The 50539-nt window shown below is 57.8% G+C and carries 49 protein-coding genes, 1 tRNA gene and 2 pseudogenes; 28 read left to right on the forward strand and 24 right to left on the reverse strand.

Features of this window, described 5'->3' with window-relative positions; translation table 11 throughout:
• From VJV58_RS02430 to VJV58_RS02465, 8 genes are all read right to left on the reverse strand, one after another.
• Positions 1 to 268: thiamine pyrophosphate-binding protein (locus tag VJV58_RS02430; protein ID WP_324135739.1), on the reverse strand; the 268-nt coding region annotated here is incomplete at its 3' end.
• 122 nt (positions 269 to 390) lie between these two features.
• Entirely contained in the window at positions 391 to 885 is a 495-nt protein-coding gene (locus VJV58_RS02435; protein WP_324135740.1) for a GFA family protein, read from the reverse strand.
• Between the two features lie 44 nt (positions 886 to 929).
• On the reverse strand, positions 930 to 2057 hold the full coding sequence (locus tag VJV58_RS02440; protein WP_324135741.1) for an alkene reductase: 1128 nt from the start codon (positions 2055 to 2057) through the stop codon (positions 930 to 932).
• Positions 2058 to 2932: 875 nt separating this feature from the next.
• Entirely contained in the window at positions 2933 to 3352 is a 420-nt protein-coding gene (locus tag VJV58_RS02445) for a Rieske (2Fe-2S) protein (RefSeq protein WP_324135743.1), read from the reverse strand.
• Positions 3353 to 3356: 4 nt separating this feature from the next.
• Positions 3357 to 4469 carry an amidohydrolase family protein gene (locus VJV58_RS02450; protein ID WP_324135744.1) on the reverse strand — a complete coding sequence of 371 codons (1113 nt, stop codon included), beginning with the start codon at positions 4467 to 4469 and terminating at the stop codon, positions 3357 to 3359.
• Positions 4470 to 4491: 22 nt separating this feature from the next.
• On the reverse strand, positions 4492 to 5553 hold the full coding sequence (locus VJV58_RS02455) for an amidohydrolase family protein (RefSeq protein WP_324135745.1): 1062 nt from the start codon (positions 5551 to 5553) through the stop codon (positions 4492 to 4494).
• A 99-nt stretch (positions 5554 to 5652) separates the two neighbouring features.
• On the reverse strand, positions 5653 to 5934 hold the full coding sequence (locus VJV58_RS02460; RefSeq protein ID WP_324135746.1) for a hypothetical protein: 282 nt from the start codon (positions 5932 to 5934) through the stop codon (positions 5653 to 5655).
• Between the two features lie 425 nt (positions 5935 to 6359).
• The gene (locus tag VJV58_RS02465) at positions 6360 to 6989 is read right to left on the reverse strand and encodes a hypothetical protein (RefSeq protein WP_324135747.1); all 630 of its coding nucleotides are present in this window, start codon (positions 6987 to 6989) and stop codon (positions 6360 to 6362) included.
• A 325-nt stretch (positions 6990 to 7314) separates the two neighbouring features.
• Here VJV58_RS02465 and VJV58_RS02470 point away from each other — a divergent pair, with 325 nt between their 5' ends.
• The 5 genes from VJV58_RS02470 (at position 7315) to VJV58_RS02490 (ending at position 14083) form a co-directional block, all read left to right on the forward strand.
• Positions 7315 to 10542, forward strand: coding sequence for an adenylate/guanylate cyclase domain-containing protein (locus VJV58_RS02470; RefSeq protein ID WP_324135748.1), 3228 nt, complete (start codon positions 7315 to 7317; stop codon positions 10540 to 10542).
• Positions 10543 to 10688: 146 nt separating this feature from the next.
• Complete coding sequence (locus VJV58_RS02475) at positions 10689 to 10904, forward strand: dodecin family protein (protein WP_324135749.1); 216 nt, start codon at positions 10689 to 10691, stop codon at positions 10902 to 10904.
• Positions 10905 to 11437: 533 nt separating this feature from the next.
• On the forward strand, positions 11438 to 13009 hold the full coding sequence (locus VJV58_RS02480; protein WP_324135790.1) for a winged helix-turn-helix domain-containing tetratricopeptide repeat protein: 1572 nt from the start codon (positions 11438 to 11440) through the stop codon (positions 13007 to 13009).
• A 456-nt stretch (positions 13010 to 13465) separates the two neighbouring features.
• Positions 13466 to 13597 carry a hypothetical protein gene (locus tag VJV58_RS02485; protein ID WP_324135750.1) on the forward strand — a complete coding sequence of 44 codons (132 nt, stop codon included), beginning with the start codon at positions 13466 to 13468 and terminating at the stop codon, positions 13595 to 13597.
• 60 nt (positions 13598 to 13657) lie between these two features.
• Positions 13658 to 14083, forward strand: a complete 426-nt coding sequence (locus VJV58_RS02490) for a GFA family protein (protein WP_324135751.1) — start codon at positions 13658 to 13660, stop codon at positions 14081 to 14083.
• A gap of 130 nt (positions 14084 to 14213) precedes the next feature.
• On the opposite strand, the gene VJV58_RS02495 is transcribed toward VJV58_RS02490, so the two are convergent.
• Both VJV58_RS02495 and VJV58_RS02500 read right to left on the reverse strand, forming a co-directional pair.
• Complete coding sequence (locus VJV58_RS02495) at positions 14214 to 15278, reverse strand: class I SAM-dependent methyltransferase (RefSeq protein ID WP_324135752.1); 1065 nt, start codon at positions 15276 to 15278, stop codon at positions 14214 to 14216.
• Positions 15279 to 15362: 84 nt separating this feature from the next.
• The gene (locus VJV58_RS02500) at positions 15363 to 15644 is read right to left on the reverse strand and encodes a DUF1127 domain-containing protein (RefSeq protein WP_324135753.1); all 282 of its coding nucleotides are present in this window, start codon (positions 15642 to 15644) and stop codon (positions 15363 to 15365) included.
• 209 nt (positions 15645 to 15853) lie between these two features.
• On the opposite strand from VJV58_RS02500, the gene VJV58_RS02505 reads away from it, so the two are divergent.
• Positions 15854 to 17419, forward strand: a complete 1566-nt coding sequence (locus VJV58_RS02505; RefSeq protein WP_324135754.1) for a winged helix-turn-helix domain-containing tetratricopeptide repeat protein — start codon at positions 15854 to 15856, stop codon at positions 17417 to 17419.
• A gap of 17 nt (positions 17420 to 17436) precedes the next feature.
• On the opposite strand, the gene VJV58_RS02510 is transcribed toward VJV58_RS02505, so the two are convergent.
• Positions 17437 to 19011 (reverse strand): winged helix-turn-helix domain-containing protein, encoded by a 1575-nt coding sequence (locus VJV58_RS02510; protein WP_324135755.1) that lies wholly within the window; start codon positions 19009 to 19011, stop codon positions 17437 to 17439.
• A 154-nt stretch (positions 19012 to 19165) separates the two neighbouring features.
• Between VJV58_RS02510 and VJV58_RS02515 the strand changes: the two genes are divergently transcribed.
• The 5 genes from VJV58_RS02515 (at position 19166) to VJV58_RS02535 (ending at position 22654) form a co-directional block, all read left to right on the forward strand.
• Positions 19166 to 20020, forward strand: coding sequence for a class I SAM-dependent methyltransferase (locus tag VJV58_RS02515; protein ID WP_324135756.1), 855 nt, complete (start codon positions 19166 to 19168; stop codon positions 20018 to 20020).
• 67 nt (positions 20021 to 20087) lie between these two features.
• Positions 20088 to 20954 carry an alpha/beta hydrolase gene (locus VJV58_RS02520; protein ID WP_324135757.1) on the forward strand — a complete coding sequence of 289 codons (867 nt, stop codon included), beginning with the start codon at positions 20088 to 20090 and terminating at the stop codon, positions 20952 to 20954.
• Between the two features lie 36 nt (positions 20955 to 20990).
• The gene (locus VJV58_RS02525; protein WP_324135758.1) at positions 20991 to 21212 is read left to right on the forward strand and encodes a hypothetical protein; all 222 of its coding nucleotides are present in this window, start codon (positions 20991 to 20993) and stop codon (positions 21210 to 21212) included.
• Positions 21205 to 22065: an SDR family NAD(P)-dependent oxidoreductase gene (locus VJV58_RS02530; protein ID WP_324135759.1), complete on the forward strand. Its 861-nt coding sequence runs from the start codon at positions 21205 to 21207 to the stop codon at positions 22063 to 22065. The genes VJV58_RS02525 and VJV58_RS02530 overlap by 8 nt, the downstream gene beginning before the upstream one ends.
• Positions 22066 to 22243: 178 nt before the next feature.
• Positions 22244 to 22654 (forward strand): YybH family protein, encoded by a 411-nt coding sequence (locus VJV58_RS02535; RefSeq protein ID WP_324135760.1) that lies wholly within the window; start codon positions 22244 to 22246, stop codon positions 22652 to 22654.
• 27 nt (positions 22655 to 22681) lie between these two features.
• Here VJV58_RS02535 and VJV58_RS02540 read toward each other — a convergent pair whose 3' ends face one another.
• The gene (locus VJV58_RS02540) at positions 22682 to 23587 is read right to left on the reverse strand and encodes a hypothetical protein (RefSeq protein WP_324135762.1); all 906 of its coding nucleotides are present in this window, start codon (positions 23585 to 23587) and stop codon (positions 22682 to 22684) included.
• A 440-nt stretch (positions 23588 to 24027) separates the two neighbouring features.
• On the opposite strand from VJV58_RS02540, the gene VJV58_RS02545 reads away from it, so the two are divergent.
• Positions 24028 to 24222: a hypothetical protein gene (locus VJV58_RS02545; RefSeq protein WP_324135764.1), complete on the forward strand. Its 195-nt coding sequence runs from the start codon at positions 24028 to 24030 to the stop codon at positions 24220 to 24222.
• A 50-nt stretch (positions 24223 to 24272) separates the two neighbouring features.
• Complete coding sequence (locus tag VJV58_RS02550; RefSeq protein WP_324135765.1) at positions 24273 to 24974, forward strand: hypothetical protein; 702 nt, start codon at positions 24273 to 24275, stop codon at positions 24972 to 24974.
• A 179-nt stretch (positions 24975 to 25153) separates the two neighbouring features.
• Here the strand turns inward: VJV58_RS02550 and VJV58_RS02555 are convergent, their stop codons facing one another.
• Together VJV58_RS02555 and VJV58_RS02560 are read right to left on the reverse strand one after the other, a co-directional pair.
• Positions 25154 to 25399 (reverse strand): hypothetical protein, encoded by a 246-nt coding sequence (locus VJV58_RS02555; RefSeq protein WP_324135766.1) that lies wholly within the window; start codon positions 25397 to 25399, stop codon positions 25154 to 25156.
• A 324-nt stretch (positions 25400 to 25723) separates the two neighbouring features.
• The gene (locus VJV58_RS02560; RefSeq protein WP_324135767.1) at positions 25724 to 26461 is read right to left on the reverse strand and encodes a DUF4336 domain-containing protein; all 738 of its coding nucleotides are present in this window, start codon (positions 26459 to 26461) and stop codon (positions 25724 to 25726) included.
• A 94-nt stretch (positions 26462 to 26555) separates the two neighbouring features.
• Between VJV58_RS02560 and VJV58_RS02565 the strand changes: the two genes are divergently transcribed.
• The 6 genes from VJV58_RS02565 (at position 26556) to VJV58_RS02590 (ending at position 31265) form a co-directional block, all read left to right on the forward strand.
• Positions 26556 to 27842 (forward strand): SDR family oxidoreductase, encoded by a 1287-nt coding sequence (locus tag VJV58_RS02565; protein WP_324135768.1) that lies wholly within the window; start codon positions 26556 to 26558, stop codon positions 27840 to 27842.
• The gene (locus VJV58_RS02570; RefSeq protein WP_324135769.1) at positions 27842 to 28312 is read left to right on the forward strand and encodes a DUF2269 domain-containing protein; all 471 of its coding nucleotides are present in this window, start codon (positions 27842 to 27844) and stop codon (positions 28310 to 28312) included. The genes VJV58_RS02565 and VJV58_RS02570 overlap by 1 nt, the downstream gene beginning before the upstream one ends.
• 139 nt (positions 28313 to 28451) lie before the next feature.
• Positions 28452 to 28613, forward strand: coding sequence for a Flp family type IVb pilin (locus tag VJV58_RS02575; protein ID WP_324135770.1), 162 nt, complete (start codon positions 28452 to 28454; stop codon positions 28611 to 28613).
• 296 nt (positions 28614 to 28909) lie between these two features.
• Positions 28910 to 30304, forward strand: coding sequence for a TadE/TadG family type IV pilus assembly protein (locus VJV58_RS02580; RefSeq protein WP_324135771.1), 1395 nt, complete (start codon positions 28910 to 28912; stop codon positions 30302 to 30304).
• On the forward strand, positions 30301 to 30885 hold the full coding sequence (locus VJV58_RS02585; RefSeq protein WP_324135772.1) for a TadE/TadG family type IV pilus assembly protein: 585 nt from the start codon (positions 30301 to 30303) through the stop codon (positions 30883 to 30885). Before VJV58_RS02580 ends, VJV58_RS02585 begins: the two co-directional genes overlap by 4 nt.
• A gap of 2 nt (positions 30886 to 30887) precedes the next feature.
• Positions 30888 to 31265, forward strand: a complete 378-nt coding sequence (locus VJV58_RS02590) for a TadE family protein (protein WP_324135773.1) — start codon at positions 30888 to 30890, stop codon at positions 31263 to 31265.
• Between the two features lie 458 nt (positions 31266 to 31723).
• Here the strand turns inward: VJV58_RS02590 and VJV58_RS22325 are convergent, their stop codons facing one another.
• Entirely contained in the window at positions 31724 to 32680 is a 957-nt protein-coding gene (locus VJV58_RS22325; protein WP_414641379.1) for a LysR family transcriptional regulator, read from the reverse strand.
• Positions 32681 to 32780: 100 nt separating this feature from the next.
• On the opposite strand from VJV58_RS22325, the gene VJV58_RS02600 reads away from it, so the two are divergent.
• Together VJV58_RS02600 and VJV58_RS02605 are read left to right on the forward strand one after the other, a co-directional pair.
• Entirely contained in the window at positions 32781 to 33770 is a 990-nt protein-coding gene (locus tag VJV58_RS02600) for a Bug family tripartite tricarboxylate transporter substrate binding protein (RefSeq protein WP_324135776.1), read from the forward strand.
• A 25-nt stretch (positions 33771 to 33795) separates the two neighbouring features.
• Positions 33796 to 34404: a protocatechuate 3,4-dioxygenase gene (locus VJV58_RS02605; RefSeq protein WP_324135777.1), complete on the forward strand. Its 609-nt coding sequence runs from the start codon at positions 33796 to 33798 to the stop codon at positions 34402 to 34404.
• Positions 34405 to 34572: 168 nt separating this feature from the next.
• On the opposite strand, the gene VJV58_RS02610 is transcribed toward VJV58_RS02605, so the two are convergent.
• From VJV58_RS02610 to VJV58_RS02640, 7 genes are all read right to left on the reverse strand, one after another.
• Positions 34573 to 35064 (reverse strand): HAD domain-containing protein, encoded by a 492-nt coding sequence (locus VJV58_RS02610; RefSeq protein WP_324135778.1) that lies wholly within the window; start codon positions 35062 to 35064, stop codon positions 34573 to 34575.
• A 738-nt stretch (positions 35065 to 35802) separates the two neighbouring features.
• Complete coding sequence (locus VJV58_RS02615; protein WP_324135779.1) at positions 35803 to 36303, reverse strand: ferritin-like domain-containing protein; 501 nt, start codon at positions 36301 to 36303, stop codon at positions 35803 to 35805.
• 427 nt (positions 36304 to 36730) lie between these two features.
• Entirely contained in the window at positions 36731 to 37087 is a 357-nt protein-coding gene (locus VJV58_RS02620; RefSeq protein ID WP_324135780.1) for a hypothetical protein, read from the reverse strand.
• Positions 37088 to 37378: 291 nt separating this feature from the next.
• Positions 37379 to 38974, reverse strand: a complete 1596-nt coding sequence (locus VJV58_RS02625; RefSeq protein WP_414641382.1) for an alpha-amylase family glycosyl hydrolase — start codon at positions 38972 to 38974, stop codon at positions 37379 to 37381.
• A 4-nt stretch (positions 38975 to 38978) separates the two neighbouring features.
• A complete protein-coding gene (locus tag VJV58_RS02630) occupies positions 38979 to 39410 on the reverse strand; it encodes an NUDIX hydrolase (protein WP_324135781.1) in 432 nt (143 codons plus the stop codon).
• 150 nt (positions 39411 to 39560) lie between these two features.
• A complete protein-coding gene (locus VJV58_RS02635; protein WP_324135782.1) occupies positions 39561 to 40610 on the reverse strand; it encodes a glycosyltransferase family 4 protein in 1050 nt (349 codons plus the stop codon).
• 35 nt (positions 40611 to 40645) lie between these two features.
• Positions 40646 to 41818, reverse strand: coding sequence for a glycosyltransferase (locus tag VJV58_RS02640; RefSeq protein WP_324135783.1), 1173 nt, complete (start codon positions 41816 to 41818; stop codon positions 40646 to 40648).
• Between the two features lie 525 nt (positions 41819 to 42343).
• On the opposite strand from VJV58_RS02640, the gene VJV58_RS02645 reads away from it, so the two are divergent.
• Entirely contained in the window at positions 42344 to 42595 is a 252-nt protein-coding gene (locus VJV58_RS02645; RefSeq protein WP_324135784.1) for a PepSY domain-containing protein, read from the forward strand.
• A gap of 1009 nt (positions 42596 to 43604) precedes the next feature.
• Here the strand turns inward: VJV58_RS02645 and VJV58_RS02650 are convergent.
• Positions 43605 to 43904 (reverse strand): hypothetical protein, encoded by a 300-nt coding sequence (locus VJV58_RS02650; protein ID WP_324135785.1) that lies wholly within the window; start codon positions 43902 to 43904, stop codon positions 43605 to 43607.
• A gap of 506 nt (positions 43905 to 44410) precedes the next feature.
• Between VJV58_RS02650 and VJV58_RS22330 the strand changes: the two genes are divergently transcribed.
• From VJV58_RS22330 to VJV58_RS02675, 6 genes and pseudogenes are all read left to right on the forward strand, one after another.
• Complete coding sequence (locus VJV58_RS22330; protein ID WP_414641381.1) at positions 44411 to 44656, forward strand: DUF899 family protein; 246 nt, start codon at positions 44411 to 44413, stop codon at positions 44654 to 44656.
• Between the two features lie 31 nt (positions 44657 to 44687).
• A pseudogene (locus VJV58_RS22335) lies at positions 44688 to 45184 on the forward strand (DUF899 family protein).
• Between the two features lie 1667 nt (positions 45185 to 46851).
• Positions 46852 to 46953, forward strand: a pseudogene (locus VJV58_RS22340) (PEP-CTERM sorting domain-containing protein); the annotation flags it as partial.
• Between the two features lie 472 nt (positions 46954 to 47425).
• Positions 47426 to 47632, forward strand: a complete 207-nt coding sequence (locus VJV58_RS02665; RefSeq protein ID WP_324135787.1) for a hypothetical protein — start codon at positions 47426 to 47428, stop codon at positions 47630 to 47632.
• 599 nt (positions 47633 to 48231) lie between these two features.
• Positions 48232 to 48684 (forward strand): DoxX family protein, encoded by a 453-nt coding sequence (locus VJV58_RS02670; RefSeq protein ID WP_324135788.1) that lies wholly within the window; start codon positions 48232 to 48234, stop codon positions 48682 to 48684.
• A gap of 871 nt (positions 48685 to 49555) precedes the next feature.
• Positions 49556 to 49846, forward strand: a complete 291-nt coding sequence (locus tag VJV58_RS02675) for a hypothetical protein (protein WP_324135789.1) — start codon at positions 49556 to 49558, stop codon at positions 49844 to 49846.
• Positions 49847 to 50323: 477 nt separating this feature from the next.
• On the opposite strand, the gene VJV58_RS02680 is transcribed toward VJV58_RS02675, so the two are convergent.
• A tRNA-Val gene (locus VJV58_RS02680) sits at positions 50324 to 50450 on the reverse strand.
• Positions 50451 to 50539: the final 89 nt, after the last annotated feature.

Raw genomic sequence — 50539 nt, forward strand, 5'->3', positions numbered from 1 at the left:
TTGCATTATAGAGTGAGCCCATCGCATTGCCGAGCCCGGGCGCAACGTGGACGTTGCAGGCAACGAGGCGCCCCGAGGCGCGGCTGAAACCATCGGCAATCGCGACCACCAGGCTTTCCTGCATAGCCATGACATAGGTTAGATCGGGATGGTCCTTGAGCGCGTGCATGATCGGCAATTCGGTGGTGCCGGGATTGCCGAACAGGTGCGTGATGCCCTCGTCCTTGAGCAATGCGAGAAATGCCGAACGCCCGGTGATGCGATTCATGAAAGTCCTCCCTGCCCCGCGGCCGTTGCCATCGGGATTATCATCATGGCGGATCGAGAAGGTTGAGACCAAGGAAGTGCTATCATGGCTGCCCTGTCGGTGTCCCGACCCCGCGCGCGGCATCAGAACATCCCGTCGCGATCGCGGCTCTTCTTCTTTTTGGAGCGCTGCCACACCACACCGGGAAAACCCTTGAGCGGCACCAGCGGCTCGCCACTGTAGGCCCAGTCCTGCGACTCTTCGATCGCAACATGATAGAGCGGCTGCCGGCCGGTCCGGCTGGAGAAAAGCGCGCGCGGAATATTCACCATGTGCGGCGAGCGTGGTCGTTCGTAGCAAATCGGGGTGCCGCAGCGCGCACAGAAACTGCGCACCGTTTTCGTGGCACCGTCATCGTACCTTGTGATGCCGTCACTGCCGCTGGTGATCCGGAAACGCTTGCGCCAGCTCCCGACATACGTTGCGTACGCCGCGCCATGGGCACGCCGGCTCGCCGCCGAATGATCATGCCATGCCCAGCGCGCGGGGACATCGATCTCGAAGCAAACGCTTCCGCACAGGCATTTGCCGGTTGCGATGCCGGTTGAGATTGCTCCCGCTTTCGCTGCCCTGGTCATCGGGCGCTCCGTTGATCGTGCTTCGTTTGCGCGCGTCATGACGCTCAGGCCCGCTCCAGTTCGCCGTAAACCGGATAGTCGGTGTAGCCGCTCTCTTCTCCGCCATAAAACGTTGACCGGTTGTATGGCGTCAGCGGCCATCCTTCTCGCAAGCGTCGCGGCAGATCGGGATTGGAAATGAAGATGCGGCCGAACGCTATGGCGTCGGCGTGGCCGGCGGCAATCGCGGCTTCGGCGCTCTCACCCGTAAAGCCGCCAGCAGTGATCAACACGCCCCGCCAGATCGGCCGGAATAGCACCATCGCTGACGGCACATTCTGATGGTTGACCTCGGCGCGGCCAGCGCCGCTTGACCGCGGCTCGATGAAATGCAGATAGGCCAGGCCGAGCAGATTGAGTGAACGGATGACATGGCTGTAAAGCGGCATCGGATCGGCCTCGCCGCTATCATTGGCGATCCCATAAGGAGATAGCCGCACGCCGACGCGATTTGCTCCCCACACGCCCACGACAGCTTGCGTGATCTCCATCAGAAATCGGGCGCGATTTTCGATCGAGCCGCCATATTGGTCGGTGCGCAAATTTGTTCGTGATTGCAGGAACTGCTCGATCAGATAGCCATTGGCGCCATGGATCTCGACGCCATCGAATCCGGCCTTTAGCGCGTTGATCGCGGCCTGTCGGAAGCTTTCGATCACGTCCGCGATTTCGCTGGTGGCAAGCGCGCGCGGCGTTTCATACGGCGTCACTTTTCGATCCGCCGTCATAGTCTTTAATTCCGGAGAGATCGCGACCGCCGAGGCCGAAATCGGCAATGCACCTCCAGGCTGGAACGAGGAGTGCGAAACGCGACCGACGTGCCATAGCTGAAGGAAGATGAAGCCACCTTTGGCGTGCACCGCCTCGACCACCTCTTGCCATCCGCGGATTTGCGCGTCCGAGTAGATTCCCGGCACACCGGGATTTCCATATCCGCTCGCCATCACCGGCGAGGCTTCGGCGATGATTAGGCCGCCCGATGTCGCGCGCTGGCCGTAATACTCGGCGTTCAGCGGCCGCGGCGCCAGACTGGCGCGATCGGCTCGCATCCGCGTCAGCGGCGCCATGACGACGCGATGCTCAAGCCTGTAAGGCCCTATTTGCAACGGCGAAAACAACGACGGACAATTCATCTCTGCCCCGAAGATTGCGGACGGCAATGTTTAGCCGGTTCGGCGTCGCGGCAAAAGCCTTTGGCGAAGCCATCCATGGCGGCAACAGCAAAAGTGGATTCCTTCGTTGGCGACCCCCACCCCGCGCTCCCTTATCCCTCCACTTGTGGGGTCGAGACGAGCAAAGCTCGCTCTGGGGTGGCGCGAAGCGCCGGGTGGGGTCGTTCCTCGCATGAGGAAGCAGCCCCCACCCGTCACATCGTTCGCTCCGCTCACGATGTGTCCGCCCTCCCCACAAAAGGGGAAGGGATGGAGTGCGCCGCAGCCTTCCCACATATCTCTCCAATTTCGTCGCGCAAAACCCATACCTCCGCGATCTCGCCGCGCAGGTCGCGCGAGTTTTGCTTGATCTGAAGCGCATCTGAAACTCAGAGGGCGCAGGGAATGCCGGGCGCTCAATGCACCCGCAGTCTCGCGTGCAAAAAATAGACAGCACACGAGGTAGTCACCACAGGTTCACCGAAATCATCCGGCATTCCCCGCGCGATGTTTTACGACTTATACGTGATCTTCCCGGTGATCGGGCTTTGTTGTCACCGTCGCCTGCGAAATTAATTCGCCGACTTGACGCCAGCGTCGAGGCATCAGAACCACACGACTTCGCCGTCCGCTTCACATGCCATTCGTCAGCGGCACGTCAGCGTCCATCGCATCCCGCACCACGTTTCGTGACGTTGCGCAACGCCCCTCGTTTGGAACAGGACGGAGCAGGTTATGGATTTGATTTGGGGCAAAGGAGAACGAATATATTTTTGCCAATTGCGATGGACAGCGGAATTGCCGATTTGCCCGTCAGGCAAATCGCACAGGGTTGATAACAACGTGACCTGTCGACGTTATGTGTTGGTCTCGATCACCACATAGCTGTCCTCGACATGAACCGGGAACGTCTCGGCGACGTAAGGTCCCTTGGCAAGCGTTTCCCCATCCTCGATTACGACAGGATAAGTCCGCACCTTGACGCGAGCCGGATCGAACCAGGATTGCCCGGTTCGCATGTCGAACTCCCATCCGTGCCAGGCGCAACGGAGCAGTTCGCCGACCCGCGAACGCTGATAGACGCCGGGCTCCGGCGAAGTCAGCCGCGCGACGCAAGCCGCCTTGTCCAGCGGCGCGCCCGCATGCGGACATCGATTGAGCAGTGCAAAGAACTCGCCATTAACATGGAACACGACGATGTCGCGGCCGTCCACGCTAACCACCTTGTTGCTGCCGGGCGGGATCTCCGTGGTGCGCGCGACGATGTGACGTGGCATGGAATCAGAGTTTGTACAGCGCGCGGGCGTTGCCGTTAAAGATTTTCGCCCGCTCGGTTTCGCTCAGCGGAGTCCTGAAGGCAAAACGCGGATCGTCAAAATCCCAATGCGGATAATCCGAGGAGAACAGCAGACGATCGACGCCAACCCAATCGATCAGCGATCGCAGGTGCCTCGCCTCGTCCGGCTCGTCGATAGGTTGAGTGGTGAACCAGAAGTGTTCTCGCACATATTCGGACGGACGACGCTTGAGATGCGGCACCTCGCTGCGGAAACGCTCGAAATGCTGGTCCATTCGCCACATCGTCGATGAAATCCAGCCGAAGCCGCCTTCGATGAAAACGATCTTCAGCCGCGGGAACCGCTCCGGCACGCCTTCGATCACAAAACTTGTAAGCGTCGCCGCCATCGAATGCGCGTTGGATTGATGCTCCTCGGCGTAGTAGGACGGCCAACCGCCGCCGCTGGGCGCGTGACCACCATATCCGCCCACGTGAATGCCAAGCGGCAGCCCGAGTTCCTCGGCGCAGGCATAGATCGGCCAGTAGCGATGGCGGCCGAGCGGCTCGTTGGCGCGTGGTGACACATTGATCTGAACATATTGCCCGAGCTTGGCGCAACGCTCGATCTCGGCGATCGCCGCCTCGGTATCGTCCTGCCCGACCAGGATCGAGGCCTTCAGCCGTGGCTCGCGACTGGTCCAGTTGGCGAGCTGCCACTCGTTGATGGCGCGCTGGATCGCTGCGCCGAAATCGAGATTCTGCTGCGAGAAGATGAAGAGATCGAGCACCTGCAGGATGCCGAATTCGATGTCGAGCGGGTCCAGGTGCTGCTTGCGCATGAAGGCGAGATCGGATCCCGGTGGTCCGCCGGTCGGCGGCCATGCATCGCGCCGCGCGATCAAGGGTGAAGAGCGCGGATATGGCGTGGTGCCGATATACGGCGTGCGGAGATGATCGCCGTAGGTGCGCAGATGCTCCTGCCATCGCTTCGTCAGGAATGGATTGAGATCGGCGCGCGAATGCAGGCTCGGATGCACGTCGCAATCGATGATGCGCAGTCGGCTCTTCGCCGGGGCTTCCTGCTCAAGCAGTGGGCGGTCGATGACGTCGCTCATGCGATCCTCCTTCGGATCAGGTTCATGCGGCGAGAGATAGCCGCGGAAACGTCTCTAGCGGATTGTCGGCGCACATGCGCGAAACGATGCTGGCAGGCAGATGCGGCGGGATCGCGTCGTCGCCGTCGAATTGCCAATGCGGATAATCCGACGAGAACAGGAACATCTTGTCGCAGTCGATCATGTCAATGATCTCGGCGACGCCCCTGGCATCCGGCGGACTATCAAACGGCTGCGTGGTCAGGCGAATATGGTCACGCATGATGGCCGCCGGCTCGCGCTCGATCCAAGGCACCTCGACGCGGACGCCGCGCCAGGTCTTGTTGGCCCGCCACATGAAAGCTGGTAGCCAGCTTATGCCGGACTCCATCAGCACCACTTTGAGTGTGGGGAATTTGACGAACACGCCCTCGTAAATCAGGCTGAGCACCTGGGCCTGAAAGGCCTGCGCCTCCGCCAGATAATATTCATAACGATAGGAGGGCCAGCCGACCGAACTCGGCGCGCCGCGGTACTCGCTGCCGGCATGGATTGCGATCGGCAGCTTGTGCTTCTCGGCAGCCTGCCAAACCGGCCAATAATGCCGCCGTCCCAGCAGGCTCTCGCCTTGCGCAAGCACCAGTACCGACACGAACCGGTGATCCCCGGCGCGGCGCTCGATTTCCTCGATCGCGAGATCTGGCGCCTGCAATGGAATGACGATCGAGGCGCGCAGGCGCGAATCCCGCGCCAGCCATTCGGCCGCGATCCAGTCATTGATCGCCTTGCAGAACGCGGATGCCATATAGGGATCATACACCGCTTGCGCACCATAGAGCACGTTGCAGATCGCGTGACTGGCACCGAGCTGATCGAATGCGCCGCGCTGCACCATCTTGAGATCGCTTCCGGGCTTGCCCTTGGCGGGACGCCAGTCGGCGCGGCCGGATAACGGCATATCGGGCGGATAGCTGGTAAGATCGAGGCCATCAATGGCCCGGCTCACCACCTGTTCCTTCCAGTGATCGTCGAGATAAGGCAACAGCGTGGTGCGGGTTCCGCCCACCGCGGGATGGATGTCGCAATCAATCCGCGTCGCGGCCATGCGCGTTTCCTGCGTTTCGTTTTGGCGGCTTGCCGCCTGCGTTCAAATGTGACGCCGATGATGGCCGAGCGCAAGGCTTGGTCAGGGGACATGGACATATTAGTTTGGTCGGGCAAGGATGACGCGATGCTTTTCGAGGAACTGCGGCCCGCCGATAATTCGACGCTCTCCGCCTCGCCCGAGCGGCAGCTGCTTGTCGAGGCGCTGCTCGCTGACTTTCGGCGAGCCTATCCGGTGATAGATTTTTCGCTGGTGCCTGAGTTCAATTTTCTCAATGCGCAGGCCCTGCATTTCGGCTCCAGAAAGCTCGTAAAACTTTATGGCGGTTTGGCTTTCAATTTCGCCATCGGGGAGGATGCATTGATGTTCGCGCTGCTTCATGAAACCGGGCATCACTTCGCAACCGGATCTCGACTGGTCTTGAATCCTCGCCTCGCCTGCGAATGCGCCTCGGATCTTTGGGCGATCAACGAGGGAGCAGCAACTCTTCTGGAGAGAACCGGCCGCTCCGTCGACATCGCAAACGCGCTTAACGATCTGAATCGCGCCATCCAGCAGCAGATTGGCTCCGGTCAAATCGAATCGCCTGCTTCGTCCGGTCATTCTCCCAATTGTTGGGCAATGAACTGGGAGGACCGCAAAAAGTCGATTCTCATCAATCGGTGTGTCGATACTGGCGCGTGTCCTTTGGCCGAGTTGATGTTGTCGGCGTCAAGTCCACTGCGTTAGCCGAAACAAGGGTTCTCGATCATTCGCGCAATTTCGCGCACAATGAGCAACGCTGCCCGAGACGCCGCCGCAACGAGCTAAGGCTGGTTCTGGTCCTGATCGTCCACCGGCCAGGGCAGGTTGGCGATTGGCGTTTCGCTAGCCCCCGGATTGTTTTGATGGCTAATCGGCCCTCCCTTGATGTGATGTTGACAAATCAGGGTCAGGCATAACACGTGATTGTTAGTGCCGCCGATCTGCCAGATGTGTCCAGGGTTTGTATTGTTCGGCTCAAGATAAACCGTCGACGGATGTCCTCCGGGAGTCGTGGCGTACGTTGCGTTGAATACCACGCCGACGATGTTCTTGCCGGGATACGAATTGGTAATCGCGTTTTGTAGCGCGTTCTTGATCGCGTCCGCAGTGGTCGGCGATCCGGTTCCTGAGGGATCGTGGAGCGTTTCCAGCGACTCGAGAAAAAAGTACCATCGCGCGCGAGGATTTCGTCGACCAGGCTGTGTCGGGTTGCTTGGGTCCGTATCGTTTTGTGATTGCGGATAGGCTCCAATTCGTCGTGCGATCCTAGATAGCCTTTTGGAAGGATCAAAGAGCTTGAGGCCGTCAGCATCATTATGGCTGGCTACTGCCGTGAATGCGTTACCGGAAAAAATAGTGTTGAGTCGAAATACTATTTCTTGATCCATCGGATTGGGAATCAATGAGCCCATTTTTATCTCCTTTGAATTGAAATGCACCTCATTCAGCTTGCAGCAATCGATTTCGGAACTTGCCTCCATTCTCAGGTTTGAGCAACCTGCAGCCAGCGCTCTGGCCGGGACGTAATGCGGAGCTTGAACCGCCGCCAATCAGCCCGGCGCCGGTGCGGATGATTGCCACCATACCGCTTACCCGCCGCGGAAATGTGCAACCGATCACACATTTCCGAGATTATTTGAGAACTTCTTCTCGGATAGTGCCGTAGAATTGCTTGGCTTCTAGAGCTATACGTATTGCGGATGCAGCCAAGCGTCCGCTGTTGTCTAGGGGCTACCAATGCAGTGTCTGCGTTGCGGTTGCCAGAATAGGGCGACCAACGAGTATTGCGAGGCGTGCGGTACTTCTCTTGGTGCCAAGTGCAGCGCGTGCGGACATCTCAACGGAGCGACAGCTCGTTTCTGCGGACGGTGCAGCGCGGCATTAAGCCTGGGGCCTCCCGACGTTTCTAACCAGTCCTGGCAGCATGTCCTGAGATCATTGAACGCGAAGGGTGGAGAGCGAAAGCGCGTCACCATTCTATTTGCGGACATTCGTAATTCGACCGGCCTCATGGATCGCTTGGGCGATCCCGAAGCGGGCATGAAGCGCCTGAAACCCGTTCTCGATCTCATGAATGAAGCCGTTGTTCGTTACGAGGGCGTCGTCAACAAATCTCAAGGCGATGGCGTCATGGCGCTGTTTGGCGCGCCCCAACCCCATGAGGATCATGCCGTCCGTGGCTGCCTTGCGGCGCTCGCCATGCAAGATGGAGTAAGGCGCTTCGGCGATCCCGATTTGCAGATCAGGGTTGGCGTTCACACCGGTGAAGTTGTCGTTCAAGCGATAGAGCACGGCATTTACCAGACCTATGACGCCGCAGGGGCAAATGTGCATCTCGCCAATCGCCTGGAGCAAATGGCTGACTCAGGTACGATTCTGATTTCGAAAGAGACTTACAGCGCCGCAAAACAGTTCGTCGAAGTCGAGCCGCTGGGCGTTCAGACCATTCGCGGGATCGCCACGCCGACTGAGATATTGAAACTGCGGGGCCTTCAGCACGCCCCCTCCAGCGGAGTCTTTCGGAGCGGCAGGCGCTTGAGTCCTCTCACCGGCCGCACTGGCCAATTTTCAGCGCTTGTGCTTGAACTCCAAAATACGATCAACGGTGAAGGACGCGTGGTCGGTGTCGTCGGCGAGGCCGGCATCGGCAAGAGCCGTCTGTGTTTCGAATTTGCGGAAAGCTGCCGTCAAAAGGGAATTCGCGTCTATGAGGCGCGTGTCCTCGCTCATGGTAAGGCAACGCCATTTCAGCCCGTGCTGGAATTGCTGCGCGATTTCTTTGGACTTCGCGTCAAGGAAGCGGTCGATGTTTCTCGTCGTCACGTACTTGATAAATTGGCCGCTCTCCCGGTTTCTGAGGATTTGGCGTCGGTATTGCTGGACTTTTTAGGCCTGGCCGACCCCCAGAGGACACCGATCAAGCTGGACCCAAAGACGCGCAAAACACAGCTCCTCGATTTTGTAAGAACGCTACCGCGGTCACCCGGGCAATCTACGACGGTCGTCATAATCGAAGATCTGCATTGGATCGATGCTGCAAGCGAAGAGTTTGTGGAGGCACTGGCAGACGCCGTGGTGGGCACCACCACTCTTCTGGTCGTCAACTTCAGGCCGGGCTTTACCGCGCCTCTGATGCAGCGTTCGCATTATCGGCAGATCAACATGCCTCCGCTCCCGCCGGCGCAGGCGGCGATGCTGGTACAGGATCACTTCGGGAACGACCCCTCATTGGCCTTGCTGAGCAGGAACATCATCGAGCGCGCCCAAGGAAATCCGTTCTTCCTGGAGGAATTGATCCACGCGCTCGTAGAACGCGGAGATTTCGAAGGTGAGAAGGGCGCGTACCGGCTGAAGGGCGGGATCGATTCAATTCCTCTGCCCTCAACCGTGCAAGCGGTCGTGGCCGCCCGCATCGACCGTCTTGAAGAGAATGCGAAAAAGGTTCTCGAGATTGCCTCAGTCGTCGGACGCGAGATTTCGACATCAATTCTGGATGCGGTCGCTGGATTGGCGCCCGCCGAACTTTCGGACGCGGCCCAGCATTTGAGGCAAGCTGAACTGCTTTACGATGTACCGCCTTTTGAACAGCGACTTCTTGCCTTCCGTCACCCGCTCATCCAGGAGGTTGCCTATCGATCACTGATGCACGAGCGTTGCCGCGAGCTGCATGCAAAGGTAGCGCAGGCAATCGAGAATCTATTCAAGGATCGTGCGGAAGAGCGGGCGTCCCTCTTGGCCTATCACCTGGAACAAGCTGGTGAGAATCTCAAAGCGGCTCAACAGAATATGCGGGCCGCGGTCTGGATCGGGACCAACGATCCAAGTCAAGCCCTGCGCAGTTGGAAGAAGGTCCGCGAGCTGTTGTCTCAGCTGCCATCGTCGCAACCAATAGACTACTTGAAGATGATGGCCTCGGGCCAAATCGTAAACTTTGCCTGGCGCGAAGGAATCCCGGCGTCCGACGCTCAGCTCTACTTCGAAGAAGCCAAACAGCTGGCGCTGGCGCTGGGCGATATCCGGGCCAATGCGCTGATTCACGCCGCTTACGGAAGGATATTGGCGAATGGCGGATCGGCGGATGAGTATGTCGAAAAAATCCAGGAAGCCAAGGCTATCGCCGAGCAAGGCAACGACCCGAGCGTTCAAACAATCCTCAAGGCCGTACTCTGTCATGCGCTGTGGTTATCGGGTCGCATGAGAGAAGCGCTGGAAATGAACGTTGCAGCAACCGACCGAGCTCACGAAATCGTACAATTCGATCGCCAAACGCTGGGTTTTGACATCGAGATCTGGTTGACCGTTTTGCGCGGTCGAACCTTGATTATGCTCGATCGGAAGGAAGAAGCGCGCCCCTTCCTCGATCGAATCCTTCAGCGGGAAGGTAGCCAGGTCGACCCGATCCATGACGTCATGCCAAGTATGGCATATGTGGACCTTGCCTGGGCTGAGGGAAACATCACACTGGCTCAAGAACATGCCGAACGGGCGTTTTCTATCGCCGTGAAGACCGGAAACCCCTACCTGCGAGTCTACGCCCAAGCCCTTCGTGGTCTCTCTCACATCGTGGCGGGGAGGCTCACTTCGGCCATCGACGATTTGTCCGATGCGCTCAGCTTCGCTCGATCTCGAAAGGCCGGCCTTGAGAACGAGCCTCGTATTCTCGCCGATTTGGCGAACGCGTACCGATTGAATGGCGATACTGCGATGGCGCTCATTACTGTCGATGAGGCGATCAAGGTTGCGACCGGACGTCATGCCCGTATTCCTGAATGCCTGGCCCGCATTGTGCGAGCGGATCTGTTGCTGCAGTCCGCATCCGCCGATCAGAGAGCAGAAGGCATGCAGGAGCTGGAACGTGCCAGGGAACTGATGCGAGAGACCGGAGCAATGCTTTTCGAGAACTTCATCGACGCGACCGGCATCGGAAACAACACTGCTCGCCAAATTTCCACCAAGGCGAGCTGACCGGCACTTTCGAGTGAAAGCGAGGTGGGTCTTACTTGAATCGGGACCTCTGAAGGCAAGCGTTTTGAGCGCGGTGATCGGGCTGCATTGTCCGGTTCACCGACAAATCAATGCTGGAATAAAAAACCGCACCAGGGAGAAAAGTCATGGCTGACAGCGTTTACAAAGTCATCGAGTTGGTTGGAACAAGCAGCAAGTCCTGGGAAGACGCTGCCAAGGCGGCGGTCGAGCGCGCCGCGAAGAGCTTGAGAGACTTGCGAGTGGCGGAAGTGGTCCAACTGGACATGCAGATGGACGACAGCGGAAAGGTCGAGTCGTACCGCGCGAAAATCAATGTCTCGTTCAAGTACGAAGGCGAATGAAAGCTAATGCGCGCCTGAAATGATCGCTCAATGCGGCGATCTCCGGCGATGAGCATCGGCGTGGGTTTGGCAATCTCAGACCCGAGCGTCAGTGGTCAGCCGGCGTGGCAGTCCGCGCCGGGGCTTCCTGGCGCGCCTCTTCATGGGCAGTTCTCATTTCTTTTGCGCTCTTGAGGGCACGCCGGATATTGTTGTCATCCGAGCTGCCGTCGAACGTGAGCAGCTTGAGGCAATGCGGGCACTGCATCTGAAACCCGCTGCGAATCTTCTGAAACCGCTCTCTGAAAATCCTGGAGCACTTAGAGCATTTGATCTTGATCTTATCGTCTAGCATGGCCGTGCCTTTGGTCGCGGTACGCAGAACTAGGTCCGCGACAAAAAACAATAACCCGCAAAGAGTTAACGAAGGTTTTGCCTGGCGGCTGCCTGGATAGGGTATTCGACCTTGAATTGTGGCAGCGTTTGCCTTCAATACTCCCCGATTATGTCCGAGCAGCTATTTTAGTCGACCGCCGACATCCGGGGTGCGAATTTTGCTGTTTCTGTTTGCAGATTACGAACTCAATGCGAGCCGTCGCGAACTCCGTCGTGGATCGGAAACCATACCGGTAGAGCCGCAGGTGCTCGATCTATTGATTTTTCTGGTCCAGAACACGAATCGTGTCGTCACCAAGGACGATCTGATTGCCTCGGTGTGGGGCGGCCGGATCGTGGAAGATACGACGCTAACCAGCCGCATCTCCGCGGCTCGAAAAGCGATCGGCGAAACCGGCCGCAACCAGAAGCTGATCCGCACCTTTCCCCGCAAGGGCATCCGCTTCGTCGGTGGGGTGCGTACTCGAGATGATGACGATCTGAGCGACAAGGGAATTCCGCCCGCGGAGGTTGCGTTCAAGCTGTTGCAGCGGACCCCGGTGCTCGATCGTCCTGCGATCGCGGTACTTCCGTTCAGCAACATGAGCGGTGATCCGGGGCAGGATTATTTTTCCGACGGAATCAGCGAAGACATCATTACAGGGCTATCCAAGCTGCGCTGGTTCCTGGTTATCGCGCGCAATTCCACCTTTGTTTATAAAGGCAGGTCCGTCCACGTCAGGCAGGTCGGTGAAGAGCTTGGGGTGGGTTATGTCGTCGAGGGCAGCGTACGCAAAAGCGGAGGACGCCTCCGCATCACCGCGCAGTTAAACGATGTAACGACCGGCAGCCATCTCTGGGCCGAACGCTACGATCGCGACTTCGCTGACGTGTTCGCCGTGCAGGATGAAATTACCGAGGCCGTTGTCGCGGCAATCGAACCGCAGCTCTATGCGGCGGAAAACCTTCGCGTACGCCGCAAGCACCCCAGCAGCATGGATGCGTGGGAGTTGGTAGTGCGTGCGCTGTCCCATTATTGGCGGGTCACCCGGCAGGATAATGAATTGGCGCAGACGCTCCTGGAGCAGGCGATTGCCATCGACCCGGATTACGGCCAGGCCCTCGGCGTGCTTGCGGCGAGTTATACATTCGGCGCCCATATGGGTTGGGCGGACATGCAAACAATCTCGGATATCGCCGAGCGCACGGCGCTGGCAGCAGTCAGAGCTGACAGCGAGGACCCATGGGCGCATCATGCGCTCGGGGCTTTCTATCTGATTACACGGCGGTTCGACGATTCCCTGGCCGAGTTCGAGCTGGCGCTGCGCCTCAACCCAAGCTTTTTGCAAGCGCAGAATTATTATGCCACCGCGTTGAGTTTTTGCGGCCGGTGGGAAGAAAGCCTTGAAGCCGTCAGCCGGGCAATTCAATTAAGCCCCCGCGACCCGTTCTCCGCTCTCTACTATGGTTCCGCCTGCCTCGCCCAATACATCGGGGGCAATTACGAGGAAGCGATGCGCCTGGCGCGAATTGCCATACGCCTTCGGGCCGACTATGCCGCCGCGTACCGCGTGCTGGCGGCTGCGGCCGGGATGTCAGGCGACGGACAAGCCGCCACAGGCGCATTAAACGATCTTCGCCGCGCGCAACCCAACATTTCGCTTGCTTGGATCACCGAACACGTGCCGTTCAAGCGCGACAGTGATCGTGAACACTACCTGGAAGGTTTTCGGCGGGCAGGCTTGCATTAGCGCGCAAATGCCCGCTTTTGCGCAGCGCAGCCAAGCCAAAGGAGTCCGTCTCCATAAATTCTCAAGCTCGCCGCAAGAATAATAGAAGGCGACCTCAAAGCTTTTTGCGGCAAAGGCGCGCTTTATCTCATCACAAGTCGCGCTTTTCGGTCGGGCAATCCCTATCAATCGGTTGAGCGGCTAGTTTCCTGGCAGCTCTTTCGGGATTGGTCGCATGTCTTCTTGTCATGATCGTGAGGGCCTCGCGTTTCCTTCCTGTTCTATCTTGCCGATCACAAGGGTCCGCGAAAAGCCGCGAACAGGATTCTGGAATTGGATACTGATGGCTCTTCATGACTCGAGATATCGAGAAGCTAAAAAGATTATCCGCCTCAACCAGCATCTCCTGAGCTCATGTGCAGAGGTCCCGACTCCACCTCAAGCTGGATCGTCAACCCTGTCGGCGGGACCAAAAAAATGACCAAGCGAATTCTGGTGGCGGCAACGATCGCTCTGTTCCTTGTAGCTCACGGCTACGCATTGCATGAGATACACGCGACAGACCAGATCGATCTGTCGCCTGAAAAACTTCCCATGTATGGGGACTAAGCTCGCGTTTCACGCAAAAGACCAATAAACACCAATATTTCATAACCAGGAGATTTCATCATGACTTCACATAAAGGCAAATGTTTCTGCGGATCCGTCGAGATTGAGGTTCAGGGCTCACCTGAGGGAATGGGTTACTGCCATTGCGAATCATGCCGCTCTTGGTCCGCGGGCCCAGTCAACGCGTTTACGCTGTGGCAGCCTCAGAACGTAAGAGTCATCCGAGGCGAAGAGCACCTCGGACACTTTCAGAAAACCGAGACAAGCGACCGCCAGTTTTGCAAGAAATGCGGTGGCCACCTCATGACCAATCATCCGCCGCTCGGGCTTGTCGACGTGTATGCGGCAACCATACCCACGCTGAAATTCAGCCCGGGGGTCCACGTCAATTATTCCGAAACCGTGCTGCCGATGAAGGACGGGCTTCCCAAGTTGAAGGACTTCCCCGCCGAGCTGGGCGGATCGGGAATAGCGGTTCCTGAGTAGGGATTGAGCTGATCGCTCGGGCAGGCAGGCCCTCAAACCGAGCGTGCCGCAAAATTGTTCGTCATGGGTGATCTGATCATCAAGTTGTGGGGTCCCGAGCGCGCCGCGATCGGGACCCACACCAATCAAGTTAAGGCCGTGCTTCCAGCACCATGCTGAACGGACCTTCCGTGGCGCGGCGCACGCGCGTGAAGCCCGCGCCCTTGAGCACCTCTCTCAGCTTTGCCTCGCCCGCTTGGGCTCCGAGCGCCTCGCCCACTTCCTGTGCCAGCGAAGTTGGGACACAGATCATGGTCGACGCGTTGTAGTAGAGCCGGCTGACCGGATTAGTGACATTGTCGCCGGCCTTGTCTCCGGCAATCGGCTCCACAATCATCCAGGTGCCATCCGGCTTCATCAGAGTACGGAGATGCGAGGCGCAACCGCGCGGGTCTCCCATGTCATGAAGGCAGTCGAACGTCGTAATGAGATCGAAATTTTTCTCGGCGATGGCCTTGGCAGGGGCAGTCTCGAAACGCACGCGGTCCGCGATGCCGTGCTTTTTTGCATGGGCATTGGCCTGCTCGATTGAGGGGGCATGAAAGTCGTATCCGATGAATGAACTTTTCGGGAACGCCTCCGCCATCAACAAGGTCGAGAAGCCCACACCGCAGCCGATGTCGGCGACCTTCGCGCCCGCTTCCAGCTTGGGTGCGACGCCATCCAGCGCCGGCAGCCACGCCTGCCCGATCGCATTGACGTATCCCGGCCGGAAGAACGCGCCGACGGCGCAGAAAAGGCAGCCGCTGCTTTCGCCCCATGCGACTCCCTCGCCGGTCCGAAAAGCGCTCTCCACCTTTGGCTGGCCCTTGATCATCTCCGCGGCCAAATCGAACGCGCCTTCCAGGTAGACCGGGCTGTCCTTTACCGCGAACACCATTGCCTGTTCAGGCGAGAGGCTGAACTGATCTGTGGCCGAATCGAAGTCGATATAGCCGTTCGATGCCTGAGCAAGCGCCCATTCCTTTACATATCGCTTCGCCAGGCCGGTGCGACCGGCGAGTTCATCTGACGTTGCGGCGCCATGCTTGTGCAGAGCCTGAAACAATCCCAGCTTATAGCCGATGCTCCCGGTCGGCACGCTAAACGCGCCGCCAAGATCGCCGAGCATCTTTCCAACTAATCCGTTCAGTTTGTTGCTATCGATATTGTTCATAGTCAATCATCCTTCCAATGTTTGTCGCTAGCGCTCGCTTTCGATCGGGCAGCCGGATTTGATCGGCAATGGTTTGGAGTGCTCTCAGGTGAAATCCGAACGCCTGGATTGTTGCCAGCGCGACCGAAGCTTGGCGGCCTCGGCCAAGCCGTCACCGATCTGGCTGCGATCCAGGCCCATATCTCGCAAATCCCGTTCGCTCAGGCTTCGCAGGAGAGCCAGATTTGCCTGGTATTCACGATGTGCGATTAGAGCAGCAATCCAGTTATTGATGAGACGGCCGACTCGCCTTGCGAAATACCCGAAGGCTCTTCGAATGGCGGCCGGAGTCGCGGAAAAGTTTGAAGTATCATTTAGAAACGTCATTGGTATTTCCTTCAAAGGGTGGTGCTTCCCCCTCCCCCGTTTGCACCATGCACCTTCCGATCTCCCAAGACTTTCAGAGAACTTCGATTTATTCTCCAGATTGACTTGAGATGCGCGTTAGAAACTCCACTTTTTGGCAATGTCGTTGAGTGGCCTGATGAATTTTCCAGCCTTGATGGGCGACAAAATCGATACTTTCGGAACGGCAAATGATTTTCAACTTCGGAGACTGCAGACTTGATGTTGAGCGGCGCGAACTAAGGCATCGAGGCGCAGCGCTTCACGTCGAGCCGCAGGTATTCGACCTGCTGGTTTACCTTCTGAATAACCGCGACCGGGTCGTCACCAGGGACGATCTGATCGGTTCGGTTTGGGGCGACAGGATCATTTCTGATTCGACATTGACCAGCCGTATCAACGCTGCACGCAAGGCGATCGGCGATACCGGCAAGAGCCAAAAGCTGATCCGAACGATCGCACGCAAGGGATTTCGGTTCATCGAAGCCGTAGAAGCGAAACCGGCGATTGGCTTGCCAAGCAGCGGAGCCGCAAAGGCGGGCGCGGGTGATTCAGATGCTCTTGGTTCGAGTGAACGCCGAGCGATTGCTGTCCTTCCGTTTACGAATATGAGCGACGACCGGCAGCAGGAATATTTCTCGGACGGTATCAGCGAAGACATCATATCGGCGCTCTCAAAGCAGCGCTGGTTCTTTGTGATCGGCCGAAATTCATCATTCCTCTACAAGGGCAAATCCGTCGACATAAAGAACGTGGCCGAACAACTCGGCGTCCGCTATGTCATCGAGGGAAGTGTGCGGAGGGCCGGCGACCGGGTGCGCATTACAGCGCAACTCAACGACGCCGCTACAGGCGGTCATATCTGGGCGGAGCACTATGACCGCGATCTTGTGGATGTGTTCGCGGTTCAGGACGAAATAACCAATGCCATCGTTGCCGCTATTGAACCGCAACTTTACGCAGCGGAAAGCTTTCGGGCCCGGCGCAAGCCGCCGAACAGCCTCGACGCGTGGGATTTGTTGATGCGCGCGCTGTCGCATTTCTGGCGTGTGACGAAGCAGGACAACGTGGTGGCACAAGCATTGCTCGATAAGTCAATCGCCATTGATCCTGATTACGGCAAGGCGCTCGGCGTGCTCGCGACCAGCCATTCATTTGGCGCTCATATGGGTTGGGAAGATATGGCGAGCGCCTTGCCACTCGCGGAGCGTGCGGCGCTGGCGGCGATCCAGATCGACAGCGAAGATCCCTGGGCGCACAGCGCCCTCGGCGGCGCATATTTGGCGATGCGTCGAATCGAGGATTCGCTGGCCGAATTCGAGGTGGCGCTGCAACTCAATCCCAACTTCTCACTGGCTCAAGGCTTCTATGGCTTGGCCTTGATCTATACCGGCAGGTGGCGGGAGGCCGACGCCGCGGTCCGTCGCGCGCTGCGGCTCAGTCCGCGTGACCCGTTCTCCGCCATTTATCATGGTGTCGCGGCCTATGCTCAGTTCACAGGACGCAACTATGACGAGGCCATCGCTGCTTCGCGCGAGGCGATTCGAGAGCGCGGCGACTTCGTCGGAGCCCTGAGGGTTATGACGGCAGCGGCTGGCATGGCCGGCTATGCCGAAATTGGGGCGAGCTCGTTGCAAGAACTTCATCGCACTCAACCGAATATTTCGCTCGCGTGGATCGCCAACCAGATTCCCTGGAACCTGGACGCCGATCGCGATCATTACCTGGAGGGCCTGCGACGCGCAGGCCTGACCTGATCCGGTCGTCAGCGCCGCTACTCCAGACCGGCGCGCCGAAAACCCTCGAGATAGCGGTCGCGGTCGACATCCAGTTTGAACGGTATTTCTTTGGCAATCCACGCCAGCGAGATATTGGGCTGGGCACGACGCAACTCCGAAATCGCGGCCTCTGCGATTTCCATCTTGCCGGTCATCCCCGCCGATGCGGCCAGCACGCGATGCGCCCCAACAAAATCGTTTCGCTGTCTCAAACCTTCGCGCGACATGCGAATCGCTTCGTCGTAATTGCCGCCGACGAACTGGGCATAAGCGACGACACCGCAATAGACCGCGGCAAAGGGATCGCGCGGGCTTAGCCGCAGCGCCTGACGCGCGGCAAGGTCGCCATCTTCCCAGCGGCCGCAATACGTCAACGCGACCCCATAAATGCCGCGGGCCGGTGAAAAACTCGGATTGAGCCGTAGCGCCAGCTCGAACTCCGCCAAAGAATCCTCGAAACAGCGCGTGAACAGATAGACGCTCGCCAGCGCGTAATGCGCCCAGGGATCTTCGCTATCGGCACGGATCGCCGCGAGCGCGGCGCGCTCTGCAATCGGGATTGCCGTTGCCATGTCCGCCCAACCCATGTGCGCGCTGAACATGTAACTCGCGGCGAGCAGGCCGAGCGCCTGACCATACTCAGGATCAATACTGATGGCTTTCTCAAGCAGTGCCTGCGCAACCATGTTGTCCTGCCGGGTCACGCGCCAATAATGAGATAACGCCCGCATGACCAAATCCCACGCGTCCATGCTGTCGGGCGCTTTGCGCTGGGCACGAAAACTTTCGGCGGCGTATAGCTGGGGTTCTATCGCGGCCACGATGGCCTGCGTGATTTCGTCCTGTACCGTGAAAACATCGGCGAGGCTGCGGTCGTAGTGCTCAGACCAGATGTGTACACCGGTGGCGACATCGTTAAGCTGCGCCGTGATCCTTACCCGATTTCCCTCCTTGCGTACGCTTCCCTCGACGACGTACCCGACGCCCAATTCCTCGCCGATCTCCTTGATGTGCACCGCTTTCGCTTTGTAGATAAAGGAGGAGTTTCGGGCGATCACATAGAACCAACGCAGCTTGGACAGCGCGGTGATGATGTCCTCGCTGATGCCTTCTGAAAAGTATTCCTGTTCAGGTTCGTCGCTCATGTTCGTGAACGGCAGAACCGCAATCGCTGGCTTGTCGAGCGGCGATAAAACAGGACGCGGTGCTTCGACGGCCTCTTCCGACTGACGCGCGGCATTCTGCGGCCGATGGGCGATTTGCTGTGATCGCAATGGACCGACGAAGCGGAAGCCTTTGCGGGCAATCGTACGGATCAGTTTCTGATCCCGACCAGTGTCGCCGATCGCCTTGCGTGCAGCATTGATCCGGCTGGTCAGCGTCGATTCGGATACGATCCGACCGTCCCAGATTGCCTCGATCAAATCGTCCTTGCTGACGACCCGATCGCAATTGTCCAGCAGATAGACAAGCAAATCGAACACTTGCGGTTCAACAGCAATGCGTTCAGAGCCGCGGCACAGCTCGCGTCGCTCCGTATCAAGCGTCTGATCGGAAAAGACAAATTGCATAGTATTTCCACGCTTCCTGCGTCGTCTAAAGGAATAATCAGGCCAGCCTAAAGCACAAATCAAGCGCCTCTCAGAGACTTTGGTGCGCGCAAGCCCATGTTCGGTTCATCGCGGTCGCATGCATTGACCGCGTAGCATACCGAAAGGAAAGGCCATGGCCAACGCGACCTCGACCTCGGTGAAACAGAGTAGCACGCCCTCAGCGACATCCGATCTGACAGCACTTAAAATCCGCCAGCAGGCGGCATGGTCGTCCGGCAACTACGCCGTTGTCGGCGTAACGCTGCAGATTGTCGGCGAACAGCTTTGCGAGACGCTGAATCTGCGCCCGGGGTCGAAGGTGCTTGACGTTGCGGCCGGCAATGGCATGGCTAGCCTGGCGGCGGCAAGACGGTGGGCCGACGTTACCTCGACCGATTACGTGCCGGCACTGCTGCAGAACGGCCGGGCCCGAGCAGAAGCCGAAGGCCATTCGATCGAGTTTATCGAAGCGGATGCGGAAGCTCTCCCGTTCGATAACGGCGATTTCGATACCGTGCTTTCCACCTTCGGCGTGATGTTTACGCCAAATCAGGACCTAGCGGCTGGTGAGCTCCTGCGGGTCTGCAAACCCAAAGGCCAGATCGGCCTGGCGAATTGGACGCCAGATGGCTTCATAGGACAGATCTTCAAGACACTTGGGAGATATCTGCCGCCGCCGGCCAGCGCTAAATCCCCTGCGCTTTGGGGAACACGCGCGCGTCTCGCCGAAATGTTCGGAGACGCCGCAAGCGACATCAGGACCGAGAGCCGTTACTTCAACTTTCGCTACCGCTCGCCAAAACATTTCATTGAGGTGTTCGAGACCTACTACGGCCCCATCAACAGGGCTTTTGCCACCCTCGACCTGCCGCGGCGAACGGAATTGAGGAACGACTTGCACGCGCTGATCGTGCGCATGAACCGGGGAAACGACGGCACGATGCTTGTGCCGAGCGAGTACCTCGAAGTGGTGATCACCAAATCATAAGAGACTGAGGACCAGGTCATCCAACGACTTCCTGAATTTCCTGACGGGCACCATTGGAAATAGAACGATGAACGATCATTTCAAGATTTCATCTCAGGCAGGGACTAGCGGTTCTGTCATCGCGCTTCATTGTTCGCTGAGCTCCGGCCGTCAATGGGATCGTCTTGCTCAGGAGCTTGGAGGCAGACACCAGGTGATTGCGCCTGATATCTCCGGTTATGGCGGTAATGCGACGTGCTTCGCGTTGCCAACCACCTTGACGGAAGAGATCGACGCATTGAGCCCTCGGCTCAGCGAGGACGGCGATCCCCTGCACATCATCGGCCATTCCTATGGCGGTGCGCTTGCTTTCAAAATTGCGACCGATCCGCGGTACAGAAGCCGTATTCGAAGCCTAACGCTCATCGAACCCGTTCTGCCGACCATCCTGATGGAAAGCGGAGCGGATCGGCGATTGTATGAGCATTTCGCTCGGCTGGCATATGCCATCTACGAAGACCTCTGGAAGGGCTCTTCCATGGAGGCGATTGAAAAGTTTCTGACCTTCTGGAGAGGATCCGGACCTGAAGAGAGGCTGTCATCGAATGCGTTCGTGCGGCTGGCGGAGCAGGCTGAAAAGCTTGCTTTTGATTTCGCCTCGGTGCTTGCCGAACAGAATGTTACCTCGGCGGCCGCCGCCATCCGGGTCCCAACACTTTTGATCTCCGGCGGACTATCCCCCTATCTCACTCAGCGGGTGGTGGGGCGGCTCGCAGCAACGATACCCGGAGCTGAGACGAAGTACCTGCCCGCCGCAGGTCACATGCTGGCGATGTCGCATGCCTTGTCTATCAATCCCGACATTGCGCGTCACATCGCGCGGGCTGACGAATTCGCAAACCTTTCGTTGGCGCTCCGGGCGTTCTCCGAAGAGGCTCCTGTTGTGATAAGCTAAACGGCGACGGCGAACTTGGCGAGATCCAACGTCGGAGTGCTGCAGTCCGGCCCCATCACCAACGATGCATGTTTCCTCGCTATAACACCGAACCACATCAATGAACATCAGTTCGCTGAGCCTGGTCAGCACGCTTTCGCTGCCGGCGCGTTTATCGGCGAGTTCGGCAACAGCAAAATGGATGAAAAAACTGCCAACGAACCGGTGACGGCTGCTATGTTCAGCGCGCAATCTGGAGGTTTGGAGAATCATGCGTGAGCTGGCAGGCAGGGCGGCATTCGTGACAGGCGGGGCGAGCGGCATCGGTTTTGCTCTGGGACGGAGACTTGCCGAAGCCGGAATGAAGGTAATGCTTGCGGACATCGAGGTAGATGCCTTGAAAGCTGCCGTCGAAAATCTGCGCAATATCGGACCGGAAGTGCGCGGGGTAGCATGTGACGTTACCGATCCCGTCAGCGTCGAAATGGCGGCCAAGGCATCATTTGATGCGTTCGGAAATATCCATGTAGTCTGCAATAATGCCGGTGTTGGCGGCGGCAGTGGCATCGACGACATCTCGCTCGAAAATTGGCGATGGGTGCTGGACGTCAACTTGATGGGCGTGCTTCATGGTATCCGCACCTTCCTTCCGCACATTCGCGCCCACGGTGAAGGCGGCCACATCGTCAACACAGCCTCGATGGCCGGGTTGAACAGCGGCATGGGGTTCAGTGCATATTCAGCGAGCAAATTTGCAGTGGTAAATATGTCCGAGGGACTGGCTACACGGATCAAACCTTTCGGCATTGGAGTGACAGTGCTTTGTCCCGGCTTTGTTCGGACGCGCATTACCGAGAGTGGCCGCAACAGGCCGGCGCGGTACGGTCCATCACAGAAGCCGGACCCGGCGAGCTCAGCAGGCACACTGGCCGCGCAAATTGCCGAGATGATCAAGTCCGGGCTCGATCCGGACGATGTCGCTGCACAAGTGCTGACAGCAATCCGGGAAAACGAACTTTATGTGTTCACTCACCACGATGCGGATTGGCGTGGCGAGCTGGAGGCCCGGTTCGCCGCCATTCTGGCGGCGATGGACAAAGCGGCGGTTCGTCAGGCCGAGAGGCTATCTTAGACCGACGCCGGCAAGGCATTCGGTTTGACCTGCCGCGGTGCTCGCCCGCGCCGCCGAAGTCGTACTCCGCCGTCCCGCCATAGCTTTCCGGCACGTGTCCGCGGCGCCGACGTGTCGGATATGCGCCTCCACGTTCGTCCTAGGGACAGATCGGACAGGAACAGGAGCGGCAGCCGTGGTGCAGCAAAGCAGAAAGCCCGAAAACGAAATCAAAGCAATTATCGAGGCGTGGGCGGACGCAGTTCGCCGGCATGATCTTTCAGGCATTCTTGCCCATCATGAGCAGGACATTCTGATGTTCGATGTCCCGCCCCCGCTGCAGTCGCGAGGAATGGATGAGTACAAGAAGACGTGGGATCTCTTCTTCAAATATCACAAGCCGTCACAAGCGTTCGACATTGAGGAACTCGCAATAACGGCTGGCAAGGACGTCGCCTTTGCCGCCGCCATCATGCGGTGCGGCTCTGATACGTTGAGCGGTCCTCCCGAGGAAGGCGGATTCCTGTTCAGGCTGACAATTGGGCTGCGCAACGTGGATGGGGCCTGGCGCATCGCGCACGAACATCACTCAGTGCCATCGACGGACTAAGCCCGCGAATGCTTGGAGTGCTGGGGATCAGCTCGGCCGCATCGCTAGCCGGCTGACCATCAGCAATATCCCGCCAATCTGCGGCAGCAACGCCAGCAGGATAAGGCGAAGCATGACGAAATCGTGGGCCGATGGCTGCAGCGCGCCATGGGTAACCCACGCAACGAGCTTGATAGCGGCACCGGTTTGAGGATCCGCCGCCTGCCCGACCGATGCCATAGCGGTGTCGAGGATCTGGCGGCGTTCGGCCACCGTCGCTTCGCGTTCGCGACAGAACTTGCCAACGCCGTGCATGCATTCCCGATCCCGCGCTGACATGGCGTCACTCAACGCCGATTGAGCCGCCGTGACCGCTGTCGTTACGCGCGCCGCCCGCGCAGCCGTAACATCGGTGATGTTAACCGATGCGAAGCCGATGCCGGCGGTGACCGCAAACACAAACGTCATCGCCCACACCGCCCATCCGGCAAGAGAAGTGGCGCGCTGACGGCTGTGCCAAAGCCCAGCCGCACACGAGGGCATGACCAGCGCGACGAGATCTGCAGCTACACCAATCGCCAGAAACAACCATCCAGCGATATCGCTCGATCCAAGCGATCGGGCGAACCAGCCGTTAGTGGTGACGCCGACTCCCGCGAGCGCGAACGCAGCGAACAGCAGGAAGATCGAGGCGACCGGCCGGTATGACGGAGTGACGCCGCGTGACGTGGTTGTGGACGGCGAGATGACGGACGACTCTGGCAATGCCGGATTGGACGACGAGAAATCTATCGGTATCAGTGTTTCGGAAGACGGAGCGTCGGCATCAGACGAGACGGCAGCCTTTGTCGTTTTTCGTTTGCGCGGCCTGTACGCACGGGAGCGTTGGGGGCCGGTCTTGGGCCTTCTCGGTTGGTGCAGGGCAATGATGGAAGCAATAGTGTCGTCAGCCATTGGAACCGCTCTGTTCGGTTGCGGTGGTAGGCACGGCGGCATGGTGCGAACATAACGTCGCGCCACTCTGCTTCATCGGCGTGCGCTCTTGATCGGAGAACCCTGACACCGTTCACCCAGTGGATCAAATCGCTGGATTTAAGTTCATGGGGATAATCGCTGACCGTGTTTGCAATGAATGTCACCTGTTGAATCAAGGAGACAATCTCACTGCAAGCACCGCTTTGGCCTTCGATCGCACGACGATGCGTCGGGTGTCGCTCGATTGACACAGCCGGAACAGACGCACCGCATGTGGCATATCTGCCTCAGTCAGCGCAGTTCCCGCAACTTGCGCAATTTGCCGCACTCTGGTCGTATTCCGGCGTTCATGCTCAAACTGAGTCGGAGGCAGAGTCGGCGGGGCTTTGCCTGTTCTATTAACCTGAGGGAGAACTACATTGTTGAAAATCGCAATCGTAGCCGGTGCAACGCTTACCATGCTGACTGCCGCCGTCGCTGCGGATCTTCCGCACCGACAGCCCGTCTATCAAGAGGCTCAGGTCGGCAAGATGCCGATCGGCAAAAGCCCAATCGGCAAGTCCCCCATCGGGAAGAGCCCGGTCGGCAAGTCGCCCATCGCGGCGCGGTATTGATTCAGCTCTCGCCGATCTGACCGTTATCGTCGACGATTGAGGGGCGAAGCGTGGCAAATACACCGCGGAGATCAGGACTGTGCTTGCTTGCGGGATTCACGCTCGCAGTTTTGCTCCAGTGCACAATCCAGTCCGCTGCTGCACATGCGATCGATACTCGCGCCGGTTCGGAGCGTACTTCCGAGCGGCGCGAGGTCCACCGACGCACCTCTGAAGCGAATGCGTCTGTTACCAGTGAGGCGCCCGTTGAATCAAAACGGGCGCTGCAGTCCACTCGAACCTTGGGGTCCCCGTCAGCAAAGGGCCCGTACTATGTCGATTTCAGAGCCAGGACCGCGGCGAGTTGGGGGCACGCTTTCATCTGGTTTGGAAAGACAAGTGAGCGAAAGGTGGAGGTTGCGGGCCTTACACCCGCGGGCGACACCTTCTCTTATGTGCTTGGCTATTTGACTTGGGTGCCGTCCGAGACCGGCGCAAGCTACGGCGATCTTGATCCGCAATACCTGACCGCGAGCTATCGCGTTTACCTGAATGAGCCGGACGCAAAGAGAGTTTTCGCCTACATCAAGAAATTGCAGGCGAGCTCACCGGTCTGGAATGCGGAAATTTCCAATTGCACAGCGTTTATCGGCGACGTCGCAAATTTCATGGGCTTGAAAGTTCCTCATCGCTGGCAGCGTCCTGAGGAGTACGTCAACAGCCTCAAGGCGATGAATGGCGGACGGCAGATCGTCCACCTGTCTTCAGAATAAATTCAGCGTTCACGCCCAAAAACGTGCAGTGAGGGAACTCTCGCACGTCTCTGGGGGCTGCGCTCGAACCACGCAACCGTCCAATGCGTCCCTGCAAATATTTGGCGGTAGAGTCATCCGACGATGCCTGAGCTGGGTGTTCGCGCTGCCATGAAGCAGACCTTCCCATCCGGTGGCCGCTACTCGTCATCTTCGTAAGGTCTGGGGCGATCATAATCACGATCGCGTCTCGATCCATAATCGCGCTCGCGTCGATACTCCTGATCGTAGCGCGGCTGGTCGTCGTCGCGATGGGCGCCCTGTTTGAACACCGCACGGCACGGCGCGCTGAGATGCGGGGTGTTTCGGCGTAGGCATGCCACGATCCGATCCACATCGGGCACATGCGCGCCGCATAGTCGCCACACATCGGATGTGCACGCCATTTGTTGTTCCCAAGTTCCGCGATACTCCTCCGAATATGCGGTGTTCTGAACGGCGATGCCGCCGCAGATCGAAATTGCAAAACTAATGGCCCGATGTGCTCGCATGTCCCATCCCTTCGAACCTGCGGAACTCCGCAATGGAAAGTGCTTCAGCTCACGGTCCAAAAGAAATGCGGCCCGGGAAGGTTCGCGCCGAACAATAAGATGTGAAGGCTTAACCGGGTGCACCGGCCAGCTGGCGTTTGCAAGCTGTACAAACTGCGCGCGCGTGAGGGCAGGAAGCGGATCGCGCCCATGGTTGGCTGCAAAGTTGAGTGGTGTCCGTTAGTCGAGCAACCAGCGAAGCGATTCTGTCAGGCGTTCAGTTGCGCGTTCAGCGTACCACTGGCCGTGACTAAAAATCACGAACTCCGGCTGAAAGCTGACCAGCTGCTTGGCGGCCGCTGAAGCTTGTTTGCCTTTCATTCTAATGATCGCACGAAGATAAATCGGCGCTCTCGCATTTGGCCCCACAACGCCGATCATGCGAGCAGCCGGCCTAAGCAGGGCAGGAATCTTTGCGATCTCGAGATTTTGGGCCAAGTCCGTGAGGACAATCGATTTGGAACGCTTGTGGAGGAAGGCGACCTCCGCGAAGCCAACACCCTCGACCAGGATCTGATCGATTTCCGCAGACCAAGGTACCGGTACGTCGGAACATAATTCATGATCCACGCGGACGCCGGCGCGCCTCACGGGTGCGCGCTTTGCGACACCCGGCGCCGCCCACGTCTGGACCGCAGGGCAATGCTCTTGCCACTGCTTGACGAACATCCAGTGCGCGATGTTTGGAGCCACAAGATATTTGATAACTCCGATGGTTTCGATCGATCGGTGAAGCGCACTATCGAACCGTGTCGGCGAGTGCAGGATCAACGATCCATCCTGAAGACGGAGAATCGTCATACGGACAGGAAGCGGAACTACGCCCATCACTGTGATCGGCCCGCTATCCACGACCCAAACAGATTCGGCAACAGGCTTCAGGACGTCCAGCGGCGGGTAGACTGGATCGGCTTTCACATCATACTCCCAGACATAAAACCCGAACGCGCCCCTCAGAGATGGGTGTCAAACATCCATTATTCCATTACGTTCCTGGCTCAGTCGTGAGGGAATGATGAGAGTTCTGATAACGGGAGTGACCGGCCTGATCGGGTCCTCGCTCGCGACTCGCCTGACGCACGAAGGGCATCAGATCGTTGGGATAGGTCGTCGGACTGGCAAACAGGACAACGTACATCGCTGGGTCACTCTCGACATCTCATTAGCGGTTCACTCTGAAAACTGGCTGGTCCATCTGGATGGCGTGGATGCAGTCGTTAACTGCGCGGGAGTGCTGCAGGACAGCGCGGGCGAGAATACCGAGGCGGTTCACTCGAGCGGGGTGGCCGCTTTGTTTGCCGCCTGTGAACAGATCGGCATCCGACGTGTCATACATTTGTCGGCCATCGGGGTTGATCGGGCGCAGCCTTCGCGTTTTTCAGCCACAAAATACGCGGGCGACCGGCAGCTGATGGCAACAGATCTCGACTGGGTGATCTTGAGGCCGTCTGTCGTTCTTGGCCGCCCGGTGTTCGGCGCAAGCGCGATGATCCGCGGACTTGCCAGCCTGCCTGTGCTGCCGCTGATGCCTGACACGCAACCTATCCAGCCTGTTCAGCTTGCGGATCTCGTCACCACCATTTCATTCTTTCTCAACCCAGATGCTCCCTCGCGCCTGGAGCTTGAACTTGCTGGACCCGACAGATTGCAGTTGGGGGAGATGATCGCCGAATATCGCGACTGGTATGGCTGGTCCCCGGCGCGCACGCATATTATTCCGCATTGGCTCGCCCATATCCTGTACCGGCTCGGTGATTTTGCCGGTGCGCTCGGCTGGCGTCCGCCGATGCGAACCAATGCCGCTCGCGAAATTGCAAGAGGAGCGGTTGGCGATCCGGCGCCGTGGACTTCCGTAACCGGCATCCGACCACAATCAATTAAGCAGGCGCTAGCGGCTGAGCCGACGACAATTCAGGAGAAATGGTTCGCGCGCCTGTATTTGCTGAAGGCGGTTACGTTCGTGGTGTTGCCGGCGTTCTGGGTCGCCACCGGCGTGATTTCGCTGACAGTGGGATACCCGAGCGGACTGGAGCTCATGCGCAGCACGGGCGCGGGCCTGCTGTCTGGACCCGCGGTGGTGGTCGGGGCGCTCGCGGATATCGCGGTTGGAGCCTGCATTGCCTGGCGACGCCTAACCGTATTCGGACTCTACGGTGCGCTTGCGTTGTCGCTGTTCTATGCCGTCGCCGGCACGATCCTCCGGCCTGATCTTTGGCTCGAGCCACTTGGTCCACTTGTGAAGATCCTGCCCATCTTCGTATTGCACCTGATCGCGCTGGCAATCCTGGAAGAACGCTGATGCTTTACTTCGCGTTGAAATATCTGCACGTCATCGGCGCGGCGGTGTTACTCGGCACGGGCGCCGGAATTGCGTTCTTCATGCTGCGCGCGCATCTGACCGGCGAAGCGGCTATCGTGGCCGCAGTCGCGCGCATTGTCGTGCTCGCCGACTTTCTGTTTACCGCGACCGCGGTAGTGGCTCAGCCGCTGACCGGGATTGCCCTTGCATACGAGGCAGGGTATTCGCTGCGCGAGAGCTGGATCGTGCTCTCGATCGTCCTCTACATGGTGACCGGAGCCTTTTGGCTTCCGGTAGTGTGGATGCAAATGCAGATGCGCGACCTCGCGAGCGCTGCGGCAACTGACGGAAAGCCGCTTCCGGCGCGATACCAGACCTTGTTTCGGGTTTGGTTTGCCTTCGGCTTCCCGGCCTTCGGCGCTGTCATGATGGTTTTCTGGCTGATGATTTCCCGGCCGTCGATCTGGTAGCGCGCCATCTCCGGGCGTCCCAGTTATGCCCGCGGCAGTCTTGCTTCTTGATAATCCGTGGCATTCGATCGATTAAGTTAACGCCCTCGAAATTCGTAAAGCCGTAACCTGCTTCTCCCTTGAGACTTGGGAGCAGGAAATGCATCTCGTCAGGCGCTTTTTCAAAGATGAGAGTGGCGCGACCGCTATTGAATACGGATTGATCGCCGCCGGTATATCGATCGCGATTATTGTCGCGGTCAACGGCCTTGGTACTAACCTGAATACGAAGTTCACCTCCATCAACTCGTCACTAAAATAGAAAACGGTGACTGCGCGGATTGTACTGAGTCCGTGTGAAACCGGGAAGGGCCGCCGCTGACTCAACCCAACGGCGGCCCTTTCGTACGGCCAGGCGACGTTAGCGGGTGCACTCACCAGCAGGCGCGCAGCTTACAAGACGAGCCCCAATTCCGAGGCATACCATACGCTCGATCTGCGGAGGGAAACCGTCGATCACCGCGAACATTATGCCGCTTTTTAGTGATCCTCATCAGGTATTCTTAAATAACTCATGCGAGCGTAGGGGCCGCCATGTTGCTATCGCAGGAACCTCGAATGAGATCGTTCGGAATCATTTCATCGATTGTGGCGTTGGTCGACCGATTACGCTCGGATGAGCGCGGCGCCGTCAGCGTGATCATGGGCGTGCTCATAATCCCGCTGGTAGGTGCACTGGCGGTCGGTTTCGAGGTCTCAAACTGGTTTTTAACCACTCGAGGCATGCAGAACGCTGCGGATACCGCCGCCATAGCCGCAGCAACCAATGCTGGCGCTAACTATGCCGTCGAAGCCAAAGCGGTGGCGGCTCAGTACGGCTTTATTGATGGCACTAACAACATCAGCATAGCGGTTTCGAACACTGCGGCCTGCCCGAATGGCACCAACACTTGCTACAGCGTATCGATTACCGGGTTTGTGCCGCTGCTCTTGTCTCAAGTGGTCGGGTTCCGGGGCGACACCACTTTGAATGGCGCGCTACAAAAGAGAATAAGCTCTGTCGCGGTGGCAACGCCAGCTACGCAACCTCAAAATCTCTGTATGTTGGCGCTTGCGGGGAGTGGCGTCGCCCAAGGCATCCGCACCAATGGAGCGCCCGTTGCGAATATGAACGGCTGCAACGTGATGTCAAACACGGGCGCTCAGTGCAACGGCTCCAATCTGGGAGCAGGGTTTGGTTTTGCTCACGGAACCAGCAGTAACTGTGGAGTCACACCGGTATCGAACGTGCCGGTAGTTACAGACCCTTACGCTTCTCTGGCTGTGAACATTCCACGTTATAGCTCCAGCCCCTGTACGGCTGCAAACTCATACCAGGAAACCAGCCATGGAAACAGTTACTCGGTAGATTCTCACAACCAGCTGTCCGGCTCGCTGAACTTGAGCGGGAGCACCAATTCCATTTCCAACAATTTCCTCTGCGGCGATCAGCTGCTGACCGCAGATACAGTTATCAACACCAATGGCGGCCCCGCCGTACTCGTAATCGAAAACGGCCAGCTCGACCTCAATGGTCACACGCTGCGAACCTCTACGGGTTCGGCAGTTACGCTGGTCTTTTCCGGAACCAGTGGAGCCTACAAGCACGCACCCACTGATAATACCAATGGCAGCGGGGGTGTTCTTGACATCGCTGGTCCCAAAACAGGACCTTGGTCAGGCGTCGCGATTTATCAGGACCCAAGCTTGACATCTGGTTTGGACGTTGCGGCAGCCGGCAACAGTCCAACTTGGAGAATTAGCGGGTTGGTCTATATGCCCCATGCGAGTGTTACGCTTAAGGGGGCGATTGATAAATCGAATGCCGGCGAATCCTGTGTGGTGATGGTCGCCGACAATTTCCAGATCAGCGGCACTGCCGGAATCCTGCAGACGGATATTGGGCGGTGCGCTCAAGCGGGGTTGACCATGCCTAATGCGACAGCTCCCAGCAGGACAGCGCTGGTCCAATGAAAATGCCGGCCAGAAAACGAGTGAGAGCACCTTCGCTCACGACGGTGACCCGTCACTTTGCCGCAGAAGGCCAGGCGATGTGGTCGGATCAGCGCGGAGTGGCTGCCGTCGAATTCGGGCTGTTCGCCATCTTGCTGGCGGTAGCACTCGCGAACGTTACTGACACCTCAATTTACATCTACCAACGCATGCAGGTCGAGAACGCGACCCAGGTCGCCGTTCAAGCGGCTTGGAAAGCTTGCGATCCCTCGAAGTTACCCGCCACCACAAACTGCGCCGGCTTAACGACCGCCCTCCAGAATGCAATTCAGAGTACTTCGCTGGGGACGAGTATTACTCTAGTCGCTGGTTCGCCGTCAGAGGGATATTACTGCGTCAATGCTTCCAATGCGCTTCAACGCGTCAGTGACGTTTCGTCGAGGCCGGCCGACTGCACAGCTGCGGGCACGCCGAGCCTTCAGCCTGGTGATTACATCCAGGTGCAAACGACCTTTACCTACGCCCCGTTATTCCCGGGCCTAAGTGTCGCCAGCACTTTCCCCACGCCCATCAATAGAACGGCCATGATGCGATTGGGTTGACCGTGCTAAATCAAATCAAATCCTTATACGGCGACCGGCAGGGCACCACGGCTGTCGAGTTTGCAATTGTTGCGCCGGTTTTCATCGCGATGCTCCTTGGTACGCTCGCGCTTTGTGTCGCTCTTTTTCTGATCGGCAGCCTTCATTTTGCAGTAGAGGACGGAGCACGCTGCGCTTCTGTCAAGAGCACGATTTGCACCGATGCGGCGAGTACTGTTGCCTACACTCAAACTCGCTACTTCGGGCCCAACGTCTCACCCAATTTCGTCTATGCTGCCGCCGCCTGCGGCAACTCGGTGACCGGCTCGATCAGCTACTCGATGGATGTGGGCTTTAGGACATTTGTCATCCCGATCTCCGCGACCTCCTGTTTTCCGTAGCGTTGGTGCTAGCGCTTAAGATCGGCCCGACTGTAGAGCTTGCGGGTTTCACAGGCGCTGCACGTCACGCTGAACTCGTCCAGAACTTTCGAGGGATTTGCGATACTGATTCGGGACCCACATTTTTTGCAGATGACGGTCCCGGCGAGCTCCTCTGGTCGTTTCTTGACTTTGCGTGGGAAGAAAAACACGATTCCCGTTACAAGCAGCGCTGCGGCGATCATAAGATCTAAAACCATTATTCGGTTCCACTTGGTCGGGTTGGCGATTGACGTTGCGACGCGCTGTTGGCCCGGCGTTGGCGAATAATAGCATTTTGCAAGCCTCTCTCGAAGTTGCCTTGTCGGTTCGGCGGCTTGCTTCAGCGAGACGTACCAGCGGTCTGCCGTTCGGCAGTCCATCACCAGAAGACTGACCCCTGAAAAAGACGAAAGGGACGCACGTACTGAAAGCTGCTGCTAGCTAGCTGCGTTTTGCGGGCGGGCGAGCGATGTAACCACGTCGCGTGTGCACGAGATAAACAAGTCGACGGCCGGGCTCATCGTGCGATTTTTGACCCAGGCAATGGCGAGTGGAACGCGGGGGCTGGCAAGCCGTAGTGGCAGTATTTTCAGTGCGCCGCCACGAGCGTTGAGCGACGCGATAGACGCCGGCAAGAAGCCGACGAATTGTCCGGTTGAAATCAGCGCGATTGTACACTGACTGGATATCGTTGAGAGGCTCGGTTGGGGTGGCTGCAATCCAGCATCGCGAAACATTTCCGCGATCAGCGCGCCCGGCGCGGTGTGATATGGCGGCAACACCCACGGTTCTTTGATGAGATGGGCAAGCCCGAAGCTGCGCTTCTTGGCCCATGGGCTTCGGTCTCCCGCGACGACGACGAAGGGTTCATCGAACAAGATCTCGGTGTTGAAATCGCTCTCTGCGAACTCTCCCAAGCCTCTCGTTATCAGCAGGTCAATTTTTCGATCTTGCAATTCCTGGATCTGTTGTTCGCCAGGATTGGTAAGACTTACATCGAGCCGTACCTGAGGATGTTGCCGCAAAAACTTCCCCGCAATAACCGGCACCAAGTTCGACATGACGATCTCGGTGCATCCAATTCGCACTTCTCCCGAGCTTGGATCGGCCAGGTTTGCGATAGCGCGAACAGCTTGCCGCATGTCATCGAATACATTTATCCCGCATTGAAGAAGGGCTCGCCCGTAAGGCGTCAACTCGACACCCCGCGACCCGCGATCCAGCAGCTTCACCGCCAATGTGTGCTCAAGGCCCAGCATTGTCTTGGAAACCACTGGGGTGGAAATCCGCAGTTTGGCTGCGGCTTTGGCCATGCTCCCGGTATCAGCTATTGCCATGAGGATATGTAAGTCTCGCAGCTTAATGCGGCGACCAATTCGATCTGACCAGTCCATCTGCGTAAGCCAAATAGCTAAAGGGGTGCCGCGATTTCAGGTCTACTAGACTACGGTGGTTTGGACCAGAGTGGAACCAGCTCAGCCGGGAGGAATCCTCATGATCACCAAGCGAAGGTTCTGTTCTTTGATAGGTGCCGGTGCTGTCGCGCCCTTGCTGCCTGGCATCCGAGCGGAAGCCACAGCTCAGGCCGGCCACAGCATGGCACGGATGCTCGTTGGCTTCGGCCCCGGGGGCGCGATCGATGTCGTTGCAAGGACCGTCGTCGAGGGGATGAAGAGCTATTCCACTTCGTTCATCGTGGACAACCGCCCCGGCGCTGGCGGCCGTCTTGCACTTGGCGCTCTGAAAAATAGCCCGGGTGACGGCTCCGTGATGGCCTTGGCCCCGGCGTCCAATTTTGTGGTCTTCCCGCACGTCTACAAGGCACTTGGTTATGATGCCTTCAAGGACTTCATCCCCGTCACAACGGTCTGCTCCTTTCCCTTTCTGCTCACGGTCGGGCCGTTGGTGCCCGATCACGTACGAACGCTCTCGGATTTCGTGCAATGGTGTAAGGAAAATCCCAAGCAGGCGACTTTCGGTACGGCTGCTGCGGGATCGATGCTGCATTTCACCGGGCTGTCTCTGGCTCGGACGGCGGGTTTTGAATTCGTACATCTGCCATACGGAGGCCCCGGCGGCATTCAGGATCTGATCGGGGGTCGAATTGCCGCAACGATTTACCCGATCGGCACCGCCATTCCGCACGTGCAAGCCAAAGCTATTCGCGCACTGGCAACCACTGGCGAACAGCGGAGTCCGCTGCTTCCCGACGTTCCGACCGTTCGGGAGGGCGGATATCCCGCTTTGGAAACAGTTGAATGGTTCGGGGTCTTCGTTCCGGCAAAAACACCGGCTGAGAGCGTTAACCGGCTCAACGGCGCCATTCGCGCTGTGGTGACGAGCGACACCTTCATTGCCGGCCTGAACAAGCTGTCCATTGACGCAACAAGCGCCACGCCAGAAGAATTTACTCGAATCATGAAATCCGACTTCGAGCGCTGGCGTCCGATCGTGCACGCTTCCGGCTTTACGCCAGACGATTGATTGCGATGGCGACAGGAGCCCTGCCGTGACGCGCGCCACTGAATCTGTATGCATCACCGAAGTTTGCGGATCGCCGGACAGGCATCGAACACCGGACCAAATTCTTGGTCCTTACTTCCCGGCCGAGCACAGACTTTTGGCGCGAGACGATCTCACTAGCATCAACGAAAACGAGGGCCGCGCGCTAGGAGAGATTATCGAAGTCAGGGGGCGGGTGCTCGATCTCCGTGGTAAACCTGTTGGGGGCGTAAGACTCACAATCTGGCAGGCCGATACATTCGGCCGCTACGCCCATCCAAACGACCCCAGTTCTGAACCGCCAGATCCAAACTTCGTCGGGTCCGTGACCATGCGGTCTGGCGAAGACGGTGAATATCGGATCAAGACTGTGAAGCCCGGTGCCTATTCGGTGGGGCCGGACTGGATGAGGCCACCTCACATTCATATCGAAGTTCAAGGCCAGTTTGAACGGCTTGTGACGCAAATGTATTTTCCGGGCGAGCCGCTTAACGCCAAAGACCGAGCCCTTATGTCGGCGCCGCGCCCGGATCTTTTGATCGCAAGGCTCGTCTCACCCGACCATCCAACCCAACATCGGATTTTCAATTTCGACATCGTGCTCACCCGAGGATAGGCAGCTTCGCACCTGCCTCCCCAAACGGGTCGATGATTTTACCCGTCCGACAGAAAAACTCCTCGGCGACGTCGCAACCCAAATGCGACGGTCACTCGCCCTATGATAAGGTAGTCGGGAGGTAGTGGGGCCCTGAATAGTCATCCCTGAAAAATGCTCGAACGAGCTCTAACTCTTGTCACGCTCGAACAAGGCATGAATGTTCTGACCAAACCGCGTCAGGGCGTTCGCGCGCATGTCCTTGTCAGACCTGCCGGCCAGGAACTCTTCCACGCCCTTTGCTATCTCAGGCGTCAAACCAGTCTTCGAGCTAGGCTGAAACAACGGCAATTCATCAAGGCAATCGTCTTCGTCATCCAGAACGGCATAGCGTGTGGCGTCCTCATGATTGCGGAGCCATACCTGCATCTCTTCACATCGGGGGGCGTTCGGCATGTCGGGACAGACATCATCGAACGGGACCTCATAGTATTTGGCGGCAAAAAGCCCGACCGGATCCACTCGCCACGTCGATGACAGAACCACTTGCGCCCCGCTATCAGTGACAAGCTTCCTAAAGCGCGCAAGCAAAACCGGATCAATAATATAGGGGAAATTGCGAGGATTGGGTGTGTGAGCGCAATTCAGTACGCCGTCAATATCCAGAAAAATGACTTTCATGGTGAGCGAAAAACCTCGTCGTCTGTCCTAATCTGCCGTCCCTGTGATGTCGCCAGAGGCGTCCGAAATGGAACGTCCCATGTTGTAAAAGGTTCATGCTTGGGCGGAGTTCTCCAACGGCGACAGCGGTGAATTACCTCATTCGATTTGTTGCGGGCGGCTGACGAATGCTGCGCGAGCGGTCTCGTTCAGAGTGGATGTTGGCGATTTGCGATTGCAAGTTCGAGGCGCCTACGGGGTAAAGCGAGCACTCGAGAAATTCACTGAGCTCAGCGATATCGAGCGTGATGTCCGAACCATCCAGGGTCAGAGAGCCGAAAACCAGGTCTCCTTTGTCGAACGACAATCAAAGCCCTCTGCCAGATCTCCTCGTCTGCATTGTTTGCACCGAAATAATGAGGATTGAGAAAAGCGATCCCACTGAGGGCGGCGACATCGTTCAGTATCGTTGCCCTCATTGTAGCAGGATTGAGCGCATCCGACTCTTGCGGCGAAGTCGCCACTCTTAAATCGAGCGGGCAGCTTTTCGTGCAGGACTGAGCTCGTGTTTGTGGAGCAGCACAGCCAACCCGTGGTCGCAATCGTTCCGGGCGTGGCCTGACGCGTCCTTGAGCTACGTAGGGCGGTTCGGCGGAACCAGAATTAGCCGGCACCTGAGCTAACGGTTCTCGTAGGTGGCTCTTGCTGGCTCAGCGACGATCTCCTGTCGATCAGGCAGGAGATCGCGTCTGCGTCGCATCAAGCAGCGGCCCGTTCCTCTTTGTTGAGATAGTCCATTGTCACTTTTCCGATGTTCTGGTCGACCCAGGACGCCATCTCCTGTTCCTCCTTGAGCGATTGCTCAAGCACCCCGCGAGCATTGTTGGCGCCGGCGGGGCCGCACAGGGTCAGCAATGACTTGTACGCAGCGATCTCAAAATGTTCGAAAGCATTGTTTGCGAAGGTATTCTTGAGGATTTCGTCGCCGGCCATTGAATGGCCCATCGCCATCAGGTTTCCCATGAAGGACTGCGCGGTGTCCTTGATCGATGAGGTGGTCTCTCCCAGAGAGGCAAGGCATTGTTCGAGCCGATCCAGCTGCTCCTGCGTTTCGCGCAGGTGCACCTGCACGCGGGCCTTCACGTCCGGATAGTCCGTCAGCCGCTCTGACTGCCGCTCCATTAGTTCTCTTGCCTGGGCCTCCATCGCGTGCGCATTGCGAAGCCCATCTATAAAAATATCTCGCGCTTTCGATGTCATATCCGCTCTCCATGATTTGTCGGCGGACTGAACCGCCTCGAAACCCCACAACGGAAGAGTACCTCGCTCGTTCCTATGTGATCGCAGCGGCCTTCATTTGGACCTGCGACGTATTGGCCCGGTGCTTCAAATCCGTCAACGCGAAGGTCACCGCTAACGTCGTCATCGTAAGATTCATCAGATTTCCTTTTCTGGTTGGAGAAAAATCGATCGAGAGAGTTTGTGATCAATGTCGAACGCTTTCCTGGCACATCTCGGCACAGCGATGCGTAGGCACCAGCGATTTCCTTCAAAGAGGCTCCGAACATAGATTGGTCCGGAGCCTCTTAGCTCGTAGCTCGCGCTGGCATACATACGGCCAACGCAGCCAGCGCCAATAACTCGCCTGACGTTCAACGAATCGCAATCGGTTACGTCACCGCTTCGCTCAACGTGAGCCGCGGCTTCCCGTTTCGCCGCCGTTCGGCTGAGGTGTCTTTGTCGAGCAGTAGCGCCGCGCGTGCGCTAGCTCACCGACACGGTCCAGGACGCCCCGTTGTGGCGCAATTCTCCGGGCCGCCACCCGCACCGGCTCCGCCAGCACCGGAAGCACCTGCACTACCGCCGCCAGCACCAGCGCCACCGGCAGCACCACCGGCGCCGCCCGCACCAGCACCGGCTCCGGCACCAGCGCCGCCACCGGCTCCTGCGCCAGCACCACCACCGCCGGCTCCGCCACCAGCTCCACCTCCAGCGCCGCCGCCGGCTCCTTGAGCGAACGAGGCTCCGATCGACGTTCCGGCAAGCAGCACCGCGAGCGCTGACCTGAATAGAAGTTTCCGCATGTACATCTCCACTGTTTTTGATCAGCGGAGAAACATCTTGCGAGTTTATCGTTCCTCGTCGCAGTCGAGTTTTGACGCAAGCCGCGCAAGCTGATGCGAAGAAAGGTCAGGCAGCTGTGCGAGCAGGAATGGCGCTTCGCTGTGGAAGGCAACCGTTTACTTCGGAACGGTTGGTCACGGAAGAACTTCAGGAACGTGGCCGCGATCGCGGGCTGCAGTGACTTCGCAGGATATGGAATCGAGACGATCAATCAGTCCATTTGGATGATGATGCCCTCGTCGGGTCGCAACAGGTGCTGGCCCGACACCGGCGCCGTCGTTCGATCGAGCCGCGTTGAAAGCACGATGCTGCCCTTGCCTATTTGTTCCAGGAGCCGCCCCTCATGCGTCAAATTGAGCGCGATCGTGAATCGGTCCGTGCTAGTGAAACGCTCATAGGCCAGAATGTCATTACGACTGCGCAGCGGCCGATAGTCACCGATACAAAGCGCAGGCACTTTTTTCCGGATTCGGATCAGCTCCCTGTACAGGTGCAAGATCGATCGATCGTCTTTCTGTAGATCGGCAACGTTGCGAGTACCGATGCCCTTCATCGGCAGCCAGGGTTCGCCGGTCGTGAAGCCGTGGTGCTGGCTTGCATCCCATGCCATTGGCACCCGCTCAGGATCTCTGTTCAGGCCATAGCCCGGAACCAGCTTTTCGAAAATGTCCTGTACCGTATCCTTCGGGATCTCGCCCGGCTCCCGACCGAGTTCGTCGCCGGCGAAAAAGAACGGCGTTCCCCTGAGGGTTAGAAACAGCATAGCCAATATTCGAGCCTGCGCCTGCCCCACCTTCCCCGCGACTCGCTGTTTGTCGTGGCCGCCGATGACCCAGTCGGGCCAGGCGCCCTCGGGAATGGCATTGAGATAGGCGTCGATCGTACCTTGCAGCGAAAGAGCGTCCCATGGGCTGTCGAGAAGGGCGAAATTCAATGGCAAATGCAGGCGAGGACGTGCGTTCCCGTAGAAATTCCCGATCCGGTCAATCTTGCCCTGAACTTCACCGCAGAGCACTCGCTGCTCGAATTCGTCGACGACCTGCCGCACCTCCTCAAGATAGCCCAGCGATTCAGGACGATCATCGGAAAACACGTGCTTCAATCTTTGCGGCGGCGGCTTGGTGTCGCCCGCCTCCGGATCTACCGGATCATCGCGCAGCAGGTGATCTTCCGCGAGCACCGCGCTTGCATCGATGCGGAAGCCATCGACGCCACGGCGCATCCAGAAGCGCAGCACCTCTGCCATGGCCGCACGCACTTGCGGATTGCGCCAGTTCAGGTCGGGCTGCTCCTTCAGGAACGCATGATAGTAATACTGGCCGGTTGCCTCATCCCAGCACCACGCGCTCCCACCGAAGCGGCTGAGCCAGTTATTCGGCGGTCCGCCAGAGACGGCCGGGTCGGACCAGACATACCAATCACGTTTAGCGCTGTTGCGCGACGATCGACTTTCCAGAAACCAGGGATGTTGATCTGAGGTATGGTTTGGCACGAAGTCCAGAATCACTCTGATGCCGCGCCGCTGCAGCGCTTGGCTCAGGCGATCAAAGTCTTCCATCGTCCCGAATGCAGGGTCAACCGCGCAGTAGTCGGCAATGTCGTAGCCGAAATCCAGCATGGGAGAGACAAAAAAGGGCGTCAACCACACGACGTCTATGCCAAGCCAGCAAAGATAATCGATACGGCTCTCGATTCCCTTCAAGTCTCCTTTGCCATCCCCATTGCTATCCTGGAATGAAAGCGGAGCAATCTCGTAGATAACCGCCGACTTCCACCATTGCGAGCTATTCTGGGAGGCTTTCACAATCGGTTCACTTCGGGGGAAGCCGATCGCGTAGCTGCACGCGTTCGAAGTCCATAATGGCCCTTCGCAGGCCGCGCTTATTGACGAGCCTGGCTGCCTCGTGGGGCGCGACCCAGATCCGGCTTCGCTCAAACTTCTCTGGCCAGTTTCGTTGCGTGCGTTTTACTTGAAGCGGAAAAATGCCAACGGCGCAGAGCACCGAGCGCTTTTTCTTGGTCCGGCGTTTTTTGAATTGACCAATCTGCTTCCTGTCGACCGCTCCGCGCACGCCGGCCTCTTCGTAGGCCTCGGTGGCTGCGGTTTCGTAAGGCGCGCATCGTTTGATCGGCCACCCCTTGGGCACCGACCAGCGGCGCTTCTTCCGAGTAGTTATCAAAAGGATCTTTAGACTAGCATCGCTTGTTCGATATGGGAGAGCCGCAAACTGTTTGAACTTCACAAATCATCCTCCAAAAAACCAGAGAACAATCGGCTGTATCGATGGTTCCGCGTGACACGTGGCACTTTCGCCGCTGCCTCACGCTGGGCACGAAGGCACGCGCGCGCCGTCACCCTAAATCCGAATGAGCATCGGGGACACCGAGCAGTATCAGCGGGCGCTCTGAACCCTACCAGAACTCTTACAGAGCTCCTGGTAATGGCGCAGATATTCCTCCGCCATCCGCTTTGCGGAAAACCGCTTCTCGAAATGCGCGCGCACCCGGTGTCGGTCGAGTTCACCGAGGCGTCCAATAGCCTTAACCGCTTCTTCTTCACTTGAGACAACAAAGCCCGTTATCCCGTCATCAATCACTTCCGGCACGGAGCCGGCCTTGAAGGCAATGACCGGCGTTCCGCACGCCATGGCCTCGATCATCACGAGACCAAACGGCTCGGGCCAATCGATCGGAAACAGCAGCGCTGCCGCGCCGGCAAGAAATCGTCGCTTCGTTTCATCATTTACTTCGCCGTTAAGTTGGATGTCATTTCCATCGACCTGGGGCTCAAGCCGCTCCTTGAAATAGCCCCGCTCGCCTCGCGGCACCTTGGCCGCGATGCGCAGTGGCATTCCAGCCGCACGTGCGATGCGGATTGCCGCTTCCGGTCCTTTCTCGGCGGTGAGCCGACCGAGGAAAGCCAGGTACGAGCCAGGCTCGAACGACGGCTGATACAAATCGAGCGGCAGACCGTGATATACAGTGCCTATCCAGTTCGCATTCGGCACTGGGAGGCGTTGATTGTCCGATATCGATGCAAAGGGAGCGCCAGAAAACCGGCGGATGACGTCGCTGAAACCCGGCAAATCCATTCGCCCGTGACACGTCGTCAAAAATGGCACCCCGAGCCGACCGAGCAATGGCAGGTGAAGCCAATCGATATGCGCGTGGATTACGTCGAATTCAGCCGCTGTTCGCGCGATCTCTTCCAATAACGCTGCTTGCGCTGCCAATGGATCTGTACGCGGACGACCAAGGCGAAGGGCGCGAGGCCATACCACGTTGAGCCTAGCCTTAGTCCCCGAATCGCCGCTTGCGAAAAGCGTGACGTCATGGCCCAAACTGACGAGCTCATCGACCAGCCACGCGACCACCCGCTCAGTTCCGCCGTAAAGCTTCGGGGGCACACTTTCCGCCAGAGGTGCTATTTGCGCGATCCGCAATGTTTTCCGCTGTTTCTGTTTTTGTCCGCTAATTGTCAGACCTCCGGCCGGCCGAATCGAATCAGCAGATCCAGCCAGTCTTCCAGCAGACGGCTCATCAGAAACTTCTCGCGCACCGTCGCCCTCGCCCGCGAACCGAGTTGCTCTCGAAGCTGAGGGTCCTTCAAGACCTCCACTATTCTTGCCGCAGCTTCATCCGACGTTTTGACTAGAAAGCCGTTCCACCCGTCCTTGATCTGATGACGAATCCCGCCCACATCCCCGCCGATGACAGCTGCTCCTTTCCACATGGCTTCTGTGACGGTAAGGCCGAACCCCTCGCGCAACGATTTCTGCAGCACCACCGCGGCCCGTCGCTGCAACGCATTCACCAGGATCGGGTCATCCACCGCGATGATGACAATCCCCTCCTCGATCGAATTTTTGAGCTCTTCAAGGATCGCCTCGCCCTCCGGATCGTCGGAAGCGTTGTTACCGACCAACACGAGCGTACAATCCACCTGTTCTCTCGCCTTGCGGAAAGCATGAATAACGCCTTGGGGATCCTTCCATCGATCAAATCTGGAAATCTGCACAACAAGCGGTCGATCGGTCGGGATTTTGTAATTGGCGAGAAATTCTCCCGTCTCTTTCTCAGACAATTCTCCATTCTTCGGGGAAAACGGATCAATTGCCGGCGGGACGAAATGCTGAGTTGTGCCGAGATCCTGAGCATATTCGGGAAGAGAAAAGATAGCCGTGTTGTATTGGTCGACGAAGCCGCGCAGGTAACTCCACACGGGTGCAAATGGCGATGAGAGATCGACGTGGCATTGCCAGAGCCATGGCGTCTCCCGTGCAGGAAAATGCGAGATAAGCGGCAACGGCTGAGGATCGTGAACAATGATTGCGTCGTCATCTTCGAGATGAAGCCTGGCTGCATTCTCCGACACGACTTCTTCGTATATGGCCCTCTCGGCGTCAGACAAACTCAGCTTCTCCCCCTGCAAGGTGTTATGCAGCTTCTTTGTGCAGCCGAAGAACCCTGGCGTCCCTTGAATGAGATGCCAGTCGGTGTCGATGCCCATTGCATTCATCATCAGCGTCAGGGGCGTGAGCAGTTCGGTGACACCGCCTCCGTAGAACGTGGAACTGACGTGGGCGACACGCATCCCGCTGACACGATCAGCCTTCCTGGCTATCCGTTCCGCCACGGCAGAGCCGATCAACGGCTCGTATTGTTCGATCGTATGAAGGCCGAGCTTGGACCTCTCAACGGCGGAGTTGAGTCGAGATATCGAAGATGTATGCAGTTCCATTGCGCCACCTTGTCAGCAGTCCTCCTGGTGAGTCTCAAGCCGTCTTTTCCCTCGCAGGCAGCCGTAATCGACCCGATGCCTTCCTAAGCCCAGGCCCTTGCAGTTCTCCCATTCCGATAAGTCCGAGCTTCGCGTGAAGTTTCGTCGTCACATTGGGGGCTGCCGCGAAGGACCCGCGCCATGAAGCATTTGCCTAGTTCCATCATTCGCGCGAAAGCGCGCAAGCACCGCGAAAGTTGGCGCAGTTTCGTCGCGCTCAAATCCGGAACGCGAACCGCGCTCAACAGTTTTTAGGGAAGGTTGCGCCGTTCCAACGCGCAACGAGTAGCGCGCTTTCAGGCCAAAAAAGGCCCGCAAAGGTCAATCAGGAACCTCCAGCCGTCCGTTGCGACCACAGGGAACGGAGCGGCTTGGGATCACGACGAGGAATAAACAATGCGAAAATACATGATGGCAATCGTTGCAGCCGCTGCGCTGGGGCTCACGCAATCGGCCATGGCCTATGAGGCCGACCCGATTTCGATGCAGATCGCATTGAGGGTGGCGAGCGACCTCGGCCTCTCGACGGTCTCCTATACTGAGCTCAATGGCGACCAATGGGAAATCCAGGGAAAGGATACGTCGGGTCGATTCATGACGCTTTATATCGACGCCAGGAGCGGTGAAGTGCGTAATCTCTACCGTTAGAGTTCATCTAGGGATCGATCCTCACCGCGTTCGCGCGACAGCAATCGCGGTGAGGAGATCGACGCAGCGGCTGGTCACTGGTCAGTTCGATTGGGGGACGACCACCTCATGCGTGAATTTGATTGTCACTCGGGCTCCATTGCCTAGCGCAGTCTCGACGTTGAGGTCGGTGCCTGCGTTCTCTCGCTGCCGCCGACGTGCGAATGCAGCCAGAGCCGCAAGAGATCATGACTCGCCCGAATTCGGCGGCAAACACGCCATCGGCAAATTAGATTTTCAGATGCGCTGATCGGCCTCCTCGTCAGGTAAAAACTGGCCGGGGGCGCGCCGGTGGACTGCCTAACTGGACGCTGATGCCCGCACCAAGCATCTACGCGATTCGAATTCTGAATTTCATCGCTTGTGCCGAGCGGTTAGGCAAAGCCCAAACCTACTTTTTCGAAACCAGGGCGCACCGCTTCACTAAGGCGCGAAGTGGTACGGCGCTGTATCGACGAGCCGCGTACAACAGGCAGCGCTCCGGCTATCAGTCCTTTTCCTTGGTGCTTCGATACAGGATAGCTTTGTCGGTGCGCAACGCTATGCCAAGTGGAAGCCGCAGTACGCTGCAGCATCGCCAGAAATTCAAAACTGGTACAAGTCCCGCAGACTGACCGAAGCCGGCCAAAGTAGGTTTGCGTTCAGCAGCTGTTGTGACCTGCTCCGACAAAGTCGAAACCCAGTTCAAGGTCGACAAAGCCACGGCAACGACGAATGGTTCTACCTGCAGGGCGGCGAATGGATCAAAATGCCGGACGACATTATCTGGTGGGACGAGCACTCGCCGACAGGAGAGGCGGCTTTGTTTGCCATAAATGGCAAGCCGACCTGCTTCTTCCCTCCAAGAGGAGGCTTCTGATGTTGCTTTACATTTATTTCGCTACGCTCTACGCGCAGCCGTGCCACTGCCATATGGCCCGAAGCGTTAGTGTCCATACACACGCTACGCAGCCGCTAAAGTAAGCCCTTTTCAGAAGCCGAACCGGAAGCCAAAACCAGGTCCACCTACTGTAACGCCGGGACCCCCATAGTAGCCGTAGGGTCCACCATAGTAGCCATATCCCGGTCCGTAATAGGGGCGCGGACCATAGTAGCCGTATCGATAGTAACGCGGGCCTGTGCGCCAGCAGCGGCCCCACTCGTTACAGACCAAGCGGACTTCCTCGATGGGCGCGGCTCCCTGACTAAGCGGCGCTGCCGGGAATGCGGAAGCTGAGCCACCGAGCGCGGATACCGTCAAAACGGCTGCCAAACTGAGCAGTGTTTTCATATCTGGGCCTCCAGGTTCTTGGGCGTCAAAACGATTTCAAAGACGAATCGTTCCAGAGTTGGCTTTCAGTGCTGCGAACCGCGCAAAGGCCAACCGGTCCTTGGAGCCCTCCGCGCTGTGAATAGCGCTTTGGGCGAGCACCGATGTGAGGGAAGGCCGCAGTCCGGTCCTGTAGAGCTCCTGGCCGTCATCAGCTGTCAAAAGAACGACGCCCCAAGCGAGCCACCGCGAACGGTCTCTTGTCTGCAAGCAGAATAGAGGCGCCCGAATTGAAGCGCCTCGCTGAGCTGGTTCAAATCCCAGCAGCCGGAGGACAACCCGGTCGGGTTAGCGCGCCCGGCGCCGCCCGCCGGGGGGCCGCATCTGGATGGAGACCATGACAAGAGTTGCTGGGCCGCGAGATCATGGCCGAAGACCTTCGGGCCTAGGGACTCGGAAACTTGAAATCTGTCGCGCGTTCACACACGTGTAGGCCGTCTGTCGGGTAAGGCGAGGGAGAGGACGCGATGACAAAACGCGCAGCACTGGAACGCCTGAACAGTGGCTCAGGGAAAGCTGAACGTGGAGCTCCGAAGGTCGTCGATCGGAGCATGTTCCAGGCCGAGTTGGACGCGTTGCGGATTCGAGAGAAGGCTCACACAGGAGACGGCGATGCTATTGCGGCCGCGCGCCGGCGTCTGCCCATGGTTGCGGTGGATGGTGCGACCCCGCTCATTGGCGAGCGTGAGGGTCACACTCTTGGAGGCGTTTGAGGGACGCCGTATGCTCATCGCTTACTACTTCATGTGGCACCCCGGTCAGCCGGCGCCGGAGCAGTGCGAGGGGTGCACGTTGTATCGCAGGTGGGTGAGCTGGCCTTCATTCATTCACGCGACGTCACGTTCGCTGTGTTTTGCCAAGGTCCATATCAGGAGAGCGCACGCTATCGCGACTTCATGGGCTGGAAAATGCCGTGGTACTCGGCCCCGCGGGACTCGCTCGACACCCTCCTGGTAGGACGTCGGGTGGGCAGGATGCATATCGTTTGCTACCTGCGGCAGGCATCCGATGTCTTCGAGACCTACTGGACGACGGGGCGCGGCGTGGAGGTGATGGGCAATAGCTACGCGTTACTCGACTTGACGGTCTATGGGCGACAGGAGCGCTGGGAGGACTCGCCAGCCGGGTGGCCGAAATGGCCGGAAGGCGAGCACAATTACCGGACTGACGGCCATCCCATCGTGCAGTGGCCTCCGCTGAACGCCGGGCGTTCGGACGACCTGGGAACGGGCAGGAGCTGAGAAAGCAATAACGAAAGGCTTCACGCTCACGTTGGTCGATTGCCTCGGCCTTTTTTGATGCGGCGACGTTGGTCCCTTGTGGCACTTAGCGACATCTCAGCCGCCCGGGGACGTCCGCTATTTGATCGGGACCTGAAATCGAAAAGGCAACCGGGCGACAGACGGAAGGCGGCATCTGGCATCTCGTCTATCTTCATCGCCAATAGCGGTGGATCGAGATCGACGATCCGCAGTTTGGATTGCTTTCCGCGCCACTGCGCCGATGCCGGCGTTTTCCGGGAAGAACAGTCCAATAAGCTACGCGAACATCGTCGAACTGTGATCCGCTGCCAGCTCATCCATTTAGTGCGGTATCCGACCTAATGCTTGCAGAGCAGCATTTCGCGCTTTTCTGCATGGGAGTTTCTCGGATTTCGATGAACGAACATTGTTGAAGAATTTTCGACCTGCGCGATTAATGCCGGCGGGGCAGCTCTGTTTCAAGGAGCTCGCACATGACGCTAAAAAGTTTGGCGACTGTCAGTGCAATCACCCTCGCAGTCGCAGCGACCATCACGTCCGCGCAAGCAGACTACGTTTTACAAAATACGATCGCGGTACCTGCCAGTCCCGACAACAATGTGGGCGGCTTGTTCAAAACCTATGATATCAGCTATTTCGATCCAGTTACCCAGCTTGATTATGTCGCGGATCGATCCAACGCCGCTGTCGACGTGTTTTCCGCGAAGACTGATACGTTTGTGACGAGGATAGGCGGTACGGGCCATCTATTCTCGGGTCAGACCACATCGAATGATACGTCCGGTCCGGATGGAGTGCAGGTCGTAAATCTAACCGGTCAGCATCAGGTTTATGCCGGCAATGGCAACAGCACGCTGCTAGGCTTCAACATTGTTAACCCCACAACCAACCCGCAATTCCTCACTCTGCCGACCGGAACGCCAGACCAAAATCGGGTCGACGAGATGTCGTTTGATCCAAACACTCGCCATCTTTTGGTTGCCAACAATGCGGCTCCTGTGCCGTTTGCAACATTGATTGATACTAAGACCAACTCGATCATCACGAAGATTTTCTTCAACGGTACGAACGGTGCGCCGGTTGCAGGAAATGGTATTGAGGCTTCGGACTTCAGCCAAAAAACTGGCAAGTTCTACCTCTCTATTCCTCAGCTGGGTGCAAACGGTACCTCAGGCGGGGTCGCCGAAATCAATCCACAAACAGGCGCGGTGTTGCGAGTGTTCGATCTTGCCGCATTGGGCTTTAACAACTATTCGCCCTCGGGACTTGCCGTAGCCAGTAATGGCCAAATCTTGGTCGGCAACGCCAACCCGGGGCAGACCATCGTCATCGATCCAACGGGTGCTAGTGGCAACGTGAAGGTCGTGGCAGCGTTCAGCCAAGTCAGTGGTGAAGACCAGGTGTGGTTCGATCCAACGACCGGTCGCTGGTTTCTTGCTGCCCGAACCAATCCAGGTGGACCAGTTCTGGGCGTGATCGACAGCAATACCGATACGTTCCTGCAAAATATTGCCACAACGGCTGGTGATCATTCAGTCGCAGTCGATCCGATCTCAGGACAGGTGTTTGTGCCGTTCGGGGCCGATCCAACGAACTCGGTCTGTCCCAATGGCTGCATTGCCGTTTTCGGGGAGAATGTCTCCGCCGTCCCGGAGCTTTCAACGTGGGCCATGATGATTGTCGGGTTCACGGGCGTCGGCTTCATGGCGTATCGAAAGAAGAAGAACGGCTTGGCTATAATTGCTTGATCCTCCAGCATAGTTACTGATGAGAAAGCCGCCTCCTAACGGGGGCGGTTTTTTGTTTGCCGAGCTATCTCTGGCCGTCGCCGAGGACGTGACAGCGTGGACCAATGGAGGCTGCGGCAAAGTATGAGTTTCGTAAAGGTGGCCCGTAGACGCTGGCTTCATCACTCAATGTTCCCGGGGCAACCATCTAGCGGCCGTCTTGAGCCGTACCGCGGCGGCGCTTGTTCTGGAGTGAGGGCCAATTGCGAAGAACTGCTGGTGAATCAAAATTGATTTGAGGGCGGCAGCGGCGGGGGCGCTTTCACTATCGATCCCTTCGCAAAAGCCACCATCCAGGAGGGCCAGACAAATCCCCCTCCCTCATGCCATTCCCAATAGCGAAGTTCGCCCGACGCGGATCGAACGTAGAGTCCGCCTTGTCAGCGCCATTGCACGAGGTCGACGCTGGCTTGATGAAATCCTTTCTGGGTCTGTGATCGATGTCGAACAAATCGGAAAGCGCGAAAAGTGCAGCGCGCGTCAGGTCAATATGACGATCTCGCTCGCATTCCTTGCGCCCGATCTGGTACGGGCAGCGCTCGAAGGTCGCCAGCCCCGCGGCATCGGTGTCGAGCGACTTCGCGATTCTTCCGCAGAATGGAGCGGGCGGTTCGAAGCGCTTGGGCTGAACGCGCAATGAAGGGAGCTGGACCTCCCTCGCTCTAAGCGCTGATTTCCGAGAAGCCAACGGTTTCTTTTTCCGCGCTGAACTCAGCCGCCAGGAACGTAATTTTCTGCTGCAGAGACTGATTGAAAAATGGACTGAGGAGACGCGATAGCTTTCCGCAGAGACGGAATAGCTAATAGAACAACATCGAATCTCCCGCCAAAAAGCCCCTTTTTAATTAGGTGTACTATCGCGGCGGTTTGGATGGACTGGATGGTGGAGGCGGAAGGGACCAAACTGCTAACTCCCCTCGCAGCCGTCGAACCAGTTTCCGGCGGAGGCGTTTGGAAAATTCCTTTGTGCCGACATCGTGAAGTGCCCGACATCATCCGGGCGTCCGGCGCGACTGTCAATTGAGCTAGTACCCGATCATGCGGACCGCCTGCTTGCTCGCCCGGTCCGTCGGGTGATTGAGTATACAGGCCATTTCCGTTACCGATGACTGTGGACGGCTCATAAAGGGGCACGTCAGCGCCATGAATGGCTGCTAATTTGCAAGCTACAAAATGAGCGGATGTTGCAGATCGGGCGCAATCGCGACGTGGGTAGAGCAATAGACGGGGGAAATGAGCATGCAATCCACTTCTTACTCACTGCTGTCGAGAACCGACGGGTTCGCTACCAAAAGCTCTGACACCCTGATTCTCGTCGCACGCATAATGCTGGCGTGGATATTCGTCGGGAGCGCGTATGGTGCAATCACCAACTTCGCTGGCTCGATCGGGTATTTCACTTCACTGAAAGTTCCTGCGCCGCTCCTGTTCACATGGTTGACTCTCGTGACCGAACTGCTGTTATCGGCAGGTTTGATACTGGGCATCGGCACACGTTATTGCGCGATCCTGGCGTTCATGTTTGTGCTGGTCGCGACCGCGATCGGACATCGCTATTGGGAATACCCTGCGGCGCAGCAGACCGGGCAGTACATCAATTTTCTGAAAAATATCTCCATCATGGGCGGAGCTCTGGCAATCTTCGTCACTGGTGGCGGCCGTTTCTCGCTGGATCGTATGCTAGCAAAATAGCAGCTTGATCAAAGGCAGTAACGTGCGCGGTGGTCCGTTCAAGAGGCCGGGCGGGCAAGAAGAAGTAGGGCCACTTTTTGCGGCGTTTTCGATCTCGGTACAGGCGGCTCCCCATCTACGGAAACAAAGGCGGCCTAGGCTACTGCTTCGATCAAACGATGGGGTGCGTCATGTTTACCCTGATCCTCAATTCGATTTACCGCCATTTCATCCGAACATCCATTTACGGGGCAAGGACGGCTGGGGCCTAAACGGCCGCGCGGTGACTCGGTTCAATGTGCGAAGATTCGCTGAATAAGCAGCCGCCGCCAAAGTGCGAGCGCTGCAGCCGAACCATGTGGCTGCTGTATTCATTTCTCGATCCCAACTCTGGGTCGGAGGGTCCGCACGTACAAATGCAGTTGCGAAGAGCAAATGGTGGTGCCCAATACTCGCCCCAACTAGAATACTGCCGTGTTTTGAGCCTCAGTCGGCTAATTTGGTTTGGGCAATGGCCTAGGCTTTCAATCGAGACTGGATCAAAGCAATCACGCACGCCGTAGCCGCCGCAGTTGCCAGCTTCCCTACAAGATCGGGCTCAAAGTAGAAGACGAATGCGAGCCACACGGCCGTTAGGAGGACGGTCCCCGACACCCAATAAAACTGTTTTTTCCAGGACGTCACGTTTGCCGCCGCAGAGCCCACCATTAAGGTCCATAGCCAATCAGCGGGGCAGGAAAGCCGCAAGATCCAATCTTTAGGCTCCGAAAATTCTTTACCGACGAAACACTCCTGAGACAGACGTAAGCTAACGTTCGACCGTTTACATGCCTTTTTAGCTTCTTCCCGCGCCTACGAGTGATTTTCGACGAATATTCGAAAGGATGTTGCAATGACGCAAGCTACAACCGCTTCTGTAATCGCCAAATACAGTCCAGCTTCACCCATTATTTCATTGTTTGTTGCCGTAATGGTGGCATGTGGTCTCTATGCGATCTTTGTCACCGGTCCCGACATGCGCGCGGCCGCGCATCAGCAACTTGCTCAGACAACATCAGATGAAAATCTTGCATTCTGCGAGAAGTTCGGAATGCGCGCAGGGAGCAGCGAGTTTGCTTTGTGCAGCCAAGAGTTGGCGATTTTTCGACAAAGCAAGCTGAGCGGGACAGCGCAGCCTCGCTAGGCATTCTCTAGCGGCGATCAATCGGTAACTTCCTCGACTAAGCCCTCCCACGCAGAGGTGCTGGCAATGCGCCTATCTGATGCAATAGCGCAAACCGATCCCGCACGCCCCCTATGTTCAACAAGTTTCCCGTCCTTGAAGCGGCAGATATCGATTAAGTCTATCGCTACCGCCTTGCCGGAACGCGGATCGGTGCCGGTGGCCTTACTGCGCGCCCAACAGTCGTCGGTCTCCACAACGGCTGCGATGGTGAAGGGCACCAAACTAGCCAACTCTCCTTGCAGTCACGTCGAACCACTCTCCGAAACTTGAGTCAGGAACGGAATTTTTTGTTGTAGAGACGGGGCGGCAGAATGGGCTGATTTGCCGTGATTACAGGAGCAGAGACCGTACTCACCGGGAAAATTGGCAGACATGTCTTTGAGACTACGGCGCTGTTGCGAGTGTCTCGTATTCTATACAACTTTAGAGCGCGCGTGGTGGGCGCGACAGGGATCGAACCTGTGACCCCCTCGATGTCAACGAGGTGCTTGAAGCCCATAGCGTTGAGACATTTACGATTTTCTTGAATGTTGTTCGCGCTTTTCGCACTCCGTTCACGCCCTTTCGTTGCCGCGCGTTGCCGTAAACGCATTTCGTTCTGGACGAACTTGACGGCGAATTTTTTTTGTCGTTTGGCATGGGGCAGCAGTC

It is taken from the genome of Bradyrhizobium sp. (assembly GCF_035273305.1).
Lineage (GTDB): Bacteria > Pseudomonadota > Alphaproteobacteria > Rhizobiales > Xanthobacteraceae > Bradyrhizobium.

Excerpts from the sequence above, each read along its gene's own strand:
- VJV58_RS02460 (WP_324135746.1), bottom strand. The coding sequence starts at position 5,934 with ATGAAGCAGCGCGAACATCAATGCATCCTCCCCGATGGCGAAATTGAA.
- VJV58_RS02530 (WP_324135759.1), top strand. The coding sequence starts at position 21,205 with ATGCGTGAGCTGGCAGGCAGGGCGGCATTCGTGACAGGCGGGGCGAGC.
- VJV58_RS02470 (WP_324135748.1), top strand. The coding sequence starts at position 7,315 with ATGCAGTGTCTGCGTTGCGGTTGCCAGAATAGGGCGACCAACGAGTAT.
- VJV58_RS22330 (WP_414641381.1), top strand. The coding sequence starts at position 44,411 with ATGACAAAACGCGCAGCACTGGAACGCCTGAACAGTGGCTCAGGGAAA.
- VJV58_RS02455 (WP_324135745.1), bottom strand. The coding sequence starts at position 5,553 with ATGGCCGCGACGCGGATTGATTGCGACATCCATCCCGCGGTGGGCGGA.
- VJV58_RS02510 (WP_324135755.1), bottom strand. The coding sequence starts at position 19,011 with ATGCAATTTGTCTTTTCCGATCAGACGCTTGATACGGAGCGACGCGAG.
- VJV58_RS02675 (WP_324135789.1), top strand. The coding sequence starts at position 49,556 with ATGACGCAAGCTACAACCGCTTCTGTAATCGCCAAATACAGTCCAGCT.
- VJV58_RS02540 (WP_324135762.1), bottom strand. The coding sequence starts at position 23,587 with ATGGCTGACGACACTATTGCTTCCATCATTGCCCTGCACCAACCGAGA.
- VJV58_RS02565 (WP_324135768.1), top strand. The coding sequence starts at position 26,556 with ATGATGAGAGTTCTGATAACGGGAGTGACCGGCCTGATCGGGTCCTCG.
- VJV58_RS02555 (WP_324135766.1), bottom strand. The coding sequence starts at position 25,399 with ATGGCGTGCACATCCGATGTGTGGCGACTATGCGGCGCGCATGTGCCC.
- VJV58_RS02500 (WP_324135753.1), bottom strand. The coding sequence starts at position 15,644 with ATGACGTTTCTAAATGATACTTCAAACTTTTCCGCGACTCCGGCCGCC.
- VJV58_RS02515 (WP_324135756.1), top strand. The coding sequence starts at position 19,166 with ATGGCCAACGCGACCTCGACCTCGGTGAAACAGAGTAGCACGCCCTCA.
- VJV58_RS02650 (WP_324135785.1), bottom strand. The coding sequence starts at position 43,904 with ATGAAAACACTGCTCAGTTTGGCAGCCGTTTTGACGGTATCCGCGCTC.
- VJV58_RS02505 (WP_324135754.1), top strand. The coding sequence starts at position 15,854 with ATGATTTTCAACTTCGGAGACTGCAGACTTGATGTTGAGCGGCGCGAA.
- VJV58_RS02435 (WP_324135740.1), bottom strand. The coding sequence starts at position 885 with ATGACCAGGGCAGCGAAAGCGGGAGCAATCTCAACCGGCATCGCAACC.
- VJV58_RS02490 (WP_324135751.1), top strand. The coding sequence starts at position 13,658 with ATGACTTCACATAAAGGCAAATGTTTCTGCGGATCCGTCGAGATTGAG.
- VJV58_RS02475 (WP_324135749.1), top strand. The coding sequence starts at position 10,689 with ATGGCTGACAGCGTTTACAAAGTCATCGAGTTGGTTGGAACAAGCAGC.
- VJV58_RS02615 (WP_324135779.1), bottom strand. The coding sequence starts at position 36,303 with ATGACATCGAAAGCGCGAGATATTTTTATAGATGGGCTTCGCAATGCG.
- VJV58_RS02645 (WP_324135784.1), top strand. The coding sequence starts at position 42,344 with ATGCGAAAATACATGATGGCAATCGTTGCAGCCGCTGCGCTGGGGCTC.
- VJV58_RS02445 (WP_324135743.1), bottom strand. The coding sequence starts at position 3,352 with ATGCCACGTCACATCGTCGCGCGCACCACGGAGATCCCGCCCGGCAGC.
- VJV58_RS02610 (WP_324135778.1), bottom strand. The coding sequence starts at position 35,064 with ATGAAAGTCATTTTTCTGGATATTGACGGCGTACTGAATTGCGCTCAC.
- VJV58_RS02570 (WP_324135769.1), top strand. The coding sequence starts at position 27,842 with ATGCTTTACTTCGCGTTGAAATATCTGCACGTCATCGGCGCGGCGGTG.
- VJV58_RS02585 (WP_324135772.1), top strand. The coding sequence starts at position 30,301 with ATGAAAATGCCGGCCAGAAAACGAGTGAGAGCACCTTCGCTCACGACG.
- VJV58_RS02465 (WP_324135747.1), bottom strand. The coding sequence starts at position 6,989 with ATGGGCTCATTGATTCCCAATCCGATGGATCAAGAAATAGTATTTCGA.
- VJV58_RS02440 (WP_324135741.1), bottom strand. The coding sequence starts at position 2,057 with ATGAATTGTCCGTCGTTGTTTTCGCCGTTGCAAATAGGGCCTTACAGG.
- VJV58_RS02670 (WP_324135788.1), top strand. The coding sequence starts at position 48,232 with ATGCAATCCACTTCTTACTCACTGCTGTCGAGAACCGACGGGTTCGCT.
- VJV58_RS22325 (WP_414641379.1), bottom strand. The coding sequence starts at position 32,680 with ATGGACTGGTCAGATCGAATTGGTCGCCGCATTAAGCTGCGAGACTTA.
- VJV58_RS02600 (WP_324135776.1), top strand. The coding sequence starts at position 32,781 with ATGATCACCAAGCGAAGGTTCTGTTCTTTGATAGGTGCCGGTGCTGTC.
- VJV58_RS02575 (WP_324135770.1), top strand. The coding sequence starts at position 28,452 with ATGCATCTCGTCAGGCGCTTTTTCAAAGATGAGAGTGGCGCGACCGCT.
- VJV58_RS02580 (WP_324135771.1), top strand. The coding sequence starts at position 28,910 with ATGAGATCGTTCGGAATCATTTCATCGATTGTGGCGTTGGTCGACCGA.
- VJV58_RS02485 (WP_324135750.1), top strand. The coding sequence starts at position 13,466 with ATGACCAAGCGAATTCTGGTGGCGGCAACGATCGCTCTGTTCCTTGTA.
- VJV58_RS02450 (WP_324135744.1), bottom strand. The coding sequence starts at position 4,469 with ATGAGCGACGTCATCGACCGCCCACTGCTTGAGCAGGAAGCCCCGGCG.
- VJV58_RS02495 (WP_324135752.1), bottom strand. The coding sequence starts at position 15,278 with ATGAACAATATCGATAGCAACAAACTGAACGGATTAGTTGGAAAGATG.
- VJV58_RS02520 (WP_324135757.1), top strand. The coding sequence starts at position 20,088 with ATGAACGATCATTTCAAGATTTCATCTCAGGCAGGGACTAGCGGTTCT.